At 66.3% G+C, this 55,824-nt stretch carries 54 protein-coding genes and 1 other RNA gene (2 of these 55 only partly in view); 23 read left to right on the plus strand and 32 right to left on the minus strand.

The features are described from left to right. Together MKP08_RS07760 and MKP08_RS07765 are read left to right on the plus strand one after the other, a co-directional pair. Positions 1-514 carry the 3' portion of a hypothetical protein gene (locus MKP08_RS07760; protein ID WP_241553338.1) on the plus strand. It extends 596 nt beyond the left edge of the window, so 514 of the gene's 1,110 nt are visible here — the last part of the coding sequence; the start codon falls outside the window, past its left edge; it ends in the stop codon at positions 512-514. After that, on the plus strand, positions 511-2,079 hold the full coding sequence (locus MKP08_RS07765) for a serine hydrolase (protein ID WP_241553339.1): 1,569 nt from the start codon (positions 511-513) through the stop codon (positions 2,077-2,079). The genes MKP08_RS07760 and MKP08_RS07765 overlap by 4 nt, the downstream gene beginning before the upstream one ends. A 43-nt stretch (positions 2,080-2,122) precedes the next feature. On the opposite strand, the gene MKP08_RS07770 is transcribed toward MKP08_RS07765, so the two are convergent. The 11 genes from MKP08_RS07770 to tsaD all read right to left on the minus strand — a co-directional run bounded on the left by MKP08_RS07770 (position 2,123) and on the right by tsaD (position 13,089). Continuing rightward, positions 2,123-3,319: an acetyl-CoA C-acetyltransferase gene (locus tag MKP08_RS07770; protein ID WP_241553340.1), complete on the minus strand. Its 1,197-nt coding sequence runs from the start codon at positions 3,317-3,319 to the stop codon at positions 2,123-2,125. Beyond that, positions 3,319-4,488 carry an acyl-CoA dehydrogenase family protein gene (locus MKP08_RS07775; RefSeq protein WP_241553341.1) on the minus strand — a complete coding sequence of 390 codons (1,170 nt, stop codon included), beginning with the start codon at positions 4,486-4,488 and terminating at the stop codon, positions 3,319-3,321. Before MKP08_RS07775 ends, MKP08_RS07770 begins: the two co-directional genes overlap by 1 nt. Before the next feature lie 13 nt (positions 4,489-4,501). Beyond that, positions 4,502-5,512: a fumarylacetoacetate hydrolase family protein gene (locus MKP08_RS07780; RefSeq protein WP_241553342.1), complete on the minus strand. Its 1,011-nt coding sequence runs from the start codon at positions 5,510-5,512 to the stop codon at positions 4,502-4,504. Beyond that, positions 5,509-6,165: a maleylacetoacetate isomerase gene (maiA, locus tag MKP08_RS07785; protein ID WP_241553343.1), complete on the minus strand. Its 657-nt coding sequence runs from the start codon at positions 6,163-6,165 to the stop codon at positions 5,509-5,511. Before maiA ends, MKP08_RS07780 begins: the two co-directional genes overlap by 4 nt. Positions 6,166-6,232: 67 nt before the next feature. Next, entirely contained in the window at positions 6,233-7,414 is a 1,182-nt protein-coding gene (locus MKP08_RS07790; protein ID WP_215228683.1) for an acyl-CoA dehydrogenase, read from the minus strand. Positions 7,415-7,516: 102 nt separating this feature from the next. Next, positions 7,517-7,876 (minus strand): response regulator, encoded by a 360-nt coding sequence (locus tag MKP08_RS07795; protein ID WP_241553344.1) that lies wholly within the window; start codon positions 7,874-7,876, stop codon positions 7,517-7,519. Between the two features lie 69 nt (positions 7,877-7,945). After that, complete coding sequence (locus MKP08_RS07800) at positions 7,946-8,587, minus strand: hypothetical protein (RefSeq protein ID WP_241555570.1); 642 nt, start codon at positions 8,585-8,587, stop codon at positions 7,946-7,948. Between the two features lie 125 nt (positions 8,588-8,712). Next, positions 8,713-9,450, minus strand: a complete 738-nt coding sequence (locus tag MKP08_RS07805; RefSeq protein ID WP_241553345.1) for an OmpA family protein — start codon at positions 9,448-9,450, stop codon at positions 8,713-8,715. A gap of 58 nt (positions 9,451-9,508) precedes the next feature. Then, a complete protein-coding gene (locus MKP08_RS07810) occupies positions 9,509-11,041 on the minus strand; it encodes a lipopolysaccharide biosynthesis protein (protein ID WP_241553346.1) in 1,533 nt (510 codons plus the stop codon). Between the two features lie 9 nt (positions 11,042-11,050). Further along, positions 11,051-12,058, minus strand: coding sequence for an NAD(P)H-dependent glycerol-3-phosphate dehydrogenase (locus MKP08_RS07815; protein WP_241553347.1), 1,008 nt, complete (start codon positions 12,056-12,058; stop codon positions 11,051-11,053). Then, the gene (gene tsaD / locus MKP08_RS07820) at positions 12,055-13,089 is read right to left on the minus strand and encodes a tRNA (adenosine(37)-N6)-threonylcarbamoyltransferase complex transferase subunit TsaD (protein WP_241553348.1); all 1,035 of its coding nucleotides are present in this window, start codon (positions 13,087-13,089) and stop codon (positions 12,055-12,057) included. The genes MKP08_RS07815 and tsaD overlap by 4 nt, the downstream gene beginning before the upstream one ends. Positions 13,090-13,133: 44 nt before the next feature. Here tsaD and hemC point away from each other — a divergent pair, with 44 nt between their 5' ends. The 3 genes from hemC to MKP08_RS07835 are packed head-to-tail and all read left to right on the plus strand — an operon-like array spanning position 13,134 to position 15,695. Next, on the plus strand, positions 13,134-14,063 hold the full coding sequence (gene hemC / locus MKP08_RS07825) for a hydroxymethylbilane synthase (protein WP_241553349.1): 930 nt from the start codon (positions 13,134-13,136) through the stop codon (positions 14,061-14,063). After that, entirely contained in the window at positions 14,060-14,743 is a 684-nt protein-coding gene (locus tag MKP08_RS07830; protein ID WP_241553350.1) for a uroporphyrinogen-III synthase, read from the plus strand. Before hemC ends, MKP08_RS07830 begins: the two co-directional genes overlap by 4 nt. A gap of 43 nt (positions 14,744-14,786) precedes the next feature. After that, on the plus strand, positions 14,787-15,695 hold the full coding sequence (locus MKP08_RS07835) for an MICOS complex subunit MIC60 (RefSeq protein WP_241553351.1): 909 nt from the start codon (positions 14,787-14,789) through the stop codon (positions 15,693-15,695). A gap of 9 nt (positions 15,696-15,704) precedes the next feature. Here MKP08_RS07835 and MKP08_RS07840 read toward each other — a convergent pair whose 3' ends face one another. Next, complete coding sequence (locus tag MKP08_RS07840; RefSeq protein ID WP_241553352.1) at positions 15,705-16,919, minus strand: FAD-dependent monooxygenase; 1,215 nt, start codon at positions 16,917-16,919, stop codon at positions 15,705-15,707. 28 nt (positions 16,920-16,947) lie between these two features. Here MKP08_RS07840 and MKP08_RS07845 point away from each other — a divergent pair, with 28 nt between their 5' ends. Then, complete coding sequence (locus MKP08_RS07845; protein WP_241553353.1) at positions 16,948-19,032, plus strand: protein-disulfide reductase DsbD; 2,085 nt, start codon at positions 16,948-16,950, stop codon at positions 19,030-19,032. Here MKP08_RS07845 and MKP08_RS07850 read toward each other — a convergent pair. Then, positions 18,962-19,534: a hypothetical protein gene (locus tag MKP08_RS07850; RefSeq protein ID WP_241553354.1), complete on the minus strand. Its 573-nt coding sequence runs from the start codon at positions 19,532-19,534 to the stop codon at positions 18,962-18,964. The genes MKP08_RS07845 and MKP08_RS07850 overlap by 71 nt on opposite strands. A gap of 154 nt (positions 19,535-19,688) precedes the next feature. Continuing rightward, positions 19,689-21,863: an excinuclease ABC subunit UvrB gene (gene uvrB / locus MKP08_RS07855; RefSeq protein WP_241553355.1), complete on the minus strand. Its 2,175-nt coding sequence runs from the start codon at positions 21,861-21,863 to the stop codon at positions 19,689-19,691. A 147-nt stretch (positions 21,864-22,010) separates the two neighbouring features. Here uvrB and MKP08_RS07860 point away from each other — a divergent pair, with 147 nt between their 5' ends. From MKP08_RS07860 to MKP08_RS07885, 6 genes are all read left to right on the plus strand, one after another. Further along, positions 22,011-22,787: a triacylglycerol lipase gene (locus MKP08_RS07860; RefSeq protein ID WP_241553356.1), complete on the plus strand. Its 777-nt coding sequence runs from the start codon at positions 22,011-22,013 to the stop codon at positions 22,785-22,787. 57 nt (positions 22,788-22,844) lie between these two features. Beyond that, on the plus strand, positions 22,845-24,272 hold the full coding sequence (locus tag MKP08_RS07865) for a circularly permuted type 2 ATP-grasp protein (protein WP_241553357.1): 1,428 nt from the start codon (positions 22,845-22,847) through the stop codon (positions 24,270-24,272). A 17-nt stretch (positions 24,273-24,289) separates the two neighbouring features. Next, positions 24,290-25,234, plus strand: coding sequence for an alpha-E domain-containing protein (locus MKP08_RS07870; protein WP_215229622.1), 945 nt, complete (start codon positions 24,290-24,292; stop codon positions 25,232-25,234). Next, entirely contained in the window at positions 25,234-26,049 is an 816-nt protein-coding gene (locus tag MKP08_RS07875) for a transglutaminase family protein (protein ID WP_215228667.1), read from the plus strand. The genes MKP08_RS07870 and MKP08_RS07875 overlap by 1 nt, the downstream gene beginning before the upstream one ends. A gap of 93 nt (positions 26,050-26,142) precedes the next feature. Then, positions 26,143-26,883, plus strand: a complete 741-nt coding sequence (locus MKP08_RS07880; RefSeq protein WP_241553358.1) for a proteasome-type protease — start codon at positions 26,143-26,145, stop codon at positions 26,881-26,883. 189 nt (positions 26,884-27,072) lie between these two features. Then, positions 27,073-27,690: a response regulator transcription factor gene (locus tag MKP08_RS07885; protein ID WP_241553359.1), complete on the plus strand. Its 618-nt coding sequence runs from the start codon at positions 27,073-27,075 to the stop codon at positions 27,688-27,690. 10 nt (positions 27,691-27,700) lie between these two features. Here the strand turns inward: MKP08_RS07885 and MKP08_RS07890 are convergent, their stop codons facing one another. Further along, complete coding sequence (locus tag MKP08_RS07890) at positions 27,701-28,384, minus strand: extensin family protein (RefSeq protein ID WP_241553360.1); 684 nt, start codon at positions 28,382-28,384, stop codon at positions 27,701-27,703. A gap of 47 nt (positions 28,385-28,431) precedes the next feature. After that, complete coding sequence (putP, locus tag MKP08_RS07895; RefSeq protein ID WP_241553361.1) at positions 28,432-29,922, minus strand: sodium/proline symporter PutP; 1,491 nt, start codon at positions 29,920-29,922, stop codon at positions 28,432-28,434. A gap of 595 nt (positions 29,923-30,517) precedes the next feature. On the opposite strand from putP, the gene MKP08_RS07900 reads away from it, so the two are divergent. From MKP08_RS07900 to MKP08_RS07920, 5 genes are all read left to right on the plus strand, one after another. Further along, the gene (locus MKP08_RS07900) at positions 30,518-31,303 is read left to right on the plus strand and encodes an SDR family NAD(P)-dependent oxidoreductase (RefSeq protein ID WP_241553362.1); all 786 of its coding nucleotides are present in this window, start codon (positions 30,518-30,520) and stop codon (positions 31,301-31,303) included. A 46-nt stretch (positions 31,304-31,349) separates the two neighbouring features. Further along, positions 31,350-31,667, plus strand: coding sequence for a metalloregulator ArsR/SmtB family transcription factor (locus MKP08_RS07905; RefSeq protein ID WP_371819666.1), 318 nt, complete (start codon positions 31,350-31,352; stop codon positions 31,665-31,667). Further along, a complete protein-coding gene (locus MKP08_RS07910) occupies positions 31,664-32,335 on the plus strand; it encodes an SdpI family protein (protein ID WP_241553363.1) in 672 nt (223 codons plus the stop codon). The genes MKP08_RS07905 and MKP08_RS07910 overlap by 4 nt, the downstream gene beginning before the upstream one ends. Then, a complete protein-coding gene (locus tag MKP08_RS07915; protein ID WP_241553364.1) occupies positions 32,332-33,315 on the plus strand; it encodes an alpha/beta hydrolase in 984 nt (327 codons plus the stop codon). Before MKP08_RS07910 ends, MKP08_RS07915 begins: the two co-directional genes overlap by 4 nt. A 153-nt stretch (positions 33,316-33,468) precedes the next feature. Beyond that, a complete protein-coding gene (locus MKP08_RS07920; protein ID WP_241553365.1) occupies positions 33,469-34,320 on the plus strand; it encodes an outer membrane protein in 852 nt (283 codons plus the stop codon). A 101-nt stretch (positions 34,321-34,421) separates the two neighbouring features. Here MKP08_RS07920 and typA read toward each other — a convergent pair whose 3' ends face one another. Next, a complete protein-coding gene (typA, locus tag MKP08_RS07925; protein ID WP_215228659.1) occupies positions 34,422-36,242 on the minus strand; it encodes a translational GTPase TypA in 1,821 nt (606 codons plus the stop codon). A 232-nt stretch (positions 36,243-36,474) separates the two neighbouring features. Between typA and MKP08_RS07930 the strand changes: the two genes are divergently transcribed. After that, positions 36,475-39,174 carry a TonB-dependent receptor gene (locus tag MKP08_RS07930; RefSeq protein WP_241553366.1) on the plus strand — a complete coding sequence of 900 codons (2,700 nt, stop codon included), beginning with the start codon at positions 36,475-36,477 and terminating at the stop codon, positions 39,172-39,174. A 61-nt stretch (positions 39,175-39,235) separates the two neighbouring features. Here the strand turns inward: MKP08_RS07930 and MKP08_RS07935 are convergent, their stop codons facing one another. Beyond that, positions 39,236-41,743 carry an ABC transporter permease gene (locus MKP08_RS07935; protein WP_241553367.1) on the minus strand — a complete coding sequence of 836 codons (2,508 nt, stop codon included), beginning with the start codon at positions 41,741-41,743 and terminating at the stop codon, positions 39,236-39,238. A gap of 7 nt (positions 41,744-41,750) precedes the next feature. Next, positions 41,751-42,449 carry an ABC transporter ATP-binding protein gene (locus MKP08_RS07940; protein ID WP_241553368.1) on the minus strand — a complete coding sequence of 233 codons (699 nt, stop codon included), beginning with the start codon at positions 42,447-42,449 and terminating at the stop codon, positions 41,751-41,753. Positions 42,450-42,475: 26 nt separating this feature from the next. Between MKP08_RS07940 and MKP08_RS07945 the strand changes: the two genes are divergently transcribed. Further along, positions 42,476-43,213, plus strand: coding sequence for an arylesterase (locus tag MKP08_RS07945; RefSeq protein WP_241553369.1), 738 nt, complete (start codon positions 42,476-42,478; stop codon positions 43,211-43,213). Position 43,214: 1 nt separating this feature from the next. Here the strand turns inward: MKP08_RS07945 and recF are convergent, their stop codons facing one another. Continuing rightward, entirely contained in the window at positions 43,215-44,300 is a 1,086-nt protein-coding gene (recF, locus tag MKP08_RS07950) for a DNA replication/repair protein RecF (RefSeq protein ID WP_241553370.1), read from the minus strand. 226 nt (positions 44,301-44,526) lie between these two features. On the opposite strand from recF, the gene MKP08_RS07955 reads away from it, so the two are divergent. Both MKP08_RS07955 and MKP08_RS07960 read left to right on the plus strand, forming a co-directional pair. After that, on the plus strand, positions 44,527-44,649 hold the full coding sequence (locus MKP08_RS07955) for a hypothetical protein (protein WP_255750034.1): 123 nt from the start codon (positions 44,527-44,529) through the stop codon (positions 44,647-44,649). Beyond that, on the plus strand, positions 44,646-44,858 hold the full coding sequence (locus MKP08_RS07960) for a PspC domain-containing protein (protein WP_241553371.1): 213 nt from the start codon (positions 44,646-44,648) through the stop codon (positions 44,856-44,858). Before MKP08_RS07955 ends, MKP08_RS07960 begins: the two co-directional genes overlap by 4 nt. Before the next feature lie 22 nt (positions 44,859-44,880). Here the strand turns inward: MKP08_RS07960 and MKP08_RS07965 are convergent, their stop codons facing one another. The 5 genes from MKP08_RS07965 to MKP08_RS07985 are packed head-to-tail and all read right to left on the minus strand — an operon-like array spanning position 44,881 to position 48,432. Continuing rightward, complete coding sequence (locus MKP08_RS07965) at positions 44,881-45,663, minus strand: SDR family oxidoreductase (protein WP_241553372.1); 783 nt, start codon at positions 45,661-45,663, stop codon at positions 44,881-44,883. Beyond that, positions 45,660-46,214, minus strand: coding sequence for an NUDIX hydrolase (locus MKP08_RS07970; protein WP_241553373.1), 555 nt, complete (start codon positions 46,212-46,214; stop codon positions 45,660-45,662). The genes MKP08_RS07965 and MKP08_RS07970 overlap by 4 nt, the downstream gene beginning before the upstream one ends. Then, positions 46,211-46,885, minus strand: a complete 675-nt coding sequence (locus MKP08_RS07975; protein ID WP_241553374.1) for a TPM domain-containing protein — start codon at positions 46,883-46,885, stop codon at positions 46,211-46,213. Before MKP08_RS07975 ends, MKP08_RS07970 begins: the two co-directional genes overlap by 4 nt. A gap of 3 nt (positions 46,886-46,888) precedes the next feature. After that, positions 46,889-47,749, minus strand: a complete 861-nt coding sequence (locus tag MKP08_RS14335) for a YgcG family protein (RefSeq protein WP_306300134.1) — start codon at positions 47,747-47,749, stop codon at positions 46,889-46,891. After that, entirely contained in the window at positions 47,746-48,432 is a 687-nt protein-coding gene (locus tag MKP08_RS07985) for a LemA family protein (protein WP_241553375.1), read from the minus strand. The genes MKP08_RS14335 and MKP08_RS07985 overlap by 4 nt, the downstream gene beginning before the upstream one ends. Positions 48,433-48,549: 117 nt before the next feature. On the opposite strand from MKP08_RS07985, the gene mscL reads away from it, so the two are divergent. Next, on the plus strand, positions 48,550-49,065 hold the full coding sequence (mscL, locus tag MKP08_RS07990) for a large conductance mechanosensitive channel protein MscL (protein WP_215228649.1): 516 nt from the start codon (positions 48,550-48,552) through the stop codon (positions 49,063-49,065). Beyond that, positions 49,052-49,397: a transfer-messenger RNA gene (ssrA, locus tag MKP08_RS07995) on the plus strand. Before mscL ends, ssrA begins: the two co-directional genes overlap by 14 nt. A gap of 80 nt (positions 49,398-49,477) precedes the next feature. Here ssrA and MKP08_RS08000 read toward each other — a convergent pair. From MKP08_RS08000 to MKP08_RS08030, 7 genes are all read right to left on the minus strand, one after another. Continuing rightward, positions 49,478-49,738, minus strand: coding sequence for a hypothetical protein (locus tag MKP08_RS08000; protein WP_241553376.1), 261 nt, complete (start codon positions 49,736-49,738; stop codon positions 49,478-49,480). 120 nt (positions 49,739-49,858) lie between these two features. Then, on the minus strand, positions 49,859-51,106 hold the full coding sequence (locus MKP08_RS08005) for an N-succinylarginine dihydrolase (protein ID WP_241553377.1): 1,248 nt from the start codon (positions 51,104-51,106) through the stop codon (positions 49,859-49,861). Between the two features lie 117 nt (positions 51,107-51,223). Next, positions 51,224-52,237 carry an arginine N-succinyltransferase gene (locus MKP08_RS08010; protein ID WP_241553378.1) on the minus strand — a complete coding sequence of 338 codons (1,014 nt, stop codon included), beginning with the start codon at positions 52,235-52,237 and terminating at the stop codon, positions 51,224-51,226. After that, a complete protein-coding gene (locus MKP08_RS08015; protein ID WP_241553379.1) occupies positions 52,234-53,445 on the minus strand; it encodes a hydrolase in 1,212 nt (403 codons plus the stop codon). The genes MKP08_RS08010 and MKP08_RS08015 overlap by 4 nt, the downstream gene beginning before the upstream one ends. 41 nt (positions 53,446-53,486) lie before the next feature. Further along, positions 53,487-54,320, minus strand: a complete 834-nt coding sequence (rsmA, locus tag MKP08_RS08020) for a 16S rRNA (adenine(1518)-N(6)/adenine(1519)-N(6))-dimethyltransferase RsmA (RefSeq protein WP_241553380.1) — start codon at positions 54,318-54,320, stop codon at positions 53,487-53,489. Between the two features lie 91 nt (positions 54,321-54,411). Further along, positions 54,412-55,398, minus strand: coding sequence for a 4-hydroxythreonine-4-phosphate dehydrogenase PdxA (pdxA, locus tag MKP08_RS08025; RefSeq protein WP_241553381.1), 987 nt, complete (start codon positions 55,396-55,398; stop codon positions 54,412-54,414). 7 nt (positions 55,399-55,405) lie between these two features. Beyond that, on the minus strand, positions 55,406-55,824 hold the 3' portion of the coding sequence (locus MKP08_RS08030) for a peptidylprolyl isomerase (protein ID WP_306300256.1). Its footprint extends 934 nt past the window's final position; the window shows 419 of its 1,353 coding nt (coding positions 935-1,353); its start codon lies off the right edge, out of view; it ends in the stop codon at positions 55,406-55,408.

Below are 55,824 nucleotides of genomic sequence, written 5' to 3' on the forward strand. Positions count from 1 at the left end.
AATCGGCGCGGTGATGATCCTGCCCGTCACCCGGCATTTCCGCAGCCGCCGCGATGCCATCACCGCCGGGCTCGTGGCAGGTCCGCTGGCCATGCTGCCCGCGCTCCTGTTCTTCGTGAGCATGGTGGCCTTCCTGCCCGACATTGCCGACGCGGTGCTGCCTTCGGACTACATCCTGGGCCGCCTTGGACTTCCTGCCTTCAACTTCGTATTTCAGCTGATGATCTTCGCCGCCTTGCTCGAGAGCGGAATCGGTGCGGTTCACGCGGTTAACGAGCGGATCGACAAGACCCGCGATGTGGTGATGACGGCTCCGATGCGCGTTGCGCTGGCCTTCGCGATCCTGTTTCCGTGCATGCTGGTGGCCGACCGCGTCGGCCTCGTGGACCTCATAGCGTCCGGATACCGTGCGCTCGCCTGGGTCATCATCGCCGTCTACGTCCTGCCGCTCTTCGCATACGTCGCCTGGCGGCGGGTGAAGCGCACTCCCGTTCCAGCCCCGGAGGCAACATGAGACATCTGTTCGCGTTCTTCACGCTCTGCTCGCTCGTCATATCCAGCCCGGCTCTCGCCGAGCCGCCCGCCGATATCGACGCACGAATCGAGACGTTGCGGAGCCAGTCGGAAACGCCGGGGATGGCGGTCGCTATCGTGGAAGATGGCAAGGTTGTGCTGGCGAAGGGCTACGGCGTCCGCGCGCTCGACGCGCCGCGCAAGGTCGATGCCGATACGCTATTCATGATCGCATCGACGGGGAAGGCGTTCACCAGCGCGGCGCTGGCGACGCTGGTCGACGCGGGAAAAATCTCTTGGGATGACAGGGTGATAGACCATCTGCCGGGCTTCCAGATGTACGATGCCTGGGTCACGCGCGAGATGACGATCCGCGACCTTTTGGTCCACCGCAGCGGGCTGGGCCTGGGCGCGGGCGATCTTCTCATCGTTCCGCGCGGCAGCCTATCGCGCCAGGAAATCGTGGAGCGGCTGCGTTACATCGAACCGGCTACGAGCTTCCGCAGTGGCTATGCCTATGACAACATCCTTTACATCGTCGCCGGGAGGCTGATCGAGGTCGTCAGCGGACAGCGCTGGGAAGATTACATGCGCGATCATGTGTTCAAGCCCGCAGGCATGCCCAATGCGACGGCCGACAAAAGCCGCCAGTTGAGCGCTCCCGACCGGGCGAAGCCGCACGGGCGCGTTGGCGGGCCGGTACGCGGTACCGGACCGGTGACGCTGCTGGATGAGAACGACAGGCTCGGACAGGCATCCGCCCCGGCCGGTCTGATCGCTGCAAGCGCGAACGACCTGGCGCAGTGGTTGCAGATTCAGCTCGCCCACGGAAAAATTCCCGGCGACGGGCGGCTGTTCAGCGAGGACGCATCTAAGGAGATGTGGACGCCGGTAACGCCCATTCCGATCAGTGCGTGGCCGGGGGTACTTGCCGAGACGACACCGACCTACGCGGCCTACGCTCTGGGTTGGGAGGTGCAGGATTACCGGGGGCACCAGATCATTTGGCACGCTGGCGGGTTGTTCGGATTTACCACTGTGGTTGTGATGATTCCGGAGAAGAACGTGGGTTTCGCGATCACGCTCAACAGCGAGGAGATCGAACCGCGTTACGGGCTGATGTACGAATTGCTGGACCATTATCTCGGATTGCCGAAACGCGATTGGGCCACGCCGTTCGGCGCTTTCAAGCGCGATCGGATCGCCGCTGCGGAAGATGCGGTTGCCAGCGCGCAGGCCACACCTGCGCAGGTGGGCCCCTCTCTACCTCTAGAGCGCTATGCGGGGAGGTACCGGGATCGCTGGTACGGAGACATGACGGTGGAGAGCGACGGAGACGGTCTGCGCGTCGATTTCGAGACGACGCCGAATATGCAGGGGCCGCTGGAGCACTATCAGTACGATACCTTCATCGTACGCTTCACCGATCCGGCGATCGAACCGGCCTATCTGACCTTCGCCCTCGACGCCGATGGCAAGGTGCAGCGGATCACCGCCAAACCGGTTTCGCCGATCGCTGATTTCAGTTTCGATTATCAGGATTTGCTGTTCACGCCGGTGCCTTAAGCGTGGCGGAGGGTGGCGATGTAACCGCCCTCCGCCATTCTCGTCAGGCGCGCTCGAAGATCGCGGCCATGCCTTGTCCGCCGCCGATGCACATCGTTTCGAGACCGTAGCGGCTGCCTCTTCGCTTCATTTCGTGCAGCAAGGTCACCGCGATCCGCACGCCGGTGGCCCCGATCGGATGGCCGAGCGAGATACCCGAACCGTTGACATTGAGCCGGGCCCGATCGTCCCAGTTCCATGCCTTGAGCACGGACAGCACCTGCGCGGCGAACGCCTCGTTGACCTCGACCAGGTCCATGTCAGCGAGCGAAAGGCCGGTCTGCCGCATCACCTTCTCGGTCGCGGGGACCGGACCGATGCCCATGCGCGAGGGGTCGCACCCCGCGGCGCTCCAGCCGACCAGGAAGGCGTCGGGTGTGATACCGAGATCGGCGAGCCGGTCCTCGGCCACCACCAGGCACGCCGCCGCCGCGTCGTTCTGCTGGGAGGCGTTACCTGCGGTAACCACGCCATCCTTCATCAGCGGCCGAAGCTTCGCGAGCTTTTCGGGTGAACTATCGGGCCGAATGCCTTCGTCGCGGTCGAACAGGGTGGGATCGCCCTTGCGCTGGGGCACCTCGACCGGAACGATCTCCTCTGCGAATTTGCCGTTTCCCCACGCCTCTGTCGCGCGGCGGTGGCTCTCGACGGCGAAGGCGTCCGCCTCTTCTCGCGAGATGTCGTTGTCGCGCGCGAGGTTCTCCGCCGTCTCGATCATGCCGGAGATATAGCCGAACCGCTCGACCGGCTGCGAGCGTTCGCGCCCGCGATCGAGACGGTCGTAGAGTTGCGTCGTCCCCGCGCGTTTTCCCCAGCGCATGTCGGTGGTGTAGTATTCGATCCGGCTCATGCTCTCGACCCCGCCCGCGAGGACCGCGTCGCACACGCCGGTCTGTACCATCATCGCGGCGGTGGCGATGGATTGCAGCCCGCTGCCGCATCGCCGGTCCAGCTGCATGCCGGGCACCTCTATCGGCAGCCCGGCGGACAGCGCCACCCAGCGGCCCACGCACGGCGTTTCGCTATTGGCGTAGGATTGCGCGAACACCACGTCGCCGATCGCCGCCGGATCGATACCCGCCCGCTCGATAGCGGCATTGGCGACCACGCTCCCGAGCGTTTCGACCGGAACATCCTTCAGCGCACCGCCAAAGGTGCCGACTGGCGTGCGGACGGGGGCGACGATTGCTGCGCGGCGCATCAGTAACTCCTTGGAAGGCCGAGCACATGCTCGGCAAGATAGGCCAGTATCATATTGGTCGAGATCGGCGCGACCTGGTAGAGGCGCGTCTCGCGAAATTTGCGTTCGATATCGTATTCCTCGGCGAAGCCGAACCCGCCGTGGGTCTGGATGCAGACATTGGCGGCCTCGTTCGATGCGTCCGCCGCCAGTAGCTTCGCCATATTGGCTTCGGCCCCGCTGGGCTCACCCGCTTCGTAGGTCCTCGCGGCTTCGTGCACCATCAACTCGGCGGCGCGCATATTGGCGTAAGCACGCGCGATCGGGAAGGAAACGCCCTGATTGCGCCCGATCGGCCGGTCGAACACGTTGCGTTCTCCCGCATACTCTGTCGCCTTACGGATGAACCATTTCGCATCGCCGATACATTCTGCCGCGATCAGCGTTCGTTCCGCGTTCATCCCCGAAAGGATGTAGCGGAAGCCCTTGCCTTCCTCGCCTATAAGCGCGCTTGCCGGGATGCGCATGTCGTCGAAGAACAGCTCGGTCGTCGCGTGGTTCATCATCGTGCGGATGGGGCGGATGGTGAGCGATTTTCCTACCACCTCGCGCATGTCGACGATGAAGGCCGACAAGCCATCTGTCTTCGTCGCGACCTTTTCCTTGGGCGTGGTGCGGGCGAGGAGAAGCATGAGGTCGCTGTGTTCGGCGCGGCTGGTCCAGATTTTCTGGCCATTTACGACAAACTCATCATTTTTGCGCTGAGCGACGGTGCGCAAGCTTGTGGTGTCGGTCCCGCTGGTCGGCTCGGTCACGCCGAAGGCCTGTAGGCGCAGGTCGCCCGACGCGATGCCGGGGAGGAAGGCGCGCCTCTGCTCGTCCGATCCATGGCGAAGGATCGTGCCCATGATGTACATCTGCGCATGGCAGGCCCCCGCATTGCCGCCCCGTGCCTGGATCGTCTCCAGGATGGCGCAGGCGGCGGACAGACCCAGGCCTGCTCCGCCATACTCCTCCGGGATCAGGACGGAGAGATAGCCCGCTTCGGTCAGCGCCTTCACGAACGCCTCGGGATAGGCGCGGTCGCGGTCGAGCCGACGCCAGTATTCGCCGGGGAAATCCGCGCACAGCCGGCGGACGCCCTCGCGTATCTCGGGGTGGTCGGCGGTGTCGAACGGGCTCAGTTGCATCGGCTCGGCAGGGTCAGGCGGAAACCACCTCCTGCTCGATCGCGCCGAAGATCGAGTGACCCTGCGCATCGTCCATCCAGATCTTCACGGTGTCGCCGGGTTCCATGAAGCGGGTCTTCGCTTCGCCATCGGCGATGGTCTCGATCATGCGGATCTCGGCGATGCAGCTATAGCCCGCGCCCCCTTCCGCCACGGGCTTGCCCGGGCCGCCGTCCGCTCCCCTGTTCGAGATCGTGCCCGAGCCGATGATCGCGCCCGCGCCCAGATTGCGCGTCTTTGCCGCATGCGCCACCAGATGGGCGAGGCTGAAGGTCGCATCCTGTCCGACCTCCGCCCGACCGAACGGCTGGCCGTTGTAATCGACCTTCAGTGGCAACTGGATGACCGTGTCCCGCCAGCTTTCGCCCAATTCGTCGGGCGTGACCGCGACGGGGGAGAAGGCGGTGGCGGGTTTCGACTGGAAGAACCCGAAACCCTTAGCCAGCTCGCCCGGGATCAGGCCGCGCAGGGAAACGTCGTTGACCAGCATCAGCAGCTTGATGTGGCTGCCTGCCTCTTCCTTCGACACGCCCATCGGCACGTCATCGGTGATGCAAGCGATCTCGCCTTCCATGTCGCAGCCCCAGCTGGTGTCGCCCAGCGGGATGTTCGCGCGCGGGGGCAGGAAGTCGTCGCTGCCGCCCTGGTACATCAGCGGGTCGTGGTAGAAGCTTTCCGGAACCTCCGCATCGCGCGCCTTCCGCACCAATTCGACGTGGTTGATATAGGCGCTGCCATCAGCCCATTGATAGGCGCGGGGGAGGGGGGAGAGCGCCTGCCGTTCGTGGAAGCGCTCGCACGGCACCGCCTCGTGCTCGACGTCGCGATAGAGCGCCTCAAGCTTGAGCGCGCAATTCTCCCAATCGTCGAGCGCCGCTTGCAGCGTGGGTGCGATGTTGTCGGCGGCGCAATAGCGCGTGATGTCCCGGGAAACGACGACCAGCTGACCGTCGCGCGTGCCGTTGTCGATCGTTGCGAGCTTCATGACATCTCTTCCTTCTTGTTTTCTGGATTGTCGGGTTGCGCGTCGGGATGGGCGCGCCGGAATTCGGGCAGGGCGAGGCACGCGCTTTCTATCCGGCGGATGCGCGGCATCTCGGCCAGATCGAAAGCGAAGCGCCGCGCGTTGTAGATTTGCGGCACGAGCACGACTTCGAAGAAACCGGGCCGGTCGAACAGGAAGTCGCCTGTGCCCAGCTGATCGAGCCTGCGCTCGATCGGGCGCAGCGTGCGGCCCAGCCAGTGGCGATACCAGGTGTCGACCCCGTCTTGGTCGTGGCCGAGCGGATCCTTCAGATATTTCAGCACCGGCATGTTCAGCGGGGCGTGGAGTTCGGTCGCGATGGCATAGGCGAGCTCGCGCGCGGTGTAGCGGTCCTCTATGCCGGCGGGCAGCAGCGGGCGCTCGCGATAGGCCTCGTCCAGCCATTCCAGCTGCGCCATCGACTGTGCCCGGTCGCGTCCGTCGGCCACCAGCATGGGCACGCCCGCGAAGGGATTGCGGGAGGAGAAAGCCTCTCCCTTCTGCTCGCCTTCGAACAGGTTCACCGGCCGGTATTCGTATTCGATGCCCTTGAGCGCAAGGGCGCAACGCAGGCGATAGCTCGTCGAGCTGCGATAGAACCCGTAGAGTATCATGGGCACCTCTCCCTGCCGCTCCGGCTGCAGCTGTATCGGTAAACCGGGGCGGAGGGCAGAGGTTTCGTCAGAACGCTGGAATGCCGGTGATCGCGCGCCCCAGGATGAGCGCGTGGACATCATGCGTGCCCTCGTAGGTGTTGACCGTCTCAAGGTTCACCATGTGGCGGATCACCTGGTATTCCTCGGAAATACCGTTGCCGCCGTGCATGTCGCGCGCCTTGCGTGCGATATCGAGTGCCTTGCCGACATTGTTGCGCTTCACGATGGAAATCATCTCGGGCGCGAACTTGCCTTCGTCCATCAGCCGGCCGACGCGCAGCGACGCCTGCAGGCCGAGCGCGATCTCGGTCATCATATCGGCGAGCTTCAGCTGATAAAGCTGCTTGCCCGCGAGCGGACCGAACTGCTGGCGGTCAAGCCCGTATTGCCGTGCGGCGTGGAAGCAGAACTCGGCCGCGCCCATCGATCCCCATGAGATGCCGTAGCGCGCGCGGTTGAGGCAGCCGAAGGGGCCCTTCAGCCCTTCGACCTCGGGCAGCAATGCGTCGGCGGGCAGCTTCACCTCGTCCATCATCACCATGCCGGTGGTGCTGGCGCGCAGCGAAATCTTCCCCTCGATCTTCGGAGCGGACAGCCCCTCCATCCCCTTTTCCAGAACGAAACCGCGTATCTTGTCGTCGTGCGCCTCGCTCTTCGCCCAGATCACGAAGACGTCGGCGAAGGGCGAGTTGGAAATCCAGGTCTTGCTGCCCGAAATCGAGTAGCCGTCCCCGTCCTTCTTCGCATAGGTGCGCATGGAGCCGGGGTCGGAGCCCGCGTCGGGCTCGGTCAGACCGAAGCACCCGATCAGTTCGCCGCTGGCGAGGCCCGGAAGATATTTCTTGCGCTGTTCTTCGGAGCCGTAGGCCTGGATGGGATACATCACGAGGCTCGACTGCACGCTCGCCATGGAGCGGTAGCCGGAATCGACCCGTTCGATTTCCCGCGCGATCAGGCCGTAGGAAACGTAGTTCGCACCCGCGCCGCCATATTCCTCCGGCACCGTCGCGCCCAGCAGACCGGCCTGGCCCATCATGGGGAACAGTTCGGGCGCGTCCACTTCGCGGCTGAAGGCGTCGATGACGCGCGGTTGGAGTTCGTTCTGCGCGAAGGCGTGCGCGGTATCGCGGATCATCCGCTCTTCTTCGGTCAGCTGTTCGTCGATCCGGAACGGATCGTCCCAGTCGAATTTCACCATTCCGGCCATGTTTTCTCCTGCGTTCTGCAGGTCGCCTTCGCACTCCAGCGCGTCACGGGCAAGTGTCGCTTCCGTCCGGTGCCGGACCCGCCGTCGGAGGTAGCAGCTCGCCTACTTCGGGATCAGGGCCTGCTGCACACGCTCCAGCATCTGGTCCGGCGGGCAGGGCTTCTCGATCGTGTATTCGCCGGGGAAACGCTCCGCGATCTCATCATGCGTAAACGCGCCCGAATGGAAGATGACCGGCACGTTCTCCGCGATCAATTGCTCCGCGAAGTTGAACACCAGGCCATCGCCCAACTGCACATCGAGAATGGCGACATCGGGCTTCCGCTTCTGGTACGACAACATGGCGGACGACACGTCGTGCATCGGGCCATCGACCTCGAACCCCGCTTCCTTCACGGTTTCGACCAGATCGCATCCGATGATGTGTTCGTCTTCGGCCACGAGGACATAGGCTCGGTCCATGACTTGCTCCATTTCTGCCGCCCGGAAGGATGATACGCGCGGACAGGAGGAGTCGTTCCGAACGGTGGCCTAGAGCTTCCCGAAGCGATCCTCGTAGGCAGCCATGTCGCCTTCGCCCAGCAGGCGCGCCTGCTCACGCCAGTCGTCGCGTTCGATCCGCCCCGCGAACCGGCCAAGCTGCGCGTCGATGCGGGCCACATCGGCGTCGCTCCAGTTCGCGATCTCGGAGAGGGTGGTGATGCCCATTTCGTGCAACTGCGCGGAAAGCTTCGGCCCCAACCCCTTGATACGGGTGAGGTCGTCCTGCTGCGCAGGCGCTGGCGGCGGTGCAGTAACATGGGCCGAAGGCGGCGTCGAAACAGGGGCTGGAGCGGCCGGCGGAGGCGCAGCAGGCTCTTCGCTGTTCGCTTCTTCCTCGCGGGCAATCTGATCGGCCTCCACCGCGGCGGCAACCGCTGTTCCCGCGCCCGCGACGCCCATCGGAGTCACTGGGGGAATGGGCGGGTTGGCTGGGGAACCTCCCGCAGATGCCGCCGGAGGCGCATCGATCAGCGCCTGATTGCGCTTCGCCCCACCGCCTTCGGTGTCCGCGCCATCGTCGTCCGGTGCGATCCGGGTCTTGCGGTTGCCCGCGAAGATCAGCCATGCGACGGCCAGCCCGATCAGCAGGGCGGCCAGCAACCATGGCCAGTTGGCCTGCACCAGTTCCATCACGCGTCCATTCTCCTTGTCAGTCCCGGTCCGGGCCGGGACGTGCCCATATCGCCCATCCGAGCGCCAAGCCCACGATATAGGTGAAGAGCATCGCTGCCATCAACTCGGCCCAGATCGGCATCTCAGCGCGCGCTCGGCGTATCGATGGGGGTCGGCCTCAACGGCACTTCCGCGACCACCGCGAACTCGATCCGCCGATTGGCCGGATCCGTGGTTTCGAGCCCTTCCACGGGATGCTGGGATCCCATCCCCTCGGTCATCAGACCCTGTCGGGGTATTCCGCGCGAGACCAGCGCTTCGCGCACGGCGATGGCGCGGGCCAGCGACAGCGCGCGGTTGACGTCGGGCGGGCCGGAACTGTCGGTATGGCCGGTGATCGCGATGATGGCCCCGACACAGGGGCGCAAGGCGGTCGCGACCTCGTCCAGTAGTTCGCCGGATTCGGGCGATATCGATGCACTCGATTCCTCGAAGCGGATCGTTCGCGCCTGCAACAGCGCCTCGACATCGTCCTGGCAATGGAGCGGGGCCACGGGGGCCTCTCCGCTTTCGGCGATCATCGTCCCGTCGGTCCAGAACACGCCGCCCACGCCGGGTACCGCCGCCAACGCCTTCGCAATCCGCCCCCGCCGCCCCTCGCCGGGGTTGCCGACTGGGGTGAGAATGGCATGCCGGCTGGGGCTGCCCGCGCGCGTCGCAAAGGTCAGGCGCACTTCTTTCATGCCTTTCTCATCCAGCATGACCTTCGCCCGGTCGTGGATCGTCTGCGCCAGCGGTGCGGCAGTGAATTCGGCCGCCAGCAGGGCGAGCCCGGCCGTAGCGACCGCTCCGGCGGCAATGACGAGAGAGGGGTGGCGCATGATCCCGTCCTACCCGTTCACGGGCGCGGTGCAAGGCGTGGGCTGGGATGAGCCGGCGCTATCGGATGCGCGTGCTCTCCGGCCCCGGTTCCGGAGGCAGCGGTTCGGTGTCGGAAGCGAGGTTGCGCCGGAACAGGAGGCGGTCCTCCGGGCCGAACCCGCGCGTCCAGATGATGATGCCATAGACGAACAGGATCAGGGGGATGCCGAACAACAGCTGCGCCCACTCGACCACATATTGCATCGTTATCCCAACCGCGGTGGCGGGAACGGCTGCCCAGACCAGAACCCAGCGCCAGGTCCTGATGGGCTGGCCGAGGATATGGCCCAGGAGCTTCGCCTTGATCAGCGCTGCCAGGCCGAGGGAAAGCATCAGCGCGATCGCGGCTCCGGCGGCCTTGTACCCGCCCGCCAGCCCCATCCGCTCGACCCCCAACATCGCGCCCACGGTCAGCACCGCCTGCAGACCGATGGTGGCGAGCGAGATCCACAGGTTCTTTATCCGCGCGACGTAGACCAGCGCGGCTTCCGAAACGACGGCCGTCGCAGCCACCACTTCCGCCAAGAGGAGGAAGCCGAGCGCTCCGGTGCCGCCGACGAACTCGCTCCCGACCAGGCCCATCACTCCTTCGCCGGGCAGGCCGAGTGCGAGGCCGATGCCCGCCTGCGCCGCGATGATCCAGAAGCCCACTTGCGAAAGCTGGTCGGCGATCGCCGTGTTGTCGCCCTTCTTCAGGTTCTTGGTGATCACCGGGCCGAGGATCGGCTCGAAGCTGGTCTTCATCTTCTGCGGCAGGCTCGCGACCTGCTGTGCCACGTAGTAGATGCCGACCGCATAGGGGGCCGCGAACAGGCCGAGGATGAAGATGTCGAGCCGGCGCGAGCCCCACTCCACCGCGTCGGCCCCGGCGAGCGGCAAGGCGCGCAGCGTCATCGAACCGATATTGCGCGGCCGGGGGCGCCAGCCTTGCGGTCTCCCGAAAGTCTTGAGGAAGGGCCACAGCGCCACAATCAGGGCGGCGTAGATCGAGGCGAGATAGGCGAGGGCGAGGCCCGAGGCTGGGGCGACGAAATACAGCACCCCGGCCGCGATGGAGATCGTCCACGGTTCGGCCAGCGAGCGGGCGCGCACGGTCGTCGCGATGTCGAAGCGGTAGGCCTGCGCCGCCAGCGCGACCTCCGTCATGGCGAACCCGGGAATGGCGAAGACCAGCAGCTTGTCGAGCGGGCCGTTCATCCCGTTGGGGAACATCGGGTCGGGCACGAACCACAGGAACGTGCCTGCAATTACCGATAGCAGCAGGGCCAGCAGCAGTCCGTCGAGCACGAGGTTCGATTCCGGTTCGTCGCTGTTGGCGAGCCGCTGCGCCAGCCCGCGCTTCTCGCCCATCGAACAGACCAGCGCGAGGAGTTCGACCACGACCAGCGCCGACGCGAAGCGTCCCAGGGCCTGCGCGCCGTAAAGCTGTCCGGCGATGAAGAGGAACGGGATGCGCGCCACCAGCCGCAGCAGGAAGCCGATGAAATTGGTCCGCCCGCCCTTGGCGAGCGCGGCCATGTCGCCGTCCTGCTGCTGCGCTGTTTCTACCATGACGAAACGTCAGTCCTGCGCGCCGGGGTGGCGTTCGGAGCGCAGGGGTCGTGCGAGCAGGCGTTCCACCACGCCCGCCGCGGGCGCGCCGTTCAGCAGGCTGTGGACCGCATCGACGATCGGCATGGAGATGGCATGGCGGCTGGCAATCTCGACCAGCACGGGGGCGGTGAAGGCCCCTTCCGCAACGGTGCGCCGGTCGGCCATCAGGGTATCGGCCGATTGCCCTTCGCCCAGCGCCTTGCCGAGCGAATAGTTGCGGCTGGATGTCGAACTGCAGGTCAGCACCAGATCGCCGAGCCCGCACAGGCCCGCCAGGGTTTCCGTGCGCGCGCCCATCGCTTCGCCGAAACGGAGCATTTCGGCATAGCCGCGCGCGATCAACGATGCGCGGGCGTTCTGGCCCAGCGCCATGCCGTCGACCACGCCGCATGCGATCGCGAGCACGTTCTTGACCGCCCCGCCGATCTCGGCCCCGACGACATCGTCGCTGTAATAGGGGCGGAACTGGGGCCGCCCGATTGCGGGCGCAAGGCGATCCCACTGCTCCTCCCCGCCCGAACAGGCGAGGGTGACTGCGGTGGGCAATCCCGCCGCGACCTCGTGCGCGAAGGTCGGGCCGGACAGCACCGCAACGTTCGAATCGGGGGAAGCCGCACGGGCGACGTGGTTCATCAGATGCCCGGTGCCCTGTTCGATCCCCTTGGAACAAAGCACGAGATCGCGCGGCGTATGCTCCAGCCCCCTCAGAACCGCACCAAGATGCTGCGCGGGCGTAACCGCCAGGACGATCTCGCACGCGGCGAGCTCGCTTAAATCTGTGGTCGCCGCAATGCTTCGCGACAGGGGCGATTCGGGCAGGAACCGGTCATTATGATGATAGGCGTTGATGTCGGCGACGACTTCTTCCTCGTGCGCCCAGATGAGGACCGGCGCGCCGTCCGCCGCGAGCATCTGCGCCAGCGCGGTGCCCCAAGCGCCGGCGCCGATCACCGCGATTTGAGGGGTAGCGCTCATGCCTTCACCCCCGCGCCGCGCACGGGCTGCGCTTCCGGATCGAGGGGCCAGCGCGGGCGGGCCCGGAAATCGAGCGGATCGCCAGCGTGCAGCGGCAGGCGTTCGCAGCCGGCCCACGCAATCATGGCCGCATTATCGGTACAAAGGGCCAGCGGGGGCGCCACGAACCGCATCTCGCGATCCACCGCCAATGTCTCCAGCGCGCCGCGCATCGCCTGATTGGCGGCAACGCCGCCTGCGACGACAAGGGCAGGGGCTTGTTCGAGCGTGTCGAGGGCGCGTGTCAGGCGGTCGAGCACGCAATCGATCGCCGCCTGCTGAAAGCTTGCGGCGATATCGGCGGCTGAATACCGACCCGATTCATGTGCGCGCAGAACCGCGCTTTTCAGTCCCGCAAAGCTGAAATGCGGCTCGGCGCTCCCCTTCAGCGGGCGTGGCAGGGGAACGGCTGTGCTATCCCCCTCGCGCGCCAGCCGCTCGACCGCAGGTCCACCGGGATAGCCAAGGCCGAGAATCTTGGCGGTCTTGTCGAATGCTTCGCCCAGCGCATCGTCGATGGTCGTTGCGTGTCGACGATAGCGACCCACACCCTCCACGCGCAGGATCTGGCAGTGTCCGCCTGAAACGAGCAGCAGGATATAGGGGAAAGCGAGATCGGGATCGGCGAGACGCGGGCTCAGCGCATGCCCCTCCAGATGGTTGATCGCCAGCAGCGGCACGTCGCTCGCCATGGCCAGCGCCTTGCCGGTGACGAGGCCGACCATGACCCCGCCGATCAATCCCGGCCCGGCGGTCGCGGCGATGGCATCGAGGTCGCGCAACTCGACGCCGCTTTCGCTCAGAACCGCATCGATCATCGGCGCGAGCCGTTCCGCATGGGCGCGCGCGGCGATTTCGGGCACGACCCCGCCATAGGGCGCATGCTCCGCCTCCTGCGAGGCGATGCGTTGCGCCACGATGCGTCTGTCGGTGGTGACCAACGCCGCTGCCGTTTCGTCGCAGCTCGATTCTATGCCCAGAACGAGGCCCATCCGGCTTCCCCTTAGCCGATGCCCCCGTTAGGGCAAACCTGCCCATGTCCGATAAGCCCATCCTTCGTCTCGGAACCCGCCGCTCGCCGCTCGCCATGGCGCAAGCGGAGGAAACCCGATTGCGCCTGTGCGCCGCCCATGGGTGGCTAGAGGACGCGGTCGAACTGGTGCCGGTCGTCGCGAGCGGGGACAAGGTGCAGGACCGCCCGCTGGCCGAAATCGGCGGCAAGGCGCTCTGGACCAAGGAACTCGACGCCTGGCTGGCAGCAGGGCGGATCGACGCCGCGGTCCATTCCATGAAGGATGTGGAGACGATCCGACCCGCGGAAATTTCGATCGCCGCTATCCTGCCGCGTGGCGACCGCCGCGATGCGCTGGTCGGGGCGAGCGATGTCTCGGCCATCCCGCAAGGTGCGACGCTGGGCACCAGTGCGCCGCGCCGCGTCGCGCAGATGCTGCACCTGCGGCCCGATCTCAAACCGGTGACGTTCCGCGGAAACGTGGCCACACGGCTGTCGAAGCTCGCGGCGGGAGAGGCCGATGTCACGCTGCTCGCCCGTGCCGGGCTCGACCGGCTGGGCGAGACGGGAGTCGGCCATCCACTGCCGCTGGAGACTTTCCTGCCCGCGGTCGCGCAAGGGGCGATCGGGATCGAGTGTCGCACCGGCGACGAGCGGGCGAAGGCCTTGCTGGGTGCGATCGACGATGCATCGAGCCATGCCGAGGTTTTCGCCGAACGCGCGCTGCTCGCCGGGCTGGGCGGGACCTGCCACAGCCCGATCGCCGTGCTCGCACAGTTCCGTGAAGGCGCGATCGAGATGCGTGCGGCGATATTCAGTGCCGATGGCGCGGAAAGGATCGCAGGCGAAGCGCGCTTCGATGCGGGTGACGGGAGCGCGCCAAGGGACCTCGCGCTCCGGATGCTTGCCGATGCGCCGGCTCTGGTGCGCAACCTGTTCGACGGCGCTCCTTGACCCGCCGGATCGTCGCCATTCGCCCCGAGCCGGGGCTGACCGAAACGCTGACGCGCGCGCACCACATGGGACTGCGGGTCACGGGACTGCCCTTGTCGCAGGCCGAACCGGTAGGGTGGACGCCCCCGGCGGTAGCCTATGACGGCTTGCTGGTGGGCAGCGCCAACGTCTTCCGCCACGGCGGCTCCGAACTCGAAAAGCTGCGCGACGTGCCGGTGCTGGCGGTCGGAGAGAGGACCGCGGACGCCGCGCGCCGGACCGGTTGGCGAGTCGAGGCAACCGGCGAAGGCGGGTTGCAGGCGTTGCTCGACGCCTTGCCCGCGCAGCCGCGCCGGCTGTTGCGCCTGGCGGGCGAGCAACGTGTCGAACTCGCGGTGCCGGATTCGGTAGAGATCGACACGGTCACGCTTTATCGCATGCGCCACCATCAGGTGACGCCCGCGCAAGGCGCGCTGTTCAGCCGCGGTTCGGTCGTGCTGCTCCATTCGGGCGAGGCTGCGGCGCATTTCGCGCGTGAATGCGAGCGGAGCGGGATCGAACGCAATGCGCTGTCCCTGGCCGCGCTCGCCCCGCGCATAGCGGAGGCCGCAGGGCCGGGATGGGGCAAAGTGCGGGTGGCCCCCGCACCGAACGACGCCGCGCTATTGGCTATCGCGGGCGAACTGTGCGAGAGCCCCTGATAAAGCGTGTCGACGGTGGGGTCGGCCTGCGGGACGGGACGGAATGAACGAAACGAGCGTGCAAGGCCCGCGGGGCGTATCTTGGCGGTCCCTGCTGGGGATCGTGCTGTTGCTGCTGTTGATCGCAGCGGCGGTGGCGATATTCATGTGGTGGCGGCCCGATATCGCCGACATCCGCCGCGACGAGGTGGCGCAGGCGGAAAGCGAGAAGGTCATTGCGCCCAGCGCGAGTACCCCGTCGCCCACCGGCGTGACGCAGGCGGCGATGGCGCCACCTCCCAAATCGGCGGCCAGCGTGGCTCGCCAGCAGGGCGGCATCGAACAACGGCTGGCCGCGGCGGAGCAGCGGCTCAACCAGCTCGACATTCAGGCGCAAGCGGCGGCCGGGAATGCCGCGCGTGCGGAAGGGCTGCTGATAGCCTTTGCCGTGCGTCGCTCGATCGAGCGTGGGGCGCAGCTCGGCTATCTGGCCGACCAGCTACGGCTTCGCTTCGGCGATGCCTTGCCCAACGCGGTGTCGACCATCGTGGAAAACTCGCGCGATCCGGTGACGCTCGACCAGCTATCGGCGCGGCTGGAGCAGTTGGGACCGACGCTGGAGGCCCGCGATGCCGGCCCCAGCCTGAGCATGCTCAAGCGTGAATTGAACCAGCTTTTCATCATCCGGCGCGAAAGCTCGCCGTCGCCGACGCCCGAGCGGCGGCTGGAGCGCGCGCGTCTGTTTCTCGAAAGCGGGCGCTACGAGGCGGCGATCGACGAGGTTGGGCGGATGCCTGGGGCCGACAAGGCCGAACGATGGATGGCGGATACGCGGCGCTATGCCGCGGTGCAGCGCGCGCTCGACCTGGTGGAAACGGCGGCGATCCTGGAGCCGCGGCGTTTGCGCGATGGGTCGGGCAATCCGGTCAGCCGTTCCAGTGTGGTGACCATGCAGGGCCAGTCCCAGCAGTAGCGGCGGGGCTCAGGCCTCCAGCATGGCCGGACGATCGCCGGAGACACCGCGCGCTTCGTCCATGAACCAGTCCTTCAGCACCGGGAGCCGCTGGACCGCGCCCATGCCGAGCCGACGGATGGCCGAAGCGGTGCGCCCGGGGACACCGAACAGCCGCGTGAGGCCGTCCGTGGCGAGGGCAACGGAAAAGGCGTCGAGCCCGCGCCAGGTCTCGTAGCGGGCGAGCAATTGCGCATCGCCGAAATCGAGCCCAAGCCGCCGCCCGTCCTCCAGCACTTGTACCAGCGCGCCGACGTCGCGCAGGCCCAGATTGAGCCCCTGCCCGGCGATCGGGTGGATGCCGTGCCCGCTATCGCCCACCAGCGCGAGCCGCTGCGCCGTGATCTTCGCGGTGTGATGAAAGCCGAGCGGGAAGGAGGCGCGCGGGCCGGACACGTCGAGCGCGCCGAACAAATTGCCCATGCGCTTCTCGACCTCCGCCAGGAAAGCGCGGTCGCCAAGTTTCACGACCCCCGCGGCATCGCGCTGCGACACGGTCCAGACCAGCGCGCTGCGATGACGACCCTGTTGATCGTCGAGCAGGGGCAGCAGCGCGAAGGGCCCGGCGGGGTAGAAGATTTCCCAGGCCACGTTGCCGTGCGGCTTCTCGTGGAGCAGCCCAGCGATAATCGCGCTATGATCGTATTGCCACTTGGCGACCGGAATCCCGGCTTGCTCGCGGGTGGGCGAACCGCGACCCTCGGCCGCTATCATCAGGCTCGCTTTGAGCCGTGTTCCGTCGGCTAAGCGCACCGAGGCTCCGAACTCGTCGCGGGTGCGTTCGACCACCTCCGCGCTGGAATGCCACGCAATGCGCTTTTCCCCACGCGCGGCTTCGAACAGAGAGAGGCGCAACTGCCGGTTGGCGAACATTCGGCCCAGCGAACCCTCGTGCGGTTCGGGGCGGAAATCGATGCGGCCGGGCCGCAGCTGATCGGACACCGCGATGGTGTCGATCGGGCAGCCATGCGGCTCCAACGCTTCGGTCAGCCCGATATGGCGGAACAGGTTCCAGCTCGCGGTCGAGATCGCCGAAGCGCGCCCGTCGAACCCTTCCGCCGTCAGATCGGCGGGATCGGCGCGATCCACGACATGGCTGGTGAAGCCACGGCTTGCCGCGGCGAGGGCCAGCGTCATGCCCACCAGGCCGCCGCCGAGGATCAGGAGGTCGCGCTTGTCGTCCATCGCCCTCGCTCCTAGAGGGCGAGACACCATGCGCGCAAGTTCGTTGCCCCGCATCGCGGTGCTTTTCCTCGCTGTCCTCGCCTCTCTCCTGGCGCAGCCTTCGCATGCGCAAGGGGTCGAGCCGCCGCATCTCAGGCCCCAATTGTTGCTGGTCGACAGCGGCGATGGCGGGCGGGAGCGGACCTATGCGCTGGTGTTCGATCCAGAGCCCGGCTGGCACGGTTACTGGCGCAACCCCGGCGATGCCGGCTTGCCGATGCATCTGGAATGGAACTGGCCCCGCGACTGGATCGGAGAACTGCAATATCCCGTCCCGCAACAACTCGTGATCGGCGGGCTGATGAACCATGTGTACGAGCACCAGTACGCGGTGCTGGTGCCAGTGAAGATGCCGAGCGGGGCGCAGGCCGAGGGCCGTGAGCCCCTGTCGGTGAAAGCTCGCTGGCTCGCCTGCACGGACCGGATCTGCGTTCCCGAAAGCGCCACTCTGGTGGCCGGCGACGCGCGCGGGAGCGAAGCGCGTTTCGCCAAATGGCAGGCCGCCATTCCCCCATTGCTCGATCGGACCGCGCGCTTCGATGCGCAGGGCGGTTCTCTCACGCTCGCGATCCCGGTGCCAGGCAGTTTCGACCTAGCAAACCCCCATGTCTTCATCGGCGAGGGCGAGGTTGTCGATTACGCCGCACCCCAGACCTTCTCACGCACGGGCGACACGCTCATCGCGCGCTTGCCGCGAACGGAAGACGGACAAACGCCGGAGAAAATCACCGGCATCCTCGCCTATGGCGATGGGCAGGGCTTTCGTTTCGAAGCCGTGCCGGGGTCCGTCCCTGCGACCGGTGAACCGCTCGGCGCGGGCGGACCAGGCTCATCGCTCGCACTGCTGGTGCTCGGCGCGATCCTGGGCGGGCTGATCCTCAACGTCATGCCCTGCGTGTTTCCCATCCTGAGCCTGAAGGCGCTGGCTCTCGCGAAGGCGGGCGGCACCGAACGGGCGGCGCGGCGCGATGCGCTGGCCTATACCGCGGGCGTGCTGGTGGCCTGCCTCGCGCTCGGTGGCCTGCTGCTGGGCTTGCGCGGCGCCGGGGTCCAGGTGGGCTGGGCGTTCCAGTTGCAGCAACCGGTTGTGCTCATTGCGCTGTTCCTGCTTGGCTGTGCGATCACCGCCAATTTCCTGGGCCTGTTCGAAATACCCGGTATCGCAATCCGCGGCGGCGCGCCCAGCAGCGGCACGGGAGGTTCATTCGCCACCGGTCTTCTCGCCGCGTTCGTCGCAACGCCGTGTACGGGGCCATTCATGGCGGCGGCGCTGGGCGCGGCGCTGGTGCTACCACCGATCGCGGCGCTCGCTCTGTTCGCCGGATTGGGGCTAGGGCTCGCGCTTCCGTTCCTGCTCCTGGGGTTCATCCCCGCACTGCGGTCGCGCCTGCCACGTCCCGGCCCATGGATGGAGCGGTTTCGCCGGTGGATGTCGCTGCCGATGGGCCTGACCGTTGTTGCGCTCGGCTGGCTCCTCTGGCGTATCGGGGGCACCGGCTGGGCGCTGTCGGTCGGGGCGATCGCGATCGTGATGGTGGGCCTGCTGCTCCAGCTCGGGCGGAGCCAGCGCAGGCTGGACGGTCGGGGCCTGCTGCCCGCCATCGGCGCCTGCGCGGCGGCCGCGTTCGCGCTGGTCGCGCTTCCCGCGCCGCCCGCCGTGGTCAGCGCAGGCGCGGACAGTCTGCTGGAGCCGCAGCCTTTCAGCGCCGCCGCGCTGGCCGATGCGCGGGCCAGCGGCCGGCCGGTGTTCGTGTGGTTCACCGCCGACTGGTGCCTCACTTGCAAGGTCAACGAGGAGGTCGCGATCGAGCGTGAGACGACCGCCGACGCCTTCGAGCGCGCAGGGGTGAAGACCTTGCGCGGCGACTGGACGCGTCCCGATCCGCAGATCACGCAATTCCTTGCCGAACAAGGCGTGGCAGGCGTGCCGCTCTACCTGTGGTACAAGCCCGGCGCAGGCGATCCCGAGCAACTGCCCCAGGTCCTGACGCCCGATACGCTGGTCAGCCGGGCGGAGAGGGCGACGCCTCGGGGCTCTGCGCGATCTGGGTCAGATCCGAGCACGCCTCGATAAGCTTCCCCGGCAGCGGGCTGGGGTGCAGCATCAGGCTTCCCGCGCCCGGAATCGTCAGCTCGACATCGTGCGAGCCGGTCAGCACGTCGAGCTCGGCGCTGTCCGCGGACTGCCCACCCTCCCACAACCATGCGCGCCCGTTGTTGCGGGCGGCAACCTCGAACCGTTCGACATGGCCGTTCCCGATCAGCGCCATGATCGCCTTCGCATTGCGATCGGCGGGGGAGAAGCGGGTGAAATCGATCCGCGGCACCTCGGTGGAGGTGTCGCACCGTATCGCCAGGAACGGCATCTTGCCGGGAACCCCGTAGAGGATCCGCAGCGGCTGCGCACCGGCGGCCCAGACGGCGCCCTTCGCATCGGGTGACGGCAGCGGGTCCGAAGCGAAGGTTTCCGCTTGTCTGGTGAGCGTCATGCGCGAGACGTAATCATCCGATGCCGGCGGCTTGCACGCGGTGCAGACCAGCAGGAGGGCGAGGGCAAGCGGGCGGGAAGGCGACATGTCCGCCCGCCATAATCGCGCGAACGGCGCGTCCGCAATAGGGTTCGGCAGGGTTATGCCGCTCGCTTGGCGATCCGATCCAGTTTCGTCCAGTGCATACGGCGGAGAGGAGTTGCATTCACGATGGCCGAAATAGCGTGCGACGCGCTGAGCCTCACCGCATTTTCTTCTGCGTTCGCCCGTATCGAAGCTTCCGCGTCCCCGGCCTGCCCTCATTGCTGCGTCCCACGCGCGGCGCTTTCTGCTCACCCTCGGGCAAGCCAAGCTCGTCGTTTTCGAGCTGGCGGATTTCGTCGCGCAGGCGGCCGGCTTCCTCGAATTCGAGGTTGGCGGCGGCGTCGCGCATCTTCTTTTCCAGGTCCTCGATATAGGCGCGCAGATTATGGCCCACGAGGTTCTGTGGTTCGTCCTCGACCGCGCCGTCCTCGCCCTTGCTCGCATGGGCGACGATGTCGGCGATCGCGCGGCGGATTGTGGTCGGGGTGATCCCGTGTTCCTCGTTATACGCGCGCTGTTTCTCGCGGCGGCGCTCGGTCTCCGCCATCGCGCGTTCCATCGAACCCGTGATGCGGTCGGCGTAGAGGATCACACGGCCATCCACGTTACGCGCGGCGCGACCGATGGTCTGGATCAGCGAAGTCTCCGACCGCAGGAAGCCTTCCTTGTCCGCGTCGAGGATGCACACCAGCCCGCATTCGGGAATGTCGAGCCCCTCGCGTAGCAGATTGATGCCGACCAGCACATCGTACACGCCCAGCCGCAGGTCGCGGATCAGCTCGATACGTTCGAGGGTTTCGACGTCGGAGTGCATGTAGCGCACCTTTACCCCGGCCTCGTGCATGAATTCAGTGAGGTCTTCGGCCATGCGCTTGGTCAATGTCGTGACCAGCGTGCGATAGCCCTTCTTGGCGGTCTCCTTGCACTCGTTGATGCAATCCTGGACCTGGTCCTCGACCGGACGGATATCGACCGGGGGGTCGATGAGGCCGGTGGGGCGGATGACCTGCTCGGCGAAGACGCCGCCGGTCTGCTCCATCTCCCAGCTGCCCGGCGTCGCGCTGACACAAAAGGTTTGCGGGCGCATCGCGTCCCATTCGTTGAAGCGCAGCGGACGATTGTCGATGCAACTCGGCAGGCGGAAGCCGTATTCGGCCAGCGTGAGCTTGCGCCGGTGGTCGCCGCGCGCCATCGCGCCCACCTGCGGCACCGTCTGGTGGCTCTCGTCCACGAACAACAGCGCGTTCTCGGGCAGGTATTCGAACAGCGTCGGCGGCGGTTCGCCGGGCAGGCGGCCGGTCAGGAAGCGGCTGTAGTTCTCGATGCCGTTGCAGCTGCCGGTCGCGGCGATCATCTCGAGGTCGAAATTGGTGCGTTGTTCCAGCCGCTGGTGTTCGAGCAGCTTGCCTTCCGCCTCCAGCTCCTTGAGCCGTTCGGCCAGCTCGAACTTGATGGCTTCGGCAGCCTGTTTCATCGTCGGCCCGGGCGTTACGTAGTGCGAGTTGGCATAGACGCGCACCTTGTCCAGCTTGGTGCCGGGTTTACCGGTGAGCGGATCGAACTCGACGATTTCTTCAATGTCGTCCCCGAAGAAGCTGATCCGCCACGCGGTGTCTTCGTAGTGGCTGGGGAAGATTTCCAGATTGTCGCCGCGCACGCGGAAATTGCCGCGCGCGAAGGCCGCGTCGTTGCGCTTGTATTGGAGCGCCACCAGCTTGCGGATCAGCTCGCGCTGGTCGACGCTCTCGCCCTGCTTGATGTCGAAGATCATAGCCGAGTACGTCTCGACCGAGCCGATACCGTAGAGGCAGGATACCGAAGCCACGATCAGCACGTCGTCGCGCTCCAGCAGCGCGCGCGTGGCCGAGTGGCGCATCCGGTCGATCGCCTCGTTCACCGAGCTTTCCTTCTCGATGTACGTGTCGCTGCGCGGCACGTAGGCCTCGGGCTGGTAGTAGTCGTAATAGCTGACGAAATACTCGACCGCGTTGTTGGGAAAGAAGCTGCGGAATTCACCGTAGAGCTGCGCGGCGAGGATCTTGTTGGGTGCCAGGATCAGCGCGGGCCGCTGCAGTTCCTCGATCACCTTGGCCATGGTGAAGGTCTTGCCGGAGCCCGTTACGCCCAGCAGGCACTGCGTCTGGTCGCCCTCCCGCGCGGCCCCGACCAGTTCGGCGATCGCGGTCGGCTGGTCGCCTGCGGGCTCGTAGTCCGACACCAGTTCGAACCTCTTGCCCGGCATCGACTTCTCGGGCCGGTTTGGCTTGTGCGGGGTGAAGCTGCCGGAGGTATCGGGCTCTTCCAGCCCGCGACGGATAACGAGTTCGGCCATGTGCCCCGATATGGGGCATCGCAGCGGGCGCCGCAATGACAGGTGGCGCACTGGTGCACACACGCGGCACCCGACCTTCGCGACAGCGATCTGACATGGTCCACGCGATACTTGGAACCGCGGAGCATTCCCTTATGTTACGGTTTCATGGCATCGCTCGCTCCTCCGATCAGCTGGACCGCGTCCGCGCAGACGGTGCGCCGACGCGTGTCGCTGGCGCTGGAGAAGGAGGCGCGCAAGGCGCGCCGCCCCTCGCTACGGTTGCTGGTGGCGGAGCTGTCCTATCTCGCCGAACCCGTGTTGCAGCGCGTACGCGATTTCGCCGATCCCTACGTCCTGCCGAAAACGCACGAACCGCAGACGGTGATGCTGGTGCCCGGCTTCCTCTCGCACCCGGTCCGCATGCGCCGCATGGCGCACAAGCTGGAGCAGGCGGGGCACAAGGTGAAGCGCTGGGGGCAAGGCATGAACACCGGCGTGTCGGAAGATCGCCTGCGTCTGGCCGAGCAGCGCCTGGTCGATCTCCACCGTCGCTACGGTCGCAAGGTGTGGCTCGTCGGCTGGAGCCTGGGCGGCCTGTATGCGCGCGAGATCGCCAAGTTGCAGCCCGATCTGGTGGCGGGGGTCATCACCATGGGGAGCCCGTTCTCCGGCGATTTGCGGGCGAACAATGCCTGGCGGGTCTATCAACTGGTCGCCGGGCATCGCGTCGATCAGGTTCCGGTGGAGGCGCAACTGGCCGAGAAGCCCCCGGTCCGCACAATCGCTTTCTGGAGCCCGCGTGACGGAGTGATCGACCCGCGGTGCGCCGCGGGGCGGCCTGGCGAACGCGACCGAGCGGTCGCCTTGCGCTGCTCGCATATGGATTTCGCATTCTCGCGTACCGCCATTCGCGCGGTGGCCCGGGAACTCGATCGCTCCTGAACCTTTCTAGCATGGGAGAGGAGGTGGCGGGCCTTGAGGGTCTAACGAGGGGGATTCATGTCCGAGGGCGACGCCCAATTCGATGAAATGCAGATTGCAGGTGGCGGGGTGCGCGAAGCCTATTCGGAATATTCCGAATGGTTCGAAGAGCAGGATATGGCCCTGCTTCGCCGCAAGCATTTCGAGGCGGAAGGGCAGTTCCGCCGCACCGGCATAACTTTCAACGTCTATGGCGAGGATGAGGCGGAAGAGCGCCTGATCCCGTTCGACATGGTGCCGCGCATCATCAGCGCAGCCGAGTGGCGCAAGCTGACGCGCGGGATCGAGCAGCGGGTGAGCGCTCTCAACGCATTCATGCACGACCTCTATCACCGGCAGGAAATCATCCGCGCCGGGCGCATCCCGGAACGACTCTTCCGCCAGAACGACGCGTGGTTGCCCAATATGGTGGGCTTCACCCCGCCGGGCGGGGTCTATACCCACATTGTCGGGATCGACCTGGTTCGCACAGGACCCGACGAGTTCTTTGTGCTGGAAGACAATGCCCGGACGCCTAGCGGCGTCTCCTACATGCTGGAAAACCGCGAGACCATGATGGCGATGTTCCCCGATCTGTTTACACGGATCGGTGTGGAGGCGGTGTCGAACTATCCCCGTCGCCTTGCCCGCAGTCTCGCCGCCTGCGCTCCCGCCTCCACGGTGGGGAAGCCGACCGTGGCGGTGCTGACGCCCGGCATCTACAACAGCGCCTATTTCGAGCACGCCTTCCTCGCCGATCAAATGGGCGCGGAACTGGTCGAGGGGTCGGACCTGCGCGTCATCGACGGGCATGTCCAGATGCGCACGACCCAAGGCTATCAGACGGTCGATGTCCTCTATCGCCGGGTCGACGACGAATTCCTCGACCCGCTGACCTTCAATCCCGACAGCGTGCTGGGCGTGCCCGGCATCATGGACGTCTATCGCGCGGGCAACATCACCATCGCCAATGCGCCGGGCACCGGGGTCGCCGACGACAAAGCGATCTATTCGTTCATGCCCGACATCGTCGAGTTCTACACCGGCGAGAAGCCGCTATTGCCCAATGTCGAGACATGGCGCTGCGCCGACCCCGACAGCCTCAAATACGTTCTCGACAACCTGGCGGAACTGGTGGTGAAGGAGGTTCACGGTTCGGGGGGCTACGGCATGCTGGTCGGCCCTGCCTCGACGCGCAAGCAGATCGCGGAATTCCGGCAGAAGATCGAAGCGCGCCCGGACAATTACATCGCGCAACCGACCCTGTCGCTGTCGACCTGCCCGATCTTCACCCGCAAGGGGCTTGCCCCGCGGCATGTCGACTTGCGTCCCTTCGTGCTCATGTCTCCCAACGGTGTGGACATCACCCCGGGTGGGCTGACCCGGGTGGCGCTGAAGAAGGGCTCGCTGGTGGTTAATTCCAGCCAGGGTGGCGGGACCAAGGATACCTGGGTGCTCAAGGACTGATGGGGGGGACGACACGCATGCTGGGCCGCACCGCCAATGGCCTGTTCTGGATGTTCCGCTATCTCGAGCGGGCGGAGAACACCGCGCGCCTGCTCGATGCCGGGCTGCGCATGGCGCTGACCCGCGACATGGTGACCGCGGAGGAGGAATGGCGCTCCGTCATCCAGACCGCCGGGCGGCGCGAGGCCTACGAGGCGCATCACGCGACCTATACCGGCGTGCAGGCGTGGAATTTCATCCTGCGTGACAAGGCCAATCCGAGCAGTGTCATGGACATGGTCGATGGCGTACGCACCAATGCCCGAGCCGCGCGCAATGCGATCAGCGGCGAGCTGTGGGAAGCGGTCAACGAAATCTGGATGCAGATGAACGACATGCTGGCACGTCCTGTGGGGCAGGGCTCGGTCGGCAATGTCATCACCGCCATTCGCCACGGCGGCACGCTGGCGCACGGGGCGCTGGCCGGCTCGATGTTGCGGGACGAGGGCTATCATTTCGCGCGTGCCGGGACGTTTGTGGAGCGCGGCGACAGCACCGCCCGCATCCTCGACATCAAATATTATCTGCTGTTGCCCTCGCTGTCCTATGTCGGGTCGAGCCTCGATACCGGGCAGTGGGACACGGTCCTGCGTTCCGTATCGGGCGACCGCGCCTATCGCTGGCTGAACGCCGCCAACATCGACGCGCGCGGTATCGTCCAATTCCTCGCGCTCGACGACCGCTTCCCCCGGAGTCTCGCCTTCTGTCACAGTCAGTTGCGCGAGGAACTGGCCGCGTTGGCCCGGCTGCACGGCGTGGAAGGCCAGAGCAACGCGCTGATGCGCGAGGCCGACACGCGGCTCGCCAACCTCTCGGTCGAGGATATCTTCGACCGGGGGCTGCACGAATTCCTGACCGAATTCATGCAGTCCAACGCCGCCATCGCTCAGGCGATCGGCGAAGATTACAGGTTTCACCTCTGATGCGCCTATCCGTCCGCCACACCTCCCGTTATCGCTTTTCCGAGCCCGTCGTGCACGCGCTGCAACGCCTGCGGCTCACGCCCAAGAGCACGCAGGGTCAGGAAATCGTCGAATGGTCGATGCATTACGACGGCGCCGAGGAGGAGCTGGAATATGACGACCAGCATCACAACACTACGACGCTGGTCGCTGTCGAACCGGGTGCGCAAGAGGTCGTCATCACCTGCTCCGGAACGGTCGATACTCACGATCATGCGGGAGTGATCGGCAGCCATGCGGGGCATCTGCCCCTGTGGAGTTTCCTGTCGCAGACCAAATTGACGCGACCGGGGCCGAGTGTGCGCAGCCTGATGAAGAAGCTCGATAACAGTCTCGGCCCGCTCGATTATCTTCACGCCTTGTCACAGACAATCCGTGACGAAGTCGAGTATCGCACCGGGGAGACGGGTGTCACCACGACTGCCGAACAGGCTGCCGAGCAGGGCCGCGGGGTGTGTCAGGACCATGCGCACATCTTTATCGGTGTGGCACGGCAGCATGGCATTCCAGCACGCTACGTCAGCGGATATCTGATGATGAACGACCGCATCGATCAGGAGGCCACGCATGCGTGGGCCGAAACGCATGTCGAAGGTCTGGGCTGGGTCGGCTTCGACATCTCCAACGGCATCAGCCCCGACCAGCGCTATATTCGTGTCGCGACCGGCCGCGACTATCGCGACGCCGCACCGATCACGGGCATCAGTTTCGGGACGACGACGGAGGACCTTCGTGTCGACGTCGCAGTCGAGCAGCAGCAGGTCGACCAGCAGTAGATACCTTGCCGTCGGGGTTGATCGCTCCGACGCGCAATGCCAGCGAGGTGGCGGATCGGCGAGGCTCCGTTCGCGTCCGCCAGGGAGACGAAGATGACTTATTGCGTTGGCATGGTGCTGGAGAAAGGCCTCGTTCTAATGAGCGACACCCGAACCAATTCGGGCGTCGACAACATTTCGACGTTCCGCAAGATGCACCACTGGCGCGTGCCCGGAGAACGCATCATCACCCTGATGACGGCGGGCAATCTGGCAACGACCCAGGCGGTCGTCAGCCAGTTGGAGGAGCGGACCAAGCTGCCCGAGAACCGGGCGAATTCGGTCCTGGAAAGTGCGACGATGTTCAACGTTGCCACCGAAGTGGGGCGACTGCTCCACGAGATCATCGAGGAACGCCAGAAGGCCAATGGCGACCGGGGGAAGGGGCGTTTCACCGCCTCCATTATCCTCGCCGGGCAGATCACGGGCATGGAGCCGCGCCTGTTCCTGATCTATCCGGAAGGCAATTTCATCGAAGCCAGCTTCGACACGCCTTTCTTCCAGATCGGCGAGACCAAGTACGGTCGCCCGATCCTGATCCGTGGTTACGATCCGCAGATGAGTTTCGAAGATGCGGTGAAGCTGTTGATGGTGAGCTTCGATTCGACGCTCAAGGCGAACCTGTCGGTCGGCCTGCCGCTGGACATGATGGTGATCGAGAAGGACGGCTTCGCGCCCGCCCATTCGCGGCGGATCGAGGGCGACGATCCCTACTTCCAGGAAATCTCGTCCAGCTGGAGCGACGCGCTGCGTCACGCCTTCTACTCGCTGCCCGATTACACCTTTCAGACCTAGGAATTTTACCTAATAGTAAACCTTTAATCAGCGCGGTGCACCGTACAAACGCGGGTGCCGACTACATCCATAATTGACCAAATATTACGGGTACCGGGCGGCTACGAAGCGTCCTTGCTCACGCTACTTGGTCCATATCCGCATTACCCCCGATTGTGTCGTTCACTAGCCAACCGCATCGTTGCTTGCATGGAAGCCACGGTCCTGCATTGCGTCGACGCGGATAGCCGGACACGGGCGGAACTTGCGCGGGCGACGTTCGCGCTGGGCTATCATGCCGAGGTTTACGGCTCGATCGAAGAGCTCGCCCAGCATGCGCCCGAGGACGGTATCGTAATTGCACGGGACGATCCGAGCAGAGGCGGAATATCCGAAGCGCTGGACGTTCTCGAAAGAAGCGGTGTCTGGCTGTCGGTGATAGCCATGGGGGACGCGCCTTCCGCCGCGCGTATCGTCGCCGCGGTGAAGGCGGGTGCACTTGACTACCTCTCCCTGCCGCTCGATCGGCAACGCTTCGCCGCCACCTTGCGCCGGGTGGGGGAGGAGGCGCGGCGCGCGGCCCAATTGCGCCGACGGATGATCGAAGCGCGCGCGAGGATCGCGGACCTGACGACCCGTGAACGGGAGGTGCTGGACCAGCTGACCGAAGGCGCGAGCAACAAAGCGATCGCGCGCGCGCTGGCGATCAGTCCGCGCACGGTCGAAATCCACCGGGCGAACATGATGGGCAAGCTCGGCGCGCGCCATCCCGCGGACGCGGTGCGGCTACGGATCGAGGCGCGGCTGGAGCCGCCGATCGCGGGATAGAGCCGCAACGCTAACGGCAGAAGCTTCCGTCCCCGCTTTCCAGGTGGAAGTGATCGTGATGCGCGGCATTGTAATCCGGGCCGAGGACGGTGCCGAACCGTTTGCAGGCGCTGGCGTGCACGATGCGCAGGAAGTCGCGCTTCGCCCCGTCCCCGCTGTTCCAGTCGCCGGATACGCTGATGCGACGCCCGTCCGTCAGCACGAAGGCGGCGATATCGACCGCTTCGGCGCGCGAATGGGCCGAGCGGCGCGAGCTGCCCGCGACGTTGCGGCACGAATAGCTGCCGAACGTCTCGATCCGCGCAAGAGGCGCACCCAGATGGCGGCGCGCGGCGCGATCGACGCCATAGCGCGCCCAACCCTCCAGCGTACTGGCGAGCGGGCAGGTCACCGGCCCGATATTGCCCAGCTCCACCGTTCCCACATCTGCCGCGAGGCCCGAGAGTTGGACGGTGCCCAGCGTATGGCAGCCGTCCCCGAAGTAGCGATCGGGGAGGGCGGAGAAGGTCGCCCCCTGATCCGCCAGGCGCGCCAGGCAGAGCCGGTTGGCGGGGCTTTCGGCGACAGGTTGCGCCACGTCGCGTGCGGGGCGGGCGGGTTCCGGGGTGCTGCCTTTGCCACCGGGCAGCAGAGAGCAGGCCGGCAGCGACAGAGCAGCGGTCAGAACCGCGATAGAGGCGAGACCTCGAGCCATTCGGCCATTCTCGCCCCTCGCGGTTAACGCGATCCGAATAAGGTCGGTCAGGTCGGCACGCTCTGCGAGGCGGCGCGGGTCGCTTCCCCTCGGCGGGTGGCGCTCGACACCAGCCAGATGGCGAGGCAGGCGGCGACGAAGCCCGGGATGATCTCGTAAACCCCCGGGCCGCCCAGAAAGGCGTCGTTCCAGCCAAGCGCAATCCAGCCGACCACCACCGCCGCCCCGGTGACGAGGCCAGCGACCGCGCCCGCGCCCGTCATCCGCTTCCACGTCAGGGCGAACAGGATCAGCGGGCCGAAGGCGGCGCCGAACCCGGCCCAGGCGTTGGAGACGAGGCCCAGCACCTCGCTGTCGGGGTCCGCAGCGATGGCGATCGCCGCCAGCGCGACCAGCAGCACCGCCAGCCGCCCGACATTCACCGCCTCGCGTTCGCTCGCTTCCTTGCGGAAGAACAGGCGATAGAAATCCTCGACCAGCGAGCTGGAGCTGACCAGCAGCTGCGAGCTGATCGTGCTCATGATCGCGGCCAGCAGCGCGGCCAGCAGGAAGCCGGTGATCAGCGGCTGGAACAGCAGGTCGGCAAGGACAATGAAGATCGTTTCGGGATCCTCGATCGGAATGCCGTTGCGCGACAGATAGGCGCGGCCGGCAAGGCCGATGCCGAGCGAGCCGAGCAGGCAGATCGCCATCCAGCCGAGGCCGATATTGCGGGCAGTGGGCATCGCCTCCACGCTGCGCACCGCCATGAAGCGCACGATGATGTGCGGCTGGCCGAAATAGCCCAGGCCCCACGTTACTGCCGACAGGAAGCCGACGAAGGTCAACCCGTTGGTGATGTCGAGGAAGCCCGGCTGGACATTGGTGAGCGATTCGCCCGCGCTGCCGCCCGGTCCGAACATGATGACCAGCGGCATGATGACTAGTGCCAGCATCATGATGACGCCCTGCACGAAATCGGTCAGGCTGACCGCCAGGAAGCCGCCGACCATGGTGTAGGCGAGCACCACGCCGCAGGTGATCCAGATGCCCAGCATGTAATCGCTCATCGCGACATCGGGCAGCAGCCCGGCGAAACTGGTCGCGAACAGCTTGCCCCCGCCGACGAGGCCGGCGGCGGTATAGACGGTGAAGAACAGCACCACGATGATGGCGGAGATCACGCGCAGCGCCACCGCCTTGTCCGGGAAACGATTGGCGAGGAATTCGGGAATCGTAAGCGCGTTGCCCAGCTCTTCCGTCTGTTGCCGCAGGCGCGGGGCGACGATCACCCAGTTGGCGATGGCGCCCAGGAACAGGCCGATCCCGATCCACGCTTCCACCAGCCCCGAGGCGTAGAGCGCGCCGGGTAGGCCGAGCAGCAGCCAGCCAGACATATCCGAGGCACCGGCGGACAGCGCGGCGACCGAGGGGGGCAGGTTGCGCCCTGCGAGGAGATAGCCTTCGCTGGTGTCGGTCGATTTGCGCCACGCATAGAGCCCGATGCCAAGCATCAGGATGAAATAGGCGGCGAGCGAAATGAGTGTTCCCGTCTGCATGCAGCACCTAGTAACAAATGAAACCGGTTTTGGCCACCGAGGGCCGCGAACATCCCCATACCGCGATAAAGCGTAAAGCCCGGACGGGCTGGGATGCGCCGGGCGAGCGAGTGCCCGAATTGACAGGGAACATGCGAGAGACGCGGATCATTGCAAGGATTAATTTGGAAGTTCGTGTGGTTCTTGCGTGCGCAACTTCGAGCAACCTCCTGTAATTCATCCCGCTTTGCGCTCTACGACCGGCAAGCAAGATTTTTGTGCGGCGGCACCCCCGCGAGGCTCTCTCGCAGCATCGTTCCTCCCCGGCGCGGGTGACGAAGGTGACACCCCGTCACTTTCGCCAGCGATGTGTAAGTCTTGAAATATGAAGCATTTTGCTGGTTCTCGTGCGACCGGACGGACAGGTGCATGGCGAGCGGAGGCCGGTCCTCCTCCTCTTCGGCGATGAAAGTCGGGAGGTGATACACAGCTTCGACCAGGTAGGAAATTTAACCCCGCTCGTCGGACCCCGGCCCAGTCCCACCCGTTCGACAGGAGAAACGTGGCCTCGCGCCTCATTAAGTGCCTCAGGAAATCCAGACAGCAGGAGATATACATGACCGCCGCATCCGACCGTTTTTCAGGAAAGACCGTGATAGTCACCGGATCCTCGTCCGGCATCGGCCGCGGCATCGCGGAACGTTTCGCAGCGGAAGGGGCTAACGTTGTGCTCAATTCGCGCAGCCGCGACGATATCGAGAAGGTCGCCGAGGGGCTGGACGAGAACCGCACGCTGCTGGTGGAAGGCGACGTTTCGAAACCCGAATTCGCGAAGGATATCGTCGCCAAGACGGTGGAGCGCTTCGGCGGGCTCGACGTGCTTTGCAACAATGCCGGCGTCGGTGGCAACGGTCCGCTCGCAGAAGCGAGCGACGACGATATCGACCAGATGATCGACATCAACGTGAAGGGCGTCCTGTATCTGTGCCGCGCGGCGATCCCCGAACTCGCAAAGGCCAACGGCAGTATCGTCAACACCTCCAGCGTCTCGGGCACCGGCGGCGACTGGACGATGCCGATCTATTGCGCTTCGAAGGGCGCGGTGACCAATCTGACCCGCGCACTGGCGATGCAGTTGGGCCAGCAGGGCGTGCGGGTGAACGCCGTGTGCCCCAGCTTCACCCGGTCCGAGATGAGCAGCGGGATCGAGGAGAACGATGCGCTGATGACCGCCTTCATGCGCCGCATGCCGCTGGGCCGCCCCGGTGAGCCGGAGGATGTCGCGGCAGTGGTCGCCTTCCTCGCATCGGACGACGCGCGCCATGTGACGGGAGTGAACCTACCGGTGGACGGCGGCGTCAGCGCATCCAATGGCCAGCCGAATTTCGGGGCGTTCCAGTAGGGCGCGTGGGACGCCCTTGACGTTCGTCGTTTAGCCTATTAGCTAAATGGCTATGACCGGTGTGTTCGATGCTCTGTCCCATCCCATTCGGCGCGAGGTGCTGGAGCTGCTGAAAGGCGGGGGGATGAGCGCCGGCGACCTTGCCGATAATTTCGCGGTCAGCAAGCCGACCATGTCGGGCCATTTCGCGAAGCTGAAGGCAGCGGGGCTGATCCTGGGTGAGAACCGCGGCGGACAAGTGATCTATACGCTCAACATGTCGACGCTGGAGGAGGCGCTGATGGGCTTCATGGGCCGGATGGGGATGGAGCGCCCGGCGAACGGGGCGGCTCTGCCTGCCCCAGCGCAAGGAACCACGCGATGAATACCCGCACGCCGCTGATCGTGTCGCTTGCCCTCGCGGTCGCAATGGCGATGTTCGCGCTCTACGCCGCGTCGCTGTTACCCGACGGCGCGCAATTGCCCACGCACTGGAACGCGGCGGGCGAGGTCGACGATACCAGCCCGGCGCTCTTCGCCCTGCTCATGCCGGTGGGCCTGGTTATCTTCCTTGCCGCCCTGTTCGCGATCATTCCCCGGATCGAACCGCTGCAGAATCAGCTGGATGCCTCGGGCGACCTGCTGAAGGCCGTGTGGTACGCGATGCTGGCGCTGATGGTGCTGGTGCAGGCCATGATCGCCATGCCGGCCTTCGGGCGGGAGCCTTCCGCCGATCTCTTGATCGTCGGGGTGGGGGTGCTATTCATCGTGATCGGCAACATGCTGCCCAAGAGCCGACCCGGTTTCTTCGTCGGCATCCGCACGCCCTGGACGCTGACTGATACCGACAACTGGATCGCCACCCACCGGCTGGGCGGCAAGCTGTTCATGGCAGCGGGTGCGGCCATCCTGTTGACGGTGATCCTGCCATTCGCCCCATCGACCCGCGCGGGGATCATGATCGGCGCGACTGTCGTGGCGGCGCTGTTGCCCGCGATATACAGCTGGTTTTTCTGGCACCGGAGCAGGAAAGAAGGGGAGACGGGCCGATGAGCATGGCGATCGGTTTGGCGCTTGCGCTGGGCGGCGTCGCAGCGGCCCCGGCGGCGACAGCACAGGATACGCCTATGGAGCGAGCCATTACCGCGCCGGGGCCGAAGGGCGACCTTGCGGGGACGCTGCGCGAACCTGCGGGGGATGGCGATGCGCCCGTGGTGCTGATCCTGCCCGGCTCCGGCCCGACGGATCGTGACGGCAACAGCCCGATGGGCCTGAAGGCGGCGACCTATCGCTATCTGGCGGACGATCTCGCCGCGCGGGGGATCTCCAGCGTGCGGATCGACAAGCGCGGGATGTTCGGCAGCAGCGCGGCGGGCAGTCCGGAAGATGTGACGATCGGGGCCTACGCCGCGGACACGCGCAGCTGGATCGGCGCGATCCGCGAGGAAACCGGGGCCGGGTGCGTCTGGCTGCTCGGCCACAGCGAGGGCGGCCTGATCGCGCTCGCCAGCGCGGCGCAGAGCGGGGAGGGGGTGTGCGGCCTCATCCTCGTCGCCGCTCCCGGCCGCCCACTGCAGGACATCATCCGCGAGCAGCTGCGCGCCAATCCAGCCAACGCGTTTCTATTGACGGACGCGGACCGCATCATCGACGCGCTGATCGCGGGCGAAACCGTGCCCGACAGCGAAATACCCGTGCCGCTGCTGCCGCTGTTCCGCGAAAGCATCCAGGGTTTTGTGCGCAGCGAATTCGCGCTCGATCCGGCGGAGCTGGCGAAGGCGACCGACCTGCCGCTATTGCTGGTCTATGGCGGTCGCGACTTGCAGGTGCCGCTTGCCGATGGCGAGCGGCTGGCTGCGGCCCGACCCGATGCGACGCTGGTGCCGTTTCCGGACATGAGCCATGTGTTGAAGACCGTGAAGGGTGAGGGCGTGCAGGCGAACCTCGCCACCTATGCCGATCCAAATCTTCCGCTCACCGAGGGGGTAGGGGATGCGATCGCGCAGTTCGTAGAGGATAGTCCGGCGCGCTAATCTTTCGCCCTGATGAACGAACCATTCACCATAATGTCGGGTGTTGCAACATTGCATCTGTTCCCGGCAACAAATGTTCACGTCCTATGGAACGCCAGCGCAACCCGTCCGTTCGGCCCCCACAACAGGGAAATGAATGGATAAGGATTCTACATGTCTAAGCTTCTGACACTCTCGGCGGCCGCGCTTGCGACGGGCGCTTTCGCGGTTCCGGCCATGGCGCAGGAAACCACCCCCGAAGACAATTTCAACGGACCGTATGTCGCCGGCGCGATCAGCCTCGACCAGATCAATTCCGGTCGCGGCGACGGGCTCGCCTTCGATACCGATGGCGATGGCAGCTTCGACAACAACGTGCTGACCACGACCGGCGCCAACGCGTTCTCGCCCGGCTTCTGCAACGGCGGCGCGAACGGCGCGACCACCGGGGCGGGTTGCATGGATGACAAGAACGACCTCGGCTATGCCGGCCGGATCGGTTTCGACAAGCGGCTCAACGGCGGCTCGTTCGTCGTCGGTGCGCTGATCGAGGGCGCGGGCTCGCAAGCGCGCGACTACTCCACCGGCTTCAGCACGACCCCGGCGAGCTACACCGCCAGCCGCAGCTTGGATTACTCCGCCGCTGCGCGCCTGCGTGCCGGCTGGTCGCCGGGTGACGGCCGTGGCCTGTTCTACGCCACCGGCGGTGTCGCCTACGGCAAGATCGACCACGATTTCACCACCACCAACACGGCCAACAGCTTCACCGAGAACAACGATGGCGACTGGCAGTTCGGCTGGCAGGCCGGCGGCGGCGCGGAGCTGATGGTGACGCGCAACATCAGCATCGGTGCCGAGTACCTGTATTCGCACTACAACGACGGCGACTACAGCGTCGGCGTGACGCAGGGTAGCGCGCCCGCGACCAACCCGTTCCTGCTCGATTCCGGCCAGACCAACCTGCGCCCGAGCGACGACAATCTCAGCTTCCACTCCTTCCGCGCGACGGTCGGCTTCCACTTCTAAAGCCGAGCCGCGAGGCTGATACGAGAAAGGGCACCGCGAGCGATCGCGGTGCCCTTTTTCATGTGCCCGACCGCCGGCAGCGGCGGCGCGGTGGCAGCGTATCAGTCGGCCGCCTTGCGCTTCGCCTTCTTGCGTTCGTGCGGATCGAGGATCGCCTTGCGCAGGCGGATCGATTCCGGCGTGACCTCAACCATCTCGTCATTGTCGATATAGGCGATCGACTGTTCCAGCGTCATCACGCGAGGCGGGGTGAGCCGGATCGCGTCGTCCTTGCCGGTCGAGCGGAAGTTGGTCAGCTGCTTCGACTTCATCGGATTGACTTCGAGATCGTCGGGCTTGGCGTTCTCGCCGATGATCATGCCCTCGTAGATTTTCGCGCCCGAACCGATGAACAGCTCGCCACGTTCCTCCAGCGCGTTGAGCGCGTAGCCGACCGCTTCGCCCGAAACCATCGAGATCAGCACGCCGTTCTGGCGGCCCTCGATCGGGCCCTTGTAGGCGTCGTACTTCTCGAACAAGCGGTTCATGATTCCCGTGCCGCGCGTGTCGGACAGGAATTCCCCGTGATAGCCGATCAGTCCGCGGCTAGGGGCGGAGAAGGTGATGCGCGTCTTGCCCTGGCCCGACGGACGCATCTCGGTCAGTTCGGCCTTGCGGCGCTGCATCTTCTCCACGACCGTGCCGGAATGTTCGTCGTCGACGTCGATGACGACCGTCTCGAACGGCTCCTGCCGCTGGCCGTCCTCTTCGCGGAACAGCACGCGGGGGCGGCTGATGCCCAGTTCGAAGCCCTCGCGCCGCATCGTCTCGATCAGCACGCCGAGCTGCAATTCGCCGCGGCCCGCGACTTCGAAGCTATCCTTGTCCTCGCTTTCCGTGATCCGGATCGCGACATTGGTTTCCGCCTCGCGGTACAACCGGTCGCGGATCATGCGGCTCGTCACCTTGCTGCCCTCGCGGCCCGCGAGCGGGCTGTCGTTGACGGCGAAGCGCATGGCGAGCGTGGGCGGGTCGATCGGCTGCGCCTGGATCGGCTCCGACACGCTCGGATCGGCGATGGTGTTGGCGACGGTCGCCTTCTCGAGGCCCGCCAGCGCGATGATGTCGCCCGCCCGCGCGCTATCGACCGGCACGCGGTCGAGCCCGTCGAAGCTGAGCAACTTGGTCGCGCGACCGACTTCGATCACCTTGCCGTCGGCGTCGATGGCGTGGATCGGATCGTTGACCTTGATGGTACCCGACTGGACCCGTCCGGTCAGCACGCGGCCCATGAAATTGTCGCGGTCGAGCAGCGTCGCGAGAAAGCTGAACGGGCCGCTATCGTCCAGGCCCGGCGCGGGGACGTGGTTGGTGATCAGCTCGAACAGCGGGTTCAGGTCGCCCTCGCGCGCGGTCTCGTCGCTGCTGGCATAGCCGTCTCGGCCCGAGGCCCAGAGCGACGGGAAATCGAGCTGCTCGTCGTTCGCGTCGAGGCTGGCGAACAGGTCGAACACCTCGTCCAGCACCTCTTGCGGGCGCGCGTCGGACCGGTCGATCTTGTTCACCACGACGATCGGCCGCAGGCCCAGCGCCAGCGCCTTGCCGGTCACGAACTTGGTCTGCGGCATGGGGCCCTCGGCCGAATCGACCAGCAGGATGACCCCGTCGACCATGCTGAGAATGCGTTCCACCTCGGCACCGAAATCGGCGTGGCCCGGCGTGTCGACGATATTGATGCGCGTGCCGTTCCATTCGACGCTGGTGCACTTCGCGAGGATGGTGATTCCGCGTTCCTTTTCCAGGTCGTTCGAATCCATCGCGCGTTCCTCGATGCGCTGGTTCTCACGATAGGTGCCGGATTGGCGGAAAAGCTGGTCGACGAGCGTGGTCTTGCCATGGTCGACGTGGGCGATGATCGCCACGTTGCGTAAGCGGTCTGACATAGGTTTTCTCTGATGAATGGCAGGGGCGGGGCTAGGCCCGACATATTCGGGCGCGCCCCTAGATCAGCCGTGCCCCTACGACAAGTGTGGCACAGGTGCAACGATAAGCCGACTCGCGAATTTCGGGGCGGTGGCGGCGCTTGTGAGGGGGATTCGCGACCGCTAAGTCTGATTTCATAACGGGAGGGGGCATGGTGACTTCACTTCCGAGCAGAGAGGAAGCCAGTCGATCATGAAACAGCGTCCGTCCTTTAACTCGTCGCGCCTGGGTTTGTTTGCCGGTGCCGCGCTGGTCTCCCTGCTTCCCGCCGCTGCGATGGCGCAGGCGATTCCCGATCCGCGCACCAACGATAACGACGCGGAACTGACCGACGATGAGCCGGACGTCTCCCCGCCGACCGACAGCGCGACGATCATCGTCACCGCGACCAAGCGCGCGCAGACGCTGCAGGAGGCACCCGTATCCGTCAGCGTGACCACGGGAGAGACGCTGGAGCGCGCGGAAATCCGCGACCTGCTCGACCTGCAGACCGTCACCCCGTCGCTCCGCGTCAGCCAGTTGCAAAGTTCCGCCAACACCACCTTCATCATTCGCGGCTTCGGCAACGGGGCCAACAATGTCGGCGTGGAGCCTTCCGTCGCGGTCTTCATCGACGGCGTCTTCCGCTCCCGCTCGGCGGCGCAGATCAACGATATCGCCAATGTCGAGCGGGTCGAGGTCCTGCGCGGTCCACAATCGACGCTGTTCGGCAAGAATGCGAGCGCGGGCGTGATCAACGTCGTGACGCGCGAGCCGCAATTCGATTTCGGCGGCTCGATCAGCGCGACCTACGGCAATTACGATCAGATCGTGGTGAAGGGGGACGTCACAGGCCCGCTGACCCAGTCGGTCGCCTTCTCGCTGGAAGGCAATTACAACAAGCGCGACGGTTACGTCGACGTCGTCAATCTGGACGAAAAGATCAACGATCGCGACCGCTGGATGGTGCGCGGTCAGCTGCTGTTCGACAATGGCGGCCCGCTGCGCCTGCGCGCCATCGGCGATTATTCGAAGATCGACGAGCTGTGCTGTTACGCCGGCAATGTGCGGGCAGGGCCGACCACCCCGCTGCTGTTCGCGCTGGGCGGCGCGATCGAGCCTGAAAACCTCTATTCCGACCGCACCTATCTCAACAAGCTGCCGGTCAACAAGATCGAGGCCTATGGCGGATCGTTGCAGGGCGACCTCGAACTGGGCCAGCTCACGCTGACATCCATCACCTCCTATCGCGAGCTGCGCGCGTTCAGCGATCAGGACGTCGATTTCACCAGCGTCGATTTCATCAACGAATTCCGCGATCAGGCGGTCGACACCTTCACGCAGGAAGTGCGGCTGGCCTCCGATTTCGACGGTCCGCTGAACTTCCTGCTCGGCGGTTTCTACTTCAAGGAAAATGTCGAGCAGACCAGCGGGATCACCAACGGCACGCAGACGCGGCCGTTCTTCGACCTGCTGGCGGGCAATGGCGTGCCCGGCACGCTGGCCAACCTCGAGACGCAGCTGGGCATCCCAGCCGGGTCGATCTTCGCGCAAGGGCCGTCCACGCGCGAGGCGTTCTCGCTCGACGACGAATCCTATTCGATCTTCGGGACGGTCGATTTCCAGCCGATCGACCGGCTGACCATCACCGGCGGTTTCAACTACACCCACGATGCGAAGGATTTCACGGCGGAGCAGACGTCGTTCGATCCGCTGGCGAACATCAACCTGGCCGATGCCTTCATCACCGCCGCGACCGGCGGTGCGGTGCGCACCCGGGCGCAGTTCCAGGCCCTGCCGGCCGCGGCGCAGGCGCAGCTGGGCGCGCTGGCCTTGCGCCCGTGCGGTACGAACGGTGCCCCGCCGCAGTCCCCGGCGTGCAACCCGCTGTTGCCGCTGGCCGCGCTGCAGTTCCTGCCCCCGTTCCTGGCCGTGCCTAACGCGGTCGAGCCCGGGCGGACGCGCGATGGCGACTGGAGCTACACCGGCCGCGTCGCTTTCGACGTCAGCGACCAGATCAATACCTATTTCACCTACGCGACCGGGTTCAAGGCGTCGTCCGTCAACCTGTCGCGCGATTCCCGCCCGGTTCTGGGCGATTACACCCCGGCGACCCTTCCCAGCGGCGTCAGGCCGATCGTCGGCGGCAGCAATTTCCTCGCCCCGTCCTCCCCGATCCTCGACGCGGGCCTGCCGATCACCAACCTGACCGCGGGCACGCGCTTCGCCGGACCGGAGGAATCGGAGGTGTACGAGCTGGGCATCAAGGCGGCGTTCCCGGGTCTCGCCGTCAACCTCGCGATCTTCGACCAGACGCTAAAGGGCTTCCAGTCCAACGCCTTTACCGGTACCGGTTTCGCCCTCGTCAATGCGGGCAAGCAATCGACCAAGGGCTTCGAGCTGGACAGCACGATCACCCCGATCGACCCGCTCGTGTTCACCTTCTCGCTGACCTATCTCGATCCGAAATATGACAGCTTCACCGGATCGGCGGTGGGCGACCTTACGGGCTTCCGCCCGGCGGACATCCCCGAATGGACGATCGCCACCTCGGCATCCTACACCCACGAGTTCGGCAATAGCGGCAATCTGCTGATCGGGCGGATCGACTATTATCACGAAAGCAACACGCAGATCGTCGATGGCCTGCCCGATTTCGCCGATTTCGGCGCGGCGGACCCTTACGCCGCCGCGCGCGCGATCGCAGCCAACTATCGGCGCGAGATCAACCAGGTGAACGCATCGCTCACCCTGGTGCTGGAAAACGGGTTCGAACTGACGGGCTATGTCCGCAATCTGACCAACGATCGCTACACGACCCAGATTTTCCCCTCGGTCGCGCAGCAGGGGTCGATCTCCGGCTATCCCAACGCGCCGCGTACCTACGGCGTGACGGGCCGCTTCCGCTTCTGACCGAAAAAGGCCATCGCGAAACGGAGGAAGGGGGCCCGCGCGGCCCCCTTTTTCGTAGGCGCTACAGCGTGCGCAACACCTGGGCGGGGCGGGCGCGGAGGAGGAGCAGCGACCCCGCCACGGCGAAGCCCAGCACCACCGCCAGCCCCGCGCCGAGCACCGCGAATACGGTTGGCCAATCGGGCAGCCAGTCGAACTCGAACAGCTGCGTCACGATAAGCCAGGCGAGCCCGCTGCCCAGCACCAGCGCCAGCACGGCAAGGACCAGCGCAAGCAGCGCGTATTCCGCCAGCTGGGTCAACAGCACCTGCCGCCGGCTGGCACCCAGCACGCGCAGAATCACGGTGTCGTAAGTGCGCGCGGCCCTCGCGGCAGCGATCGCGCCCAGCAGCACTGCCAGCCCCGCCAGCACCGCCACCGATGCCGCGGCAAGCGTCGCCAGCCCGATTTGTCGCAACAGATCGCGCGCCTGAGTGAGGATCGGCCCGACCTCGATTACGCTGGTGGCCGGGAAGCTGCGTACCAGATCGCGCAACAGTGGGCCCGTGGGGCGACCCGGGGTCAGGTCGATCGTCGCGGCAAGGTTGTGCGGCGCATCCTCCAGCGCGTTGGGCGAGAAGACGAGCACGTAGTTGAAGCCCAGGCTTTCCCAGTCGATCCGCCGCAGGTTCGCCACCCGCGCGGTGCGCTCCACGCCCAGCAGCGAAATCGAGAGGTAATCGCCGGGGTTCAGGCCGATGGCCTGCGCGAAATCCTCGTCGACCGAAACCAGCGGTTCGCCCCCGTAATCCTTCGGCCACCATTGCCCGTCGGTGACCACGTTGCCCGGCGGCACCGCATCCGAATAGGTCAGCCCGCGTTCGCCGCGCAAGGGCCAGCCGCCCTCGGGAATTTCCTTCAGCTCGGCGACCTGCGTCATCGCGTCCTTCGGGCCGAACGCGGTGATCGCGCCGCGCAGCGCGGGCAGGGTTCGGATCGCGGCCTGCGGGTCGTAGCGCTGCACGGTCTGCCGGAACTGCGCCTCCTGCGGCGGCGGCACGTCGAGCACGAAATAGTCGGGCGCGCGCTCCGGCACCCGTTTCGCGACATTTCCGTCGATCGCGGTCTGGACGGCAGCGAGCAGGACGAAGGCGGTCAGCCCGAAGCCGAGCGCGGTGACGAGGGCGGGGGTGCCCGAACCGGGCCGGTGAAGATTGGCGATCGCCGTGCGCAGCAGCGGGTTGCCGGTCCGGGGCGCGCGTGTCGCCAGCCATTGCGCCACCCAGCCAAGCCCGGCGAGCAATGCGATCATCGCCGCCGCTCCGCCCAGAAAGCCGGCGGTCAGCCAGGTCGAACGCGCCGTCAGAAGCGCGAGAGCGACGATTGCGACCAGTCCTCCGCCGACCCACAGCCATGCGGCCCGATCCCGTGCCAGTGGGGCGACGCGCGCTCGCATCAGCGCCATCGCCGGATAGCGGCGCGCGCGCAGCAGCGGTGTGGCGGCGAAGACGAACGCCACCAGCAGGCCGTAGGCCGCGGCGAGGAGGAGAGCTCCCGGTGCAAAGACGAAGCCGCTCTCCACCGGCAGCAGCCCTTGCAGCGCCTGCGCCAGCAGCGGCACGATAGCTACGCCTGCGAGCAATCCCGCCGCACTGCCCGCAAGGGCCGCCGCGCCGATCTGCAACGCATAGATGCGGGCGATGTCGCGGCTGTCCGCACCCAGGATCTTCAGCGTGGCGATGCTGGCGCGCCGCGCCTCGAGATAGGACGAGACGCCGCCACCGATGCCGATTCCGGCGATCACCAGCGCGGCGAGACCGACCAGCGTCAGGAATTGCCCCATCTGCCCGATGAAGCGATCCGCGCCCGGGCTGGCACGATCGCGGGTGCGAAATTCGAAGCCCGCCAGCGGAAACTGCTTGTCCAGCGTGTCGCGCACCGCGCCCGGATCGCGTTCCCGGTCGAAGGCGACGCGCACCTTGGTACGGTACATCGATCCCGGCGCGAGTAGCCCTGCGCGCTGCGGTTCTCCTTCGTCGACGATCACGGTCGGGCCGAGTTGGAAGCCTTCGCCCAACCGGTCGGGCTCTCGGGCGATGACGCCCGCCGCGCGCAAGCTGCGCGTTCCCACCGTGAAGCTCTGCCCGACCTGAAGACCCAGGCGATCCATCGCCCCCTGCGCCAGCCAGGCCGAACCCGGCGGCGGTGCGCGCGCGGTCCGGCCGTCCTCCAGCTCCAGCGTACCGTAGAGGGGGTAGGCCCCATCCACAGATTTCAGCTCGACCGGCGCGGTGTTCTCGCCATGCTGCGCCACCGCCTGCAACCGCGTGCCGCCCGACAGCCGCCCGTAGCGGGCCAGCGCGGCGCTTTCCTCCTGCGTCAGCCCGCGCTGCCACACCTCGACCTCCAGATCGCCGCCGAGGATCTGGCGTCCGTTCTGTTCGAGCTCCTGCTCGATCGCCGTGGTCAGCGTCCCGATTGCGGCGAGCGCCCCGGTGCCGAGGAATAGGCAGACGAGCAGCAGCCGCAATCCGCGGAAGCGCCAGCCGAGCTCGCGCCGCGCGATGGTCCAAGCGGTGCGCCAGCTCATCGGCCGCTCACGGGGCGATATCGCTCGCAATGCGCCCGTCGGCCAGGGTCAGGACACGGTTGCAACGCTTGGCCAGCGTCTCGTCATGCGTGATCACGATCAGCGTCGCGCCGGTTTCCTCGCGCCGCGCGAACAGCAGGTTCGCAATCTCGTCGCCGGTCGCGGTGTCGAGATTGCCCGTGGGTTCGTCGGCGAAGATGAGGTCGGGGCGGGGCGCGATGGCGCGGGCGATGGCGACACGCTGCTGCTCGCCGCCGGAAAGCTGGGCGGGATAGTGGTCGAGCCGGTGGCCGAGCCCCACCGCTTCCAGCTCGGCGGCGGCGCGGTCGCGCGCATCGGATGCGCCCGCGAGTTCCATCGGCGTCGCGACATTCTCCAGCGCGGTCATGGTCGGGAGGAGGTGGAAAGCCTGCAGCACGATGCCGATCCGGCCCCGCCGCGCGCGGGCCAGCGCGTCCTCGTTTATCCCGGTAAAGGCCGCGCCCGCAACCTCCAGACTGCCCGAACTTGCGCGCTCCAGCCCCGACAGCACCGCCATCAGCGAACTCTTGCCCGAGCCCGAGGGGCCGAGCAGCGCCAGCACTTCGCCCCGCGCCACGGTCAGGTCCACGCCATCGAGGATACGCACCGGGCGGCGCGCATCGCCGAGCGTAAGCGTCAGGTTTTCGGCAAGGATCGCTGGCGGCGTCTGGGTACTGGCTGTCACCCCCTTCCACTGGCATAGGGTGAGGGATGGAACAAGCACGACCGACGCTGCGACGCACTCTGACCTTCATCGCCGCTCTGTCGCTGGCCGGCTGCGGCAGCGAGCAGCCGATCCCCGGCGGCGCGACACAGGCGGCGGCGGATCATGCGGCGGGACAGATGGCCGGTCAGGAGGGCACGACGCCCGCCGCCGCGCCGACCGGCCCGGTGCGCCGCATCCTCGCCTTCGGGGACAGCCTGTTCGCCGGGTACAACGTGCCGAAGGATCAGTCGTACCCTGCCGAGCTGGAGCGGGCTTTGCGCGCGGACGGCATCGATGCGCAGGTCACCAATGCGGGCGTTTCGGGCGACACCAGCGCGGCGGGGCGCCAGCGCTTCGCCTTCACGCTGAAGAGCATGCAGTACAAGCCCGACCTCCTGATCCTGGAGCTGGGTGGCAACGATCTGCTGCGCGGTCTTTCGCCGGAGCAGACGCGCGCCAATCTCGCCGCCATGATAGAGGCGGCGCAGGCGCAGGACATTCCGGTGCTGCTGATGGGGCTCGCCGCTCCGGCCAATTTCGGCGGCGATTACGTCAGCGCATTCAACGCGGTCTATCCTTCCCTGGCGAAGCAATACGACATCCCGCTGATCGCGAACTGGGTGTCGTCGGTGGAGGCGCGACCGGAGTTGCGCCAGCAGGATCGGATTCATCCGACGGAGGAGGGTATCGACCTGCTCGTCGCCTCGACCAGCGACCGTGTCGAAGCCGCCTTGGCGCGCTAGTTCAGAGGCGCTCCAGTGCGCCGCCCGCGACCCGCCACACCGCCGCTTCGCCGCGGATCGTCTCGAACGGGGCGAGTTCGGTCCCCGTCATCCAGCTTTGCGCGCCGGTGGCCGCCAGTCGCTCGAACAGCGCGGCGCGGCGCAGCGGATCGAGGTGGGCCGCGACCTCGTCCAGCAGCAGCACCCCGGCGCGGCCGCGCGCGGCGAGTGTCCCGTGGGCGAGGGTGATCGCGATCAGCATCGCCTTCTGCTCGCCGGTGGAACAGCGCGCTGCGGGCGCATCCTTGCCCGCCATGGTCACGATCAGGTCGGCGCGGTGCGGGCCGGTCAGAGTGCGGCCTGCCTGCCGGTCGCGACCGCGCCCTGCGCGCAGCAGCTCGGCCAGCTTCGCCTCCTCCGCCGGGCCACCGGGTTCGAGCGCCAGCAGGGGATGCGCGAAGGGCGCACTGTCCTGCCGCGCTAGCTCGTCGCGCAGCGCCGCCACGACCCGTTCGCGCCCCATCGCCAGCGCGCTGCCATGCGTCGCCATCTGCGCCTCGATCGCGTCGAGCCATTGCGGTTCGGGCGCGCGATCGTCCGAGATCAGCCGGTTACGCTCGCGCAGCGCCGCTTCGTAGCGGGTTGCGTGATGCGCGTGGGTGGGCGCGACCGCTAGCGCCATCCGGTCGACGAAGCGGCGCCGCTCCCCCTTCGCGCCGGTAAAGAGGCCGTCCATCGCCGGTGTCAGCCAGCCGACTGCCAACCACTCGCCCAGCGCCACCGCGCTGCCTTGCGCGCCGTTGATTCGCACCAGCCGCCGACCGGGTCGCTCCGCCTCGACATGTGTGCCGAGCCGCACGGGCTCGCCGCCATCGCGCGGATGGAGCGTCGCGCCGATGGCGAAGCCTGCCGGTTCGCCCTCGCGCGCCATCTCGGCCAGCGGAGCACGGCGCAGGCCACGACCGGGCGCGAGCAGGGACAGCGCCTCCAGCACGTTGGTCTTTCCCGCACCGTTCTCCCCCACCAGCAGGTTGAAGCGCGCCGCCCCGTCGAGGCTCGATTCCGAGTGATTTCGGAAGTTGGAAAGGGAGATGCGATCGAGCGCCATGGGTCCGATCGCGGTTAGCGTGTGCGCCGCCTCAGCGCCAAGCAAAAGGCCGCCGCCGAGATATGGGAAAAATCCCCAACAGGTGGGATCGGGTCATATGGGGTTCATCTTCGGTTGAGGGCGAAATGGCGGAATTCTGCGGGTGGCGCAGTTTGGCACGGCCCATGCAATGTATGGGATGTGGCCATGAGGGTCACATCAAAACGCACACAAGGAAGGAAATATCATGTTCGTAAAGAAGTATGGCCAGCAGCTCTTCGCCGCCGTTTTCGCTCTCGCCGGCACCGCGTTCGTTCTCACCATGGCCTATGCGCCCGCCACGATGACCGTTACCCAGGCGGTGGCATGAACGATCCGATCGACACACGCGGCCCCGGAAACCCCCGCAAATTCCACCTGGATAAGCGCAATGCGAAGCTGGGTGGGGTTTGCGCCGGGATCGCAGATTACTTCGATGTCGACGCGACGATGGTCCGCATCCTCTTCGTCGTCGGCACCCTGATCGGGTTCGGCTCCCTGCTCCTGATCTACCTGGTGATCTGGGCGGTCGCGAATTGACCGCCCAGATCCACTCCTTCGCTCACATCGCGGAGATACCGCCGTCCAGTTTCAGTTCGGCACCGGTCATGAAGCGGCTCTCGTCGCTGGCGAGGTAGAGCACGCCGTTGGCGATTTCCTCCGCCTGGCCGATCCGGCCCAGTGGAATCTGGCGCGACAGCTTGCCCAGCACCACCTCTTTCTCGATCCCCGCATTCTTCCCGATTCCGTCCAGGATCGGGGTGTCGACGAAGGTCGGATGGATCGAGTTGCAGCGAATGTCCCAGCCGCGCTTCGCACAATAGAGCGCGATCGATTTCGACAGCATCCACACCGCCGCCTTGCTGGCGTTGTAGCCGGGCATGGTGTCGCTCGCGATCAGGCCCGCGATGGAGCTGATATTGACGATCGAGCCGGGCTGGTTGTCCTTCATCAGCGGCAGCGCCTTCTGGCAGCCGATGAACACGCTATCGACATTGATGGCGAAGCCGCGCCGCCATTCCTCCATGGTGCACGTCTCGATATCGCCGCGTACGCCCACGCCCGCATTGTTGACCAGCACGCTGAGCCCGCCCAGCTTCTCGCGCGCCGTCGCGATCGCCGCGTCCCAGTCTTCGGGGCTGGTGACGTCGTGGCGCAGGGCGAAGGCGGTGTCCGCACCGAAATGGTGGTTCACCGATTCCGCGGTCCGCTGCGCCCCTTCCTCGTTGATGTCGGTGCACAGCACCCGCGCGCCTTCCTCCGCCAGGCGCTGGCAATGCGCCGCGCCCAGACCCTGCGCCGCGCCCGTTACCAAGGCGAGCTTGCCCGCCATCCGTCCCGTCATTCTCTCTCTCCCAGCCAATGCGGCATCAGCAGCATGGTGATGCGCGAATCGATCCCGATGCCTTTCGCGCGGCATTCCTCGACGAAGCGCCCCAGGCCGTCCAGCGCCACGCGGTGGACGGTTATGTTCTCGTCCTCGGTTCCGCCGCCATCGCCGACCTTCTCCAGCTGCGTGGCCCGGACCAGCGTGTAGCTTTCGCTGACCATGCCGGGGCTCGAATAGAACGTGCCGAGGTCCTCCAGCCGTCCGGCGCGATAGCCGGTTTCCTCCTCCAGCTCGCGTCCGGCGGCGGCAAGGGGTTCCTCGTCCTCTCCGCCATCATCATCCCCGATCAGTCCTGCGGGAAATTCGATGCAGGGTCGGCCGAGCGGCACGCGAAACTGCTCGACCAGGATGACGTGCCCGTCCTCGATCGGCAGGATCACCGCCGCGCGAATGCCGCGCGCGCGGCCGACATATTCCCATTTGCCGCGTTTCTTGGCCGCGATGAACTTGCCCTGCCAGACGGTCTCCTCGGGCTCTCTCTCGTCCTGCCCGTGTCCCGGGCTCACAGCTCCACCAGCCGGTCGGGCAATTCGTTCCTGTCGTCCTCGGCCCGGGGGAAGTGCTGGGACAGGATCGCGCCCACATCGGCCACCCCGGCGATGATGCCATCGGCCATGCGACCTTCGGCGATCTCGTCGAGCATGTCGGTCATCGCTTCGCCCCAGGTTTCGGGCGGCACCATCTCGTTTATCGCGGCGTCGGCGACGATTTCCGCGCGCCGCTCGCGCAGTGACAGATAGATCACCACGCCGGTGCGCCCCACCGTCCGCCGGTCGGCACCCACCTTGAACAGGTCGACCGCCCGCTCGCGCACACGCGCTGTCTTCACCTTGCCGGGGACCAGCGCGAATTTCACCGGCGACCACAATTGCACCAGCCAGACGAGCAGGAAGATCGCGATGGTGAGCGCGGTGAACAGGGCGAGGATGCCAGGGGTGGTCCATTCATGGTTCCACCCGCCGGCGAGCGCATCGAACAGGTCCAGCATCCAGTCCCCGAACCATGCCAGGATCGTCATGGCGAGGAAGGCGAGGGCCGCCGCCCAGGCGAGCGCGATGTCGGAATAGCCGTCCGACCGGTCCGCCAGCACGGTCACGATCTCTCCGCTGGTGGTTTCTTCCGCCGCGGCGACCGCGTCGCTGATCCGCCGGTGATCGGCTTCGCTGAGATAGGCCATGCGCTACCAGCCCCCGCTCGCGCCGCCGCCGCCGGAGATACCGCCGCCGAAACCGCCGAAGCCACCGCCACCGCCGCCGCCTCCACCGAAGCCGCCTCCACCGAAACCGCCGCCGTCGTGGCGACCGCCGGACATGTGGCTGAGCGCGGACCAGAGCACCACATCGCGCGCGATTGCGCCGGCGGTTCCGCCCCGGCGATAGCGCCGCCCGCGGCCGCCGCGCCCGAACATGAAGACGAAGACCAGGATCATGACGATCCAGAAGATCGCGCTGACGAAGGCGCCGCCCTTGCCACTCTCGCGCTCCTGCGCCTGGGCCTGCTCGGCTGCCTGCGCTACCGCCCTCGCATCTTCCGGCGCACGGCTCAGCTGCGCTATCAAGGCATCGACCCCGGCATTGATACCACCCGCGAAGTCGCCGGCCTTGAACCGCGGCGACATGTCGTTGCGGATGATCCGGCCCGAAAGAATATCGGTGATGTAGGGCGTGAGGCCATAGCCGACCTCGATCCGCATCTTGCGATCGTTCCTCGCGACGAGCAGCAGCACGCCCTGGTCGGTATCGGCCGGGCCGATGCCCCATTTCTCGTACAGATTGGCGGCGTACATTTCGATCGTCTCGTCACCGGTTGTCGGAACCGTAGCCACGACGATCGGACGCCCCGACCGCTCGGTCCAGCTCCGCAACTTCTGGTCGAGCGCTGCCTCGTCCGCGGGCGAGAGAATATCCGCCCCGTCATAGACCGGCCCCGCGGGTCGCGGCGGCAGCTCCTGCGCCGCCGCAGGCAGTGCCAGCGCGGCGAGCGCCAGGCCCAGCAGCGCAAGCAGCGCCGCCGGGCTCAGCAAGCGAGCGATAGGTCTCAATTCCCGGTGCCGGTCTGCGCGGTGCCGGTCTCCGTGTTGTCGTTGGCAGGCGGCGTCGCTGCGGGAGCCTGCGCGCCCGGCTCACCCATGGTGCCGAAATCGACCGTCGGGGCGGTCTGCGCGGCCTGGGTCGCCTCGAACGGCTGCATCGGCTTCGCGCCGTGGACGATCTTTGCGCCGATCACGTCGGGGAAGGTGCGGATGGTGGTGTTATAGTCCTGCACTGCCTCGTTATAGCGCACGCGGGCGACGTTGATCTGGTTCTCGGTGCCCTCCAGCGCGGTCATAAGGTCGGCGAAGCGGCCCTGGCTCTGCAGTTGCGGGTAGTTCTCCACAACGGTGCGCAGTTGACCGAGCGCCTGCGTCAGCTGGTTCTGCGCTTCGTTGAAGCGGCGGAAGGTATCGGGATCGGACAGATCGTCGGTGGTGACGTTGATCGAGGTCGCGCGGGCGCGTGCCTCGGTCACGTTCGTGAGGATCTGCGTCTCGGAGCCAGCGGCGGCCTTCACCGTGGCGACGAGGTTGGGGACCAGATCGGCACGGCGCTGCAAGGCACTCTGCACGTTGCCCCATGCTGCCTTGGCGGCCTCTTCCTTGGTCGGCACCGAATTGATCCCGCAGGCGGTCAGCGAAATGAGGCCGAGCGCCAGGAATAGCGGGCGAAGCAGACGGGCAAGGGTCATTGAATCCTCCGAGGATAACTGTGTTGCTGGTATAGCACACGTGCGCGGCCCCGCAAGCGTTTGCCACGCAAAAGCGGCTGTGCCATCTGACCCCAAAGACAGCAGGAGCAGAGACGGATGGGCTTTTTCGCCGAGTTCAAGAAATTCATCGCGCGCGGCAATGTGCTGGACCTGGCGGTCGGCGTGGTCATCGGCGCGGCGTTCGGGAAAATCACCACGTCTCTGACCGAAAGCATTCTGATGCCGCTGATCGGCTGGATCTTCGGCGATGTCGATTTCTCGAACTGGTTCATCCGGCTGGGCGCGATTCCCGAAGGCTACACCGGCGCGCGCGACAATTACGCGCAGTTGAAAGAGGCAGGTGTGGCCATGGTGGGATATGGCGATTTCCTGACCCAGGTGGTCAATTTCCTGATCCTCGCCTTCGCGCTGTTCCTGCTGGTGCGCAGCGTGAACAAGGTACTGGAGGAGATCGAGAACAAGCAGGTCGAAGCGGAGGACACCGCCAAGACGCCCGAGGTGCCGACCGACCCGCAACTCGACGTGCTGAAGAAGATTCTCGCCGAATTGAAGGCGGAGCGGAAGGGCGTCGTGCCGGGCGAGACCGAAAGTGGCCCGTCCACTTCACATTAAGGGGCGCATCGCTATATGGGGATTTGCCGGTTTCGACCGGCTATGGCGATAAAGTGCGGCGTGCAATAGACACAACGGACCCGGGGGCAGTACCCGGCGGCTCCACCAAAAATCGCGGGAAACCGCGCTTTCTGACGGGGCCGAACCAGGATCGACGTGTGTTGAAAGACGCAGTTTTCGCTCGGGCTGAGTATCCCGTAAAAATGTTCACAACACACAAGTGCCAACGACAACGAAGCACTCGCTCTCGCTGCGTAATTTGATGGCCTAACGGCCTGAATTTACAAAGCTAAAGCGCGGTTGGACCCACCGGGCAACAGAAGCGGATTCCGGGCGTCCGGAGGGCACGTAGCAACAGAAGCCCTCCACCTTTCTCTTTCATCGATGAGCGCGCGTAGCTGGAGCCGGGTTTTCACTGCGGTGAAGAGGTAGAAGAAGCAGCCGCCTCTAGCTCCTTCGCCGCTTTCTCGTGCTTCAGGCAGTCTAGGATCTTTGCGCCGGCCATGAACACCGAACCGGTGCAGGCCAGGAACAGCAGCTTGCCGCCCCAGCCGGGATATTGCCCGAGATAGACGATCCCGCGCTGACATGCGCCGAGTGCCAGCGCGTAGATGATCAGGAACGCTTCCCAGCGGGTCTTGATGACGAACAGGCGGCTGATCTTCTTGAGCATAAATCCCCGAAATCCTTAACCGTTCGAACAGCAAAAGCCGTGCCAGCGGCGGTGCGCCGGGGCTCCGGTGGTTAACACGGTGGGGAGTGTAAGCGCGCGCGACAGCCAGCGGCAAGCGCGTTAACCAAGCTCGCCGAGATCGAGCGTATCGAGCAGCGCGGCGCGCGCTTCCGTCACCTGTTCCGCCAGCGCGGAATCGCCCAAGGCGCCTGGCGCGATCTCGTGCGGCCAGTGCTGTTCGATCACCCGCGCAATCCGCTCGGCCTTGTCGGCATCGAGCAGAAAACGCGGATCGACCGTCGCCGGGTCCGCGACCACGCGCAGCCGCAGACAGGCGGGGCCGCCGCCATTGGCCATCGACTGGCGCACGTCGACCGGGATCACGCGGCGGATCGGTCCGGCCTTCTGCAGCAGCGAATCGAGATAGGTGCGCACCGCCTCGCTCTCCTGGCATTCGGAGGGGACGATCAGCGCCATTTCCTTGTCGCCGAGCGTCACCAGTTGGGCGTTGAAAAGATAGGTCGCGATCGCCTCGGTCAGCGGGACGTCGTCCTCCGCCACCTCGACCACTTCGAGCGCGAGGAAGGCTTCGCGGATCGCGCGATAAGCGCCCCGTTGGTCGGCGAAGGCGCGGGCGTGGGTGAACAGCACCCGCTCGTTCGCGACCGCGACAACGTCGTTGTGAAACGCGCCCGCCTCGATCGCCTCGGGGTTCTGCTCAACGAAAACGCATTTCTCGGGATCGAGCCCGTGGCGGCGCGCGATGGCGCGGCTCGCCTGCTCGTGCTGGCGCGCGGGGAACTTGCCGCCCGGCCGCCCATAGACGAACACTTCGACGCCCGGCGCGCCGTGGCCTTCGCAAAAGCGCATGTGGTTGGCCGCACCCTCGTCGCCGAAGCTGCCGGGGATGGCGTCGTGGACGGCGAAATGCGCCTCGTCGGCAAATGCGAGGGCAAGCTGCGCCTTGGTGTCGGGCCATTCCTGGGCGCGGTGCAGCATGGTCGCAAGGTTCGCCGGGGTCAGGTGGCAAAGCCCGTCATTCGTATCGGGGGCCGGGCTGACGGTCGCGGCGTTGGCGGTCCACATGCTGGAGGCGGACCACGCCGCGGCGAGCAGCGCGCGGTCGGCGCTGCGATCGACCGCCAGCGCTTCCAGCAAAGCGGAGTTGGGACGGGGCAGGGGCAGCAGGAAGCCCTGCGGCAGGCCCAACTCCATGTTCGCGCGCATCTTGGCGAGCCCCTGCAACGCCGCCGCGCGCGGGTAGGATGGATCGCCGCCATGGCTCGCGCTGGCGATATTGCCGAGGCTTAGCCCTGCGTAATTGTGGCTCGGTCCGACGATCCCGTCGAAATTGATCTCGCGCAGCATTTCCAACCTTTCCCGCTCGTCCCGAGCTTGTCGAAGGATCGTCCTTCACTTGTGACCCTGCGCTAGAAGAAAGTACCGGACTTCGACAAGCTCAGCTCGAACGGGATGGGAAATGGGCTAGCGCACCACGCTCCACACCGTGTCGCCTTCGCCGACGCCCAGCGTGCGCGCGGCCTCCGCGTCGATCGCCACTCCATCGCCATCGACCGCGCGCCGGCCGTAGCAGGAGCGGAAATCGGTCAGCGTGCCCGCCGCCAGCAGTGCGCGCTCGCCGTCGGATGCATCAGTCGCCGACACGCTCCCACTATGCGCGCCCGCGACGCTCTTCACCTGGTCGGTCTTCGCCAGCATGGTCGGGCCGCCGTCGAAGATGTCGACATAGCCCTCATAGGCGAAGCCTTCCTTCTCCAGCATGCGCATCGCCGCGCGCCCGGTGGGGTGGGGCAGGCCGATCACATCGCGCGCATCGTCGTCCAACATGGCGACATAGACCGGGTGCTTGGGCATCAGGTCGGCGATGAACTGGTTGCCGTTGATGGCGTTGAAATAATCCGCCTCCTGAAAGCTCATGCCGAAAAAGCGGCCCGCGACGCCGTCCCAGAACGGCGAGCCGCCGCGATCGTCGATGATGCCGCGCAGCTCCGCCAGCACGCGCTCGCCAAACCGCGTGCGGTGCATGGCGATGAACAGATAGCGGCTGCGCGCCAGCAGCAGCCCGAGCCCGCCCGCGCGCTCGTTCGGGTGCAGGAACAGCCCGCCGACTTCGCTGCAACCTTCCAGATCGGTCACGAGGCTGAGCAGTTCGGCGCGCACAGTGCGGTCCAGTTCCTGGCTGTGCTGGGTCAGCGTGGTCAGGCGGTAGGAGTAGAACGGCCATTGCTGCCCGACCTGCGTGAAGAGCTGGCACGTCCCGCGCACCGCGCCCGTCTCCGTATTCTCCAGCACCAGCACGAACTGGTCGTCGCCCAGCGTTTCCTCCGTGCGCGAAAACGCGTCGCGCGACCGCTCCAGCTTCGCGCCCAGCGCGTCGCGATCGGCGGGCAGGTTGGTGAACCCCCCGCCGGTCAGCTTGGCCATTTCGTAAAGCGGTTCGATATCTTCGGGGCGCGAGGCGCGCAGGCGGAAACTCACAACACGTTCTCCGTCGCCAGTTGATGCAGGACCATGGCCGCGAGCGCGGCGCGCTCTTTCAGGCTGGGGGCGATCATGAATTCGTCCGGCGAGTGGATCTTGCCCCCGCGCACCCCCATGGTGTCGACCACCGGCACGCCGGTCGCCGCAATATTGTTGCCGTCGCACACCCCGCCGGTCGGCTGCCAGTCGATCTCCTGGCCCAGCTCCGCACCGCAATCGCGCACCAGGTCGAACAGCTTCTGCGCCTGTCGGTCGACCGGCTTGGGCGGGCGCGAGATGCCGCCGTGCACCGCGATATCGACCTCCTGCGCCTGTTTCACCTCGGCGATCAAAGCGTTCATCTCCGCTTCGAAGCGTTCCGCCGCGGCAGGCTCCTTGGGCCGGATGTTGAAGCGTAGCACGGCTTGATCGGGAACGACGTTGTTGGCGGCGCCGCCGTCGATCTTCGCCGGATTCACGCTGATATCGTCGCGCTGAAGGTCCTTCAGCCGCACCGCGAGCGTGGATGCGGCGACGATGGCATTGCGTCCGTCCTGCGGATTGCGCCCGGCATGGGCGGACTTGCCGGTGACGGTGAGGCTGTAATTGCCGCTGCCGCCGCGTGCGTGGGCGAGCCGCCCCTCCGGCGTCGCGGCGGGTTCGAAGGTGAGCGCGGCGTATTTGCCCTGCGCGGTCCGCTCGATCAGCGGGGCGGAGGAGAGCGAGCCGGTTTCCTCGTCCGCATTGATCAGCACGTCGTAGCCGACCTGCTGCCACGCCTCGGTGCCTTCCAGGGCGCGAAGCGAGGCGAGGATGATCGCGAGGCCGCCCTTCATGTCGGCGGTACCGGGACCGTTCAGGGTTTCCTCGTCGAGCCAGGTCAGCTGCTGGAATGGGTGATCGGCGGGAAACACGGTGTCCATGTGCCCGGTCAGGATGAAGCGCCGCCCAGCCTCCGGCCGGACCCGCAACAGGAAATGCTTGCCGTTCTCCACCGCCGTCTCCTTGCCGGCGGCGTCGACGGCGGTGACGGGGGCGGGCTCCTCCAGCGTGATGTCGCCGGGGAGGGCGGAGAAAGCGTCGGACAGTTCCTGCGCCATACGGGCGAGGCCCTCGCCGTTCGACGTGCCGCTGTTGATCTGCGCCCAGCGCTCGACATGGGAAAGCATCTGCGCGCCGTCGATGGTCTCTATCGCGTCTTTCAAGGTTCCGGTAAGTCTGGTCATACCCACCGCCTAGCGACAGGGGCGGCGCGGGCCAAGTGCGCTTACCGGCCCAGCACGCGTGCGAGTGCGACAAAGTCGGCCACCGAGAGCGTCTCGGCGCGGCGTGTCGGCTCGATCCCGAGCGATTCGAGCGCCGCGACCGCGCCCGGCACGCCCTTCAGGCTCTGGCGCAGCATCTTGCGCCGCTGCCCGAACGCCGCCTCGGTCAGCCGCGAGAGGAGGGCGGGGTCGACGCCCTCAGGCATGGCGGCAGGTTCGACGTGGACGACCGCGCTCATCACCTTGGGCGGGGGGGTGAACGCGCTGCGATGGACCTTCATCGCCAGCTTCGCCGTGCTGCGCCATTGGGACAGGACCGCGAGCCGCCCGAACGCCGAACTGCCAGAAGCCGCGACGATGCGCTGCGCGACCTCCTGCTGGAACATCAGCGTCAGCGAAGACCAGCGCGGCGGCCATGCGGGCGCCGACAGCCAGCGGGTGAACAGCGCGGTGCCGACATTGTAGGGCAGGTTGGACAGGATCGCGTAGGGTTCGCCCATGATCGCATCGTGGTCGAGCTTCAACGCGTCGCCCTCTATCACCCGCAACCGCCCGGGAAAGGCGTCGGCCAATTCGGCCAGCGCGGGGAGGCAGCGGCGATCCATCTCGATCGCGGTGACGCGCGCCCCGGCGCGCAGCGCGGCGCGCGTCAGGCCGCCGGGGCCGGGGCCGATCTCCAGCACTGCGCGGCCTTCCATCGATCCGGGTAAAGCGGCGATCCGGTCGAGCAGCTGTTCGTCGAACAGGAAGTTCTGGCCCAGCGCCTTGCTGGCTGACAGGCCATGGCGGGCGATGACTTCGCGTAAGGGGGGAAGCTGGGGGGCAAGATCGGTCATTGTCCCACCCCCTACCCTTCACGCAAGCGGGAGGGGAGCGAGACTTGCCGCGCCGTAGGCGCTGCTAGTCGCAGCGGGGCGGGCCGTCCGCTCAGGTTGCACTCCGCCGCGCAGCGATCTCGCCCGCCATGCGGATCGCGGCGATGGTCGCCCCCGGATCGGCCAAGCCCTTGCCCGCGATATCGAAGGCGGTACCGTGATCGGGACTGGTGCGCACCACCGGCAGGCCGAGCGTGACGTTGACGCCCTGATCGAAATCGAGTGTTTTGAGCGGGATCAGCGCCTGGTCGTGATACATGCACAGCGCCGCGTCGTAGCCTGCGCGAGCGCGCGGCGCGAACAGCGCGTCGGCGGGGTGCGGGCCGGTGGCCTCGATGCCTTCGCTCCGAAGCGCCGCGATGGCGGGGGCGATGATGCGCGCCTCCTCGTCGCCGAAGCGGCCGTCCTCGCCCGCATGCGGGTTGAGGCCGGTGATTGCCAGTCGAGGACGATCGATCCCGAAATCCCCATGCAGCGCGCGGGCGACCACCCGGCCACGGGCGACGATCAGATCGACGGACAGCCGTCCCGGCACCTCGGCCAACGCGCAATGGACGGTTACGGGCACCGTGCGAAGCTGCGGCCCGGCCAGCATCATCACGCCATCGTCGGGATCGCCCCCGGCCGCCGCGGCAACGAATTCTGTCTGGCCCGGATGGACGAAGCCGACCTCGGCCAAGCGACCCTTTGCGATGGGCGCGGTGACGACGGCGCTGGCGGTTCCATCGACGGCGAGGGCGACCGCGCCCTCCAGCGACGCCAGCGCAAGCCGGGCACCGGCCTCGTCGGGCGATCCCGGGCGATAGGGACCGTCATGATCGGTAAGAACGGGTAGCGCCCGATCGAACGCCGCGCCTGCCTCTCCTGGTGCGGCGATACGCTCAACCGGCAGGCCGGCAACGGCCTCGCGCAGCACGCCCGCGCCGCCGAACACGAAGAACGGGCGCAATTGCTCTTCGGCACGCCGTGCCCAAGCCGCCGCGATCAGCTCCGGACCGATCCCGGCCGGATCGCCCAGAGAGACCGCGATCGGCCCCATCGCCCGGTCAGTTGTACTCGACGTAGGCGTCGTTGCGCAGGTCGCGCAGGTAACGCTGCGCGCGCTTGTCGATGCGGTCGTCCTCGAGCTGGCTGCGCATTTCCTCCATTGTCGGCTCGTTCGCCTCCTCCGGATCGTCGCGCCCGCACAGCAGCAGCACCCGCACGCCTTCTTCCAGCGAGCCGAAGGGCGGCGTGGCCTGCCCGACCTGCAATTGCAGGATGCTCGACTGGAGCTGTTCCGGCAGCGAGCGGACGGTCAGCTGATCGTTGGAGACGACCTGCGCCCCCACGGTCTGCGCGGCGCGGTCCGCATCGCCGCAGCCGCGGATCGATTCGACGGCCTTGGCGAAGGCGACCGTCTTGGCTTCCGCTTCCTTCTGCGAGATTCCCTTGGGGAAATTGATCGAAATCTGCTTCAGGCTGA

Origin of the sequence: Erythrobacter sp. LQ02-29, from assembly GCF_022576075.2 — a bacterium.
In the GTDB taxonomy this organism is placed as follows: Bacteria; Pseudomonadota; Alphaproteobacteria; order Sphingomonadales; family Sphingomonadaceae; genus Alteriqipengyuania.

Bases quoted from the DNA above. Each gene is read 5' to 3' on its own strand.
- MKP08_RS07765 (WP_241553339.1), top strand. From the start codon at position 511: ATGAGACATCTGTTCGCGTTCTTCACGCTCTGCTCGCTCGTCATATCC.
- MKP08_RS07770 (WP_241553340.1), bottom strand. From the start codon at position 3,319: ATGCGCCGCGCAGCAATCGTCGCCCCCGTCCGCACGCCAGTCGGCACC.
- MKP08_RS07775 (WP_241553341.1), bottom strand. From the start codon at position 4,488: ATGCAACTGAGCCCGTTCGACACCGCCGACCACCCCGAGATACGCGAG.
- MKP08_RS07780 (WP_241553342.1), bottom strand. From the start codon at position 5,512: ATGAAGCTCGCAACGATCGACAACGGCACGCGCGACGGTCAGCTGGTC.
- maiA (WP_241553343.1), bottom strand. From the start codon at position 6,165: ATGATACTCTACGGGTTCTATCGCAGCTCGACGAGCTATCGCCTGCGT.
- MKP08_RS07790 (WP_215228683.1), bottom strand. From the start codon at position 7,414: ATGGCCGGAATGGTGAAATTCGACTGGGACGATCCGTTCCGGATCGAC.
- MKP08_RS07795 (WP_241553344.1), bottom strand. From the start codon at position 7,876: ATGGACCGAGCCTATGTCCTCGTGGCCGAAGACGAACACATCATCGGA.
- MKP08_RS07800 (WP_241555570.1), bottom strand. From the start codon at position 8,587: ATGGAACTGGTGCAGGCCAACTGGCCATGGTTGCTGGCCGCCCTGCTG.
- MKP08_RS07805 (WP_241553345.1), bottom strand. From the start codon at position 9,450: ATGCGCCACCCCTCTCTCGTCATTGCCGCCGGAGCGGTCGCTACGGCC.
- MKP08_RS07810 (WP_241553346.1), bottom strand. From the start codon at position 11,041: ATGGTAGAAACAGCGCAGCAGCAGGACGGCGACATGGCCGCGCTCGCC.
- MKP08_RS07815 (WP_241553347.1), bottom strand. From the start codon at position 12,058: ATGAGCGCTACCCCTCAAATCGCGGTGATCGGCGCCGGCGCTTGGGGC.
- tsaD (WP_241553348.1), bottom strand. From the start codon at position 13,089: ATGGGCCTCGTTCTGGGCATAGAATCGAGCTGCGACGAAACGGCAGCG.
- hemC (WP_241553349.1), top strand. From the start codon at position 13,134: ATGTCCGATAAGCCCATCCTTCGTCTCGGAACCCGCCGCTCGCCGCTC.
- MKP08_RS07835 (WP_241553351.1), top strand. From the start codon at position 14,787: ATGAACGAAACGAGCGTGCAAGGCCCGCGGGGCGTATCTTGGCGGTCC.
- MKP08_RS07840 (WP_241553352.1), bottom strand. From the start codon at position 16,919: ATGGACGACAAGCGCGACCTCCTGATCCTCGGCGGCGGCCTGGTGGGC.
- MKP08_RS07845 (WP_241553353.1), top strand. From the start codon at position 16,948: ATGCGCGCAAGTTCGTTGCCCCGCATCGCGGTGCTTTTCCTCGCTGTC.
- MKP08_RS07850 (WP_241553354.1), bottom strand. From the start codon at position 19,534: ATGTCGCCTTCCCGCCCGCTTGCCCTCGCCCTCCTGCTGGTCTGCACC.
- uvrB (WP_241553355.1), bottom strand. From the start codon at position 21,863: ATGGCCGAACTCGTTATCCGTCGCGGGCTGGAAGAGCCCGATACCTCC.
- MKP08_RS07860 (WP_241553356.1), top strand. From the start codon at position 22,011: ATGGCATCGCTCGCTCCTCCGATCAGCTGGACCGCGTCCGCGCAGACG.
- MKP08_RS07865 (WP_241553357.1), top strand. From the start codon at position 22,845: ATGTCCGAGGGCGACGCCCAATTCGATGAAATGCAGATTGCAGGTGGC.
- MKP08_RS07870 (WP_215229622.1), top strand. From the start codon at position 24,290: ATGCTGGGCCGCACCGCCAATGGCCTGTTCTGGATGTTCCGCTATCTC.
- MKP08_RS07875 (WP_215228667.1), top strand. From the start codon at position 25,234: ATGCGCCTATCCGTCCGCCACACCTCCCGTTATCGCTTTTCCGAGCCC.
- MKP08_RS07880 (WP_241553358.1), top strand. From the start codon at position 26,143: ATGACTTATTGCGTTGGCATGGTGCTGGAGAAAGGCCTCGTTCTAATG.
- MKP08_RS07885 (WP_241553359.1), top strand. From the start codon at position 27,073: ATGGAAGCCACGGTCCTGCATTGCGTCGACGCGGATAGCCGGACACGG.
- MKP08_RS07890 (WP_241553360.1), bottom strand. From the start codon at position 28,384: ATGGCTCGAGGTCTCGCCTCTATCGCGGTTCTGACCGCTGCTCTGTCG.
- putP (WP_241553361.1), bottom strand. From the start codon at position 29,922: ATGCAGACGGGAACACTCATTTCGCTCGCCGCCTATTTCATCCTGATG.
- MKP08_RS07900 (WP_241553362.1), top strand. From the start codon at position 30,518: ATGACCGCCGCATCCGACCGTTTTTCAGGAAAGACCGTGATAGTCACC.
- MKP08_RS07905 (WP_371819666.1), top strand. From the start codon at position 31,350: ATGGCTATGACCGGTGTGTTCGATGCTCTGTCCCATCCCATTCGGCGC.
- MKP08_RS07910 (WP_241553363.1), top strand. From the start codon at position 31,664: ATGAATACCCGCACGCCGCTGATCGTGTCGCTTGCCCTCGCGGTCGCA.
- MKP08_RS07915 (WP_241553364.1), top strand. From the start codon at position 32,332: ATGAGCATGGCGATCGGTTTGGCGCTTGCGCTGGGCGGCGTCGCAGCG.
- MKP08_RS07920 (WP_241553365.1), top strand. From the start codon at position 33,469: ATGTCTAAGCTTCTGACACTCTCGGCGGCCGCGCTTGCGACGGGCGCT.
- typA (WP_215228659.1), bottom strand. From the start codon at position 36,242: ATGTCAGACCGCTTACGCAACGTGGCGATCATCGCCCACGTCGACCAT.
- MKP08_RS07930 (WP_241553366.1), top strand. From the start codon at position 36,475: ATGAAACAGCGTCCGTCCTTTAACTCGTCGCGCCTGGGTTTGTTTGCC.
- MKP08_RS07935 (WP_241553367.1), bottom strand. From the start codon at position 41,743: ATGAGCTGGCGCACCGCTTGGACCATCGCGCGGCGCGAGCTCGGCTGG.
- MKP08_RS07945 (WP_241553369.1), top strand. From the start codon at position 42,476: ATGGAACAAGCACGACCGACGCTGCGACGCACTCTGACCTTCATCGCC.
- recF (WP_241553370.1), bottom strand. From the start codon at position 44,300: ATGGCGCTCGATCGCATCTCCCTTTCCAACTTCCGAAATCACTCGGAA.
- MKP08_RS07955 (WP_255750034.1), top strand. From the start codon at position 44,527: ATGTTCGTAAAGAAGTATGGCCAGCAGCTCTTCGCCGCCGTTTTCGCT.
- MKP08_RS07960 (WP_241553371.1), top strand. From the start codon at position 44,646: ATGAACGATCCGATCGACACACGCGGCCCCGGAAACCCCCGCAAATTC.
- MKP08_RS07965 (WP_241553372.1), bottom strand. From the start codon at position 45,663: ATGACGGGACGGATGGCGGGCAAGCTCGCCTTGGTAACGGGCGCGGCG.
- MKP08_RS07975 (WP_241553374.1), bottom strand. From the start codon at position 46,885: ATGGCCTATCTCAGCGAAGCCGATCACCGGCGGATCAGCGACGCGGTC.
- MKP08_RS07985 (WP_241553375.1), bottom strand. From the start codon at position 48,432: ATGACCCTTGCCCGTCTGCTTCGCCCGCTATTCCTGGCGCTCGGCCTC.
- mscL (WP_215228649.1), top strand. From the start codon at position 48,550: ATGGGCTTTTTCGCCGAGTTCAAGAAATTCATCGCGCGCGGCAATGTG.
- MKP08_RS08000 (WP_241553376.1), bottom strand. From the start codon at position 49,738: ATGCTCAAGAAGATCAGCCGCCTGTTCGTCATCAAGACCCGCTGGGAA.
- MKP08_RS08005 (WP_241553377.1), bottom strand. From the start codon at position 51,106: ATGCTGCGCGAGATCAATTTCGACGGGATCGTCGGACCGAGCCACAAT.
- MKP08_RS08015 (WP_241553379.1), bottom strand. From the start codon at position 53,445: ATGACCAGACTTACCGGAACCTTGAAAGACGCGATAGAGACCATCGAC.
- rsmA (WP_241553380.1), bottom strand. From the start codon at position 54,320: ATGACCGATCTTGCCCCCCAGCTTCCCCCCTTACGCGAAGTCATCGCC.
- pdxA (WP_241553381.1), bottom strand. From the start codon at position 55,398: ATGGGGCCGATCGCGGTCTCTCTGGGCGATCCGGCCGGGATCGGTCCG.